The 56,123-nt window shown below is 62.2% G+C and carries 53 protein-coding genes, 2 tRNA genes and 1 riboswitch (1 of these 56 running past the window's edge); of the genes, 31 read left to right on the top strand and 24 right to left on the bottom strand.

Annotation, left to right across the window (positions count from 1 at the left end):
• Window positions 1-829 precede the first annotated feature (829 nt).
• Window positions 830-967: a hypothetical protein gene (locus Q1A53_RS20120; RefSeq protein WP_299970039.1), complete on the bottom strand. Its 138-nt coding sequence runs from the start codon at window positions 965-967 to the stop codon at window positions 830-832.
• A 213-nt stretch (window positions 968-1,180) separates the two neighbouring features.
• Between Q1A53_RS20120 and Q1A53_RS20125 the strand changes: the two genes are divergently transcribed.
• The 3 genes from Q1A53_RS20125 to Q1A53_RS20135 all read left to right on the top strand — a co-directional run bounded on the left by Q1A53_RS20125 (window position 1,181) and on the right by Q1A53_RS20135 (window position 3,877).
• Window positions 1,181-1,837, top strand: a complete 657-nt coding sequence (locus tag Q1A53_RS20125; protein WP_299970042.1) for a CatB-related O-acetyltransferase — start codon at window positions 1,181-1,183, stop codon at window positions 1,835-1,837.
• Between the two features lie 109 nt (window positions 1,838-1,946).
• A tRNA-Trp gene (locus Q1A53_RS20130) sits at window positions 1,947-2,022 on the top strand.
• 1,528 nt (window positions 2,023-3,550) lie between these two features.
• Window positions 3,551-3,877 (top strand): hypothetical protein, encoded by a 327-nt coding sequence (locus Q1A53_RS20135; protein WP_299970045.1) that lies wholly within the window; start codon window positions 3,551-3,553, stop codon window positions 3,875-3,877.
• Between the two features lie 80 nt (window positions 3,878-3,957).
• On the opposite strand, the gene Q1A53_RS20140 is transcribed toward Q1A53_RS20135, so the two are convergent.
• Window positions 3,958-4,185, bottom strand: a complete 228-nt coding sequence (locus Q1A53_RS20140; RefSeq protein WP_299970048.1) for a hypothetical protein — start codon at window positions 4,183-4,185, stop codon at window positions 3,958-3,960.
• Between the two features lie 280 nt (window positions 4,186-4,465).
• A tRNA-Leu gene (locus Q1A53_RS20145) sits at window positions 4,466-4,551 on the bottom strand.
• Between the two features lie 171 nt (window positions 4,552-4,722).
• Here Q1A53_RS20145 and Q1A53_RS20150 point away from each other — a divergent pair.
• Window positions 4,723-5,706, top strand: a complete 984-nt coding sequence (locus tag Q1A53_RS20150; protein ID WP_299970050.1) for a complex I NDUFA9 subunit family protein — start codon at window positions 4,723-4,725, stop codon at window positions 5,704-5,706.
• Here Q1A53_RS20150 and Q1A53_RS20155 read toward each other — a convergent pair.
• Window positions 5,703-6,506 carry an undecaprenyl-diphosphate phosphatase gene (locus tag Q1A53_RS20155; protein WP_299970053.1) on the bottom strand — a complete coding sequence of 268 codons (804 nt, stop codon included), beginning with the start codon at window positions 6,504-6,506 and terminating at the stop codon, window positions 5,703-5,705. The two genes, Q1A53_RS20150 and Q1A53_RS20155, sit on opposite strands and share 4 nt — an antisense overlap.
• 223 nt (window positions 6,507-6,729) lie before the next feature.
• On the opposite strand from Q1A53_RS20155, the gene Q1A53_RS20160 reads away from it, so the two are divergent.
• The 6 genes from Q1A53_RS20160 (at window position 6,730) to queG (ending at window position 15,849) form a co-directional block, all read left to right on the top strand.
• Complete coding sequence (locus tag Q1A53_RS20160; protein WP_299970056.1) at window positions 6,730-8,163, top strand: NAD(P)-dependent oxidoreductase; 1,434 nt, start codon at window positions 6,730-6,732, stop codon at window positions 8,161-8,163.
• A gap of 94 nt (window positions 8,164-8,257) precedes the next feature.
• On the top strand, window positions 8,258-8,704 hold the full coding sequence (locus Q1A53_RS20165; protein ID WP_299970059.1) for a GFA family protein: 447 nt from the start codon (window positions 8,258-8,260) through the stop codon (window positions 8,702-8,704).
• Entirely contained in the window at window positions 8,704-13,233 is a 4,530-nt protein-coding gene (gltB, locus tag Q1A53_RS20170) for a glutamate synthase large subunit (RefSeq protein WP_299970062.1), read from the top strand. Before Q1A53_RS20165 ends, gltB begins: the two co-directional genes overlap by 1 nt.
• A gap of 94 nt (window positions 13,234-13,327) precedes the next feature.
• A complete protein-coding gene (gene mtgA / locus Q1A53_RS20175; protein WP_299970064.1) occupies window positions 13,328-14,044 on the top strand; it encodes a monofunctional biosynthetic peptidoglycan transglycosylase in 717 nt (238 codons plus the stop codon).
• A 59-nt stretch (window positions 14,045-14,103) separates the two neighbouring features.
• On the top strand, window positions 14,104-14,769 hold the full coding sequence (locus Q1A53_RS20180; protein WP_299970068.1) for a glutathione S-transferase family protein: 666 nt from the start codon (window positions 14,104-14,106) through the stop codon (window positions 14,767-14,769).
• Between the two features lie 30 nt (window positions 14,770-14,799).
• A complete protein-coding gene (gene queG, locus Q1A53_RS20185) occupies window positions 14,800-15,849 on the top strand; it encodes a tRNA epoxyqueuosine(34) reductase QueG (RefSeq protein WP_299970216.1) in 1,050 nt (349 codons plus the stop codon).
• 600 nt (window positions 15,850-16,449) lie between these two features.
• Here queG and Q1A53_RS20190 read toward each other — a convergent pair.
• The 3 genes from Q1A53_RS20190 to msrB all read right to left on the bottom strand — a co-directional run bounded on the left by Q1A53_RS20190 (window position 16,450) and on the right by msrB (window position 19,616).
• Entirely contained in the window at window positions 16,450-18,537 is a 2,088-nt protein-coding gene (locus Q1A53_RS20190; RefSeq protein WP_299970070.1) for a PAS domain S-box protein, read from the bottom strand.
• 111 nt (window positions 18,538-18,648) lie between these two features.
• Entirely contained in the window at window positions 18,649-19,170 is a 522-nt protein-coding gene (msrA, locus tag Q1A53_RS20195) for a peptide-methionine (S)-S-oxide reductase MsrA (RefSeq protein ID WP_299970073.1), read from the bottom strand.
• The gene (gene msrB, locus Q1A53_RS20200; RefSeq protein ID WP_299970076.1) at window positions 19,167-19,616 is read right to left on the bottom strand and encodes a peptide-methionine (R)-S-oxide reductase MsrB; all 450 of its coding nucleotides are present in this window, start codon (window positions 19,614-19,616) and stop codon (window positions 19,167-19,169) included. The genes msrA and msrB overlap by 4 nt, the downstream gene beginning before the upstream one ends.
• A 137-nt stretch (window positions 19,617-19,753) precedes the next feature.
• Here msrB and Q1A53_RS20205 point away from each other — a divergent pair, with 137 nt between their 5' ends.
• Complete coding sequence (locus tag Q1A53_RS20205) at window positions 19,754-20,275, top strand: glutathione peroxidase (RefSeq protein ID WP_299970079.1); 522 nt, start codon at window positions 19,754-19,756, stop codon at window positions 20,273-20,275.
• Between the two features lie 129 nt (window positions 20,276-20,404).
• Here the strand turns inward: Q1A53_RS20205 and Q1A53_RS20210 are convergent, their stop codons facing one another.
• A complete protein-coding gene (locus tag Q1A53_RS20210; RefSeq protein ID WP_299970082.1) occupies window positions 20,405-21,274 on the bottom strand; it encodes a DMT family transporter in 870 nt (289 codons plus the stop codon).
• A gap of 142 nt (window positions 21,275-21,416) precedes the next feature.
• Between Q1A53_RS20210 and Q1A53_RS20215 the strand changes: the two genes are divergently transcribed.
• From Q1A53_RS20215 to Q1A53_RS20230, 4 genes are read left to right on the top strand one after another with little or no spacing between them, the layout of a single operon-like run.
• Window positions 21,417-22,010 (top strand): ATP-dependent Clp protease proteolytic subunit, encoded by a 594-nt coding sequence (locus Q1A53_RS20215; RefSeq protein WP_299970086.1) that lies wholly within the window; start codon window positions 21,417-21,419, stop codon window positions 22,008-22,010.
• Between the two features lie 7 nt (window positions 22,011-22,017).
• A complete protein-coding gene (locus tag Q1A53_RS20220; RefSeq protein WP_299970089.1) occupies window positions 22,018-22,650 on the top strand; it encodes a LysE family translocator in 633 nt (210 codons plus the stop codon).
• 60 nt (window positions 22,651-22,710) lie between these two features.
• Complete coding sequence (gene ppk2 / locus Q1A53_RS20225) at window positions 22,711-23,511, top strand: polyphosphate kinase 2 (protein WP_299970092.1); 801 nt, start codon at window positions 22,711-22,713, stop codon at window positions 23,509-23,511.
• A 60-nt stretch (window positions 23,512-23,571) separates the two neighbouring features.
• A complete protein-coding gene (locus Q1A53_RS20230; RefSeq protein ID WP_299970095.1) occupies window positions 23,572-24,444 on the top strand; it encodes a hypothetical protein in 873 nt (290 codons plus the stop codon).
• A 225-nt stretch (window positions 24,445-24,669) separates the two neighbouring features.
• On the opposite strand, the gene Q1A53_RS20235 is transcribed toward Q1A53_RS20230, so the two are convergent.
• From Q1A53_RS20235 to ade, 3 genes are all read right to left on the bottom strand, one after another.
• Window positions 24,670-24,957 (bottom strand): HU family DNA-binding protein, encoded by a 288-nt coding sequence (locus tag Q1A53_RS20235; RefSeq protein WP_299970098.1) that lies wholly within the window; start codon window positions 24,955-24,957, stop codon window positions 24,670-24,672.
• A gap of 140 nt (window positions 24,958-25,097) precedes the next feature.
• The gene (locus tag Q1A53_RS20240; RefSeq protein WP_299970101.1) at window positions 25,098-26,561 is read right to left on the bottom strand and encodes an AMP nucleosidase; all 1,464 of its coding nucleotides are present in this window, start codon (window positions 26,559-26,561) and stop codon (window positions 25,098-25,100) included.
• Window positions 26,558-28,360: an adenine deaminase gene (gene ade / locus Q1A53_RS20245; protein ID WP_299970102.1), complete on the bottom strand. Its 1,803-nt coding sequence runs from the start codon at window positions 28,358-28,360 to the stop codon at window positions 26,558-26,560. Before ade ends, Q1A53_RS20240 begins: the two co-directional genes overlap by 4 nt.
• A 50-nt stretch (window positions 28,361-28,410) precedes the next feature.
• On the opposite strand from ade, the gene Q1A53_RS20250 reads away from it, so the two are divergent.
• From Q1A53_RS20250 to Q1A53_RS20270, 5 genes are all read left to right on the top strand, one after another.
• Complete coding sequence (locus Q1A53_RS20250; protein ID WP_299970104.1) at window positions 28,411-28,830, top strand: VOC family protein; 420 nt, start codon at window positions 28,411-28,413, stop codon at window positions 28,828-28,830.
• 56 nt (window positions 28,831-28,886) lie between these two features.
• Entirely contained in the window at window positions 28,887-29,891 is a 1,005-nt protein-coding gene (locus Q1A53_RS20255; protein ID WP_299970106.1) for a DNA topoisomerase IB, read from the top strand.
• Between the two features lie 89 nt (window positions 29,892-29,980).
• Window positions 29,981-30,736, top strand: coding sequence for a class II aldolase and adducin N-terminal domain-containing protein (locus Q1A53_RS20260; RefSeq protein WP_299970107.1), 756 nt, complete (start codon window positions 29,981-29,983; stop codon window positions 30,734-30,736).
• Between the two features lie 45 nt (window positions 30,737-30,781).
• Window positions 30,782-31,660 carry an SDR family oxidoreductase gene (locus Q1A53_RS20265; protein WP_299970109.1) on the top strand — a complete coding sequence of 293 codons (879 nt, stop codon included), beginning with the start codon at window positions 30,782-30,784 and terminating at the stop codon, window positions 31,658-31,660.
• Window positions 31,623-32,240 (top strand): exopolysaccharide biosynthesis protein, encoded by a 618-nt coding sequence (locus Q1A53_RS20270; RefSeq protein ID WP_299970111.1) that lies wholly within the window; start codon window positions 31,623-31,625, stop codon window positions 32,238-32,240. The genes Q1A53_RS20265 and Q1A53_RS20270 overlap by 38 nt, the downstream gene beginning before the upstream one ends.
• A 295-nt stretch (window positions 32,241-32,535) precedes the next feature.
• Here the strand turns inward: Q1A53_RS20270 and dxs are convergent, their stop codons facing one another.
• The 5 genes from dxs to Q1A53_RS20295 form a co-directional block, all read right to left on the bottom strand.
• Window positions 32,536-34,467, bottom strand: coding sequence for a 1-deoxy-D-xylulose-5-phosphate synthase (dxs, locus tag Q1A53_RS20275; protein ID WP_299970113.1), 1,932 nt, complete (start codon window positions 34,465-34,467; stop codon window positions 32,536-32,538).
• A gap of 12 nt (window positions 34,468-34,479) precedes the next feature.
• Window positions 34,480-35,349: a polyprenyl synthetase family protein gene (locus Q1A53_RS20280; protein WP_299970114.1), complete on the bottom strand. Its 870-nt coding sequence runs from the start codon at window positions 35,347-35,349 to the stop codon at window positions 34,480-34,482.
• Window positions 35,350-35,352: 3 nt separating this feature from the next.
• Window positions 35,353-35,595 carry an exodeoxyribonuclease VII small subunit gene (locus Q1A53_RS20285; protein ID WP_299970116.1) on the bottom strand — a complete coding sequence of 81 codons (243 nt, stop codon included), beginning with the start codon at window positions 35,593-35,595 and terminating at the stop codon, window positions 35,353-35,355.
• 80 nt (window positions 35,596-35,675) lie between these two features.
• On the bottom strand, window positions 35,676-36,377 hold the full coding sequence (locus tag Q1A53_RS20290) for a response regulator (RefSeq protein ID WP_299970118.1): 702 nt from the start codon (window positions 36,375-36,377) through the stop codon (window positions 35,676-35,678).
• Window positions 36,374-36,886: a MarR family transcriptional regulator gene (locus Q1A53_RS20295; RefSeq protein ID WP_299970119.1), complete on the bottom strand. Its 513-nt coding sequence runs from the start codon at window positions 36,884-36,886 to the stop codon at window positions 36,374-36,376. Before Q1A53_RS20295 ends, Q1A53_RS20290 begins: the two co-directional genes overlap by 4 nt.
• Before the next feature lie 171 nt (window positions 36,887-37,057).
• Here Q1A53_RS20295 and Q1A53_RS20300 point away from each other — a divergent pair, with 171 nt between their 5' ends.
• Window positions 37,058-37,927, top strand: coding sequence for a branched-chain amino acid aminotransferase (locus tag Q1A53_RS20300; protein WP_299970120.1), 870 nt, complete (start codon window positions 37,058-37,060; stop codon window positions 37,925-37,927).
• A 203-nt stretch (window positions 37,928-38,130) separates the two neighbouring features.
• Window positions 38,131-39,702, top strand: a complete 1,572-nt coding sequence (locus Q1A53_RS20305) for an adenylate/guanylate cyclase domain-containing protein (RefSeq protein ID WP_299970122.1) — start codon at window positions 38,131-38,133, stop codon at window positions 39,700-39,702.
• Here Q1A53_RS20305 and cobO read toward each other — a convergent pair.
• The 3 genes from cobO to Q1A53_RS20320 are packed head-to-tail and all read right to left on the bottom strand — an operon-like array spanning window position 39,699 to window position 41,721.
• Window positions 39,699-40,298 carry a cob(I)yrinic acid a,c-diamide adenosyltransferase gene (gene cobO, locus Q1A53_RS20310; protein WP_299970125.1) on the bottom strand — a complete coding sequence of 200 codons (600 nt, stop codon included), beginning with the start codon at window positions 40,296-40,298 and terminating at the stop codon, window positions 39,699-39,701. The genes Q1A53_RS20305 and cobO overlap by 4 nt on opposite strands.
• Before the next feature lie 16 nt (window positions 40,299-40,314).
• Window positions 40,315-41,289, bottom strand: a complete 975-nt coding sequence (locus Q1A53_RS20315; protein WP_299970128.1) for a DMT family transporter — start codon at window positions 41,287-41,289, stop codon at window positions 40,315-40,317.
• A gap of 45 nt (window positions 41,290-41,334) precedes the next feature.
• Window positions 41,335-41,721 (bottom strand): DM13 domain-containing protein, encoded by a 387-nt coding sequence (locus Q1A53_RS20320; RefSeq protein ID WP_299970130.1) that lies wholly within the window; start codon window positions 41,719-41,721, stop codon window positions 41,335-41,337.
• Window positions 41,722-41,854: 133 nt separating this feature from the next.
• Between Q1A53_RS20320 and Q1A53_RS20325 the strand changes: the two genes are divergently transcribed.
• The gene (locus Q1A53_RS20325) at window positions 41,855-42,454 is read left to right on the top strand and encodes a TetR/AcrR family transcriptional regulator (protein WP_299970133.1); all 600 of its coding nucleotides are present in this window, start codon (window positions 41,855-41,857) and stop codon (window positions 42,452-42,454) included.
• Here the strand turns inward: Q1A53_RS20325 and aroC are convergent.
• A complete protein-coding gene (gene aroC, locus Q1A53_RS20330) occupies window positions 42,439-43,542 on the bottom strand; it encodes a chorismate synthase (protein WP_299970135.1) in 1,104 nt (367 codons plus the stop codon). The two genes, Q1A53_RS20325 and aroC, sit on opposite strands and share 16 nt — an antisense overlap.
• 92 nt (window positions 43,543-43,634) lie before the next feature.
• Window positions 43,635-43,735, top strand: a riboswitch (TPP riboswitch).
• Window positions 43,736-43,771: 36 nt separating this feature from the next.
• Between aroC and Q1A53_RS20335 the strand changes: the two genes are divergently transcribed.
• From Q1A53_RS20335 to Q1A53_RS20370, 8 genes are all read left to right on the top strand, one after another.
• Window positions 43,772-44,752, top strand: coding sequence for a thiamine ABC transporter substrate binding subunit (locus Q1A53_RS20335; RefSeq protein WP_299970138.1), 981 nt, complete (start codon window positions 43,772-43,774; stop codon window positions 44,750-44,752).
• Complete coding sequence (locus Q1A53_RS20340) at window positions 44,728-46,284, top strand: thiamine/thiamine pyrophosphate ABC transporter permease ThiP (protein ID WP_299970141.1); 1,557 nt, start codon at window positions 44,728-44,730, stop codon at window positions 46,282-46,284. The genes Q1A53_RS20335 and Q1A53_RS20340 overlap by 25 nt, the downstream gene beginning before the upstream one ends.
• Window positions 46,271-46,963, top strand: a complete 693-nt coding sequence (gene thiQ / locus Q1A53_RS20345; protein ID WP_299970144.1) for a thiamine ABC transporter ATP-binding protein — start codon at window positions 46,271-46,273, stop codon at window positions 46,961-46,963. Before Q1A53_RS20340 ends, thiQ begins: the two co-directional genes overlap by 14 nt.
• A gap of 76 nt (window positions 46,964-47,039) precedes the next feature.
• Window positions 47,040-47,672: an FMN-binding negative transcriptional regulator gene (locus tag Q1A53_RS20350; protein ID WP_299970219.1), complete on the top strand. Its 633-nt coding sequence runs from the start codon at window positions 47,040-47,042 to the stop codon at window positions 47,670-47,672.
• A 39-nt stretch (window positions 47,673-47,711) separates the two neighbouring features.
• Window positions 47,712-48,323, top strand: a complete 612-nt coding sequence (locus Q1A53_RS20355) for a glutathione S-transferase (protein ID WP_299970147.1) — start codon at window positions 47,712-47,714, stop codon at window positions 48,321-48,323.
• 201 nt (window positions 48,324-48,524) lie between these two features.
• Window positions 48,525-49,085 carry a ubiquinol-cytochrome c reductase iron-sulfur subunit gene (gene petA, locus Q1A53_RS20360; protein ID WP_299970150.1) on the top strand — a complete coding sequence of 187 codons (561 nt, stop codon included), beginning with the start codon at window positions 48,525-48,527 and terminating at the stop codon, window positions 49,083-49,085.
• A gap of 12 nt (window positions 49,086-49,097) precedes the next feature.
• Window positions 49,098-50,441, top strand: a complete 1,344-nt coding sequence (locus Q1A53_RS20365; RefSeq protein ID WP_299970153.1) for a cytochrome b N-terminal domain-containing protein — start codon at window positions 49,098-49,100, stop codon at window positions 50,439-50,441.
• Between the two features lie 11 nt (window positions 50,442-50,452).
• The gene (locus Q1A53_RS20370; protein ID WP_299970222.1) at window positions 50,453-51,244 is read left to right on the top strand and encodes a cytochrome c1; all 792 of its coding nucleotides are present in this window, start codon (window positions 50,453-50,455) and stop codon (window positions 51,242-51,244) included.
• A gap of 234 nt (window positions 51,245-51,478) precedes the next feature.
• Here Q1A53_RS20370 and Q1A53_RS20375 read toward each other — a convergent pair whose 3' ends face one another.
• The 4 genes from Q1A53_RS20375 to dapF all read right to left on the bottom strand — a co-directional run.
• Window positions 51,479-51,811, bottom strand: a complete 333-nt coding sequence (locus tag Q1A53_RS20375; RefSeq protein ID WP_299970156.1) for a hypothetical protein — start codon at window positions 51,809-51,811, stop codon at window positions 51,479-51,481.
• 1,726 nt (window positions 51,812-53,537) lie between these two features.
• The gene (locus Q1A53_RS20380; protein WP_299970160.1) at window positions 53,538-54,212 is read right to left on the bottom strand and encodes a Crp/Fnr family transcriptional regulator; all 675 of its coding nucleotides are present in this window, start codon (window positions 54,210-54,212) and stop codon (window positions 53,538-53,540) included.
• A 312-nt stretch (window positions 54,213-54,524) separates the two neighbouring features.
• A complete protein-coding gene (gene mtaB, locus Q1A53_RS20385; RefSeq protein WP_299970163.1) occupies window positions 54,525-55,784 on the bottom strand; it encodes a tRNA (N(6)-L-threonylcarbamoyladenosine(37)-C(2))-methylthiotransferase MtaB in 1,260 nt (419 codons plus the stop codon).
• Window positions 55,781-56,123: the final stretch of a diaminopimelate epimerase gene (dapF, locus tag Q1A53_RS20390; protein WP_299970166.1), read on the bottom strand. The gene runs 491 nt beyond the window's last position; 343 of the gene's 834 nt are visible here — the last part of the coding sequence; its start codon lies beyond the right edge, outside the window — the gene reads right to left on this strand; the stop codon is at window positions 55,781-55,783. The genes mtaB and dapF overlap by 4 nt, the downstream gene beginning before the upstream one ends.

Consider the following 56,123-nt stretch of genomic DNA (forward strand, 5'->3'; position numbering starts at 1 on the left):
CACCGAGAGCCCCCCGCCCCGCAGGGGACCGCGCGCAACCGACAGTGCAAAGGCCGCCACCGGGCGGCCTTTGTCACCTTGTCACGAGAGCGGACCCCGGTGCGCGAGCCCCTCGCCCCGCACACCGCATGTGCGGCACCAGCGGCAGGAGGTCCGCAGCACCCGGTTGCAGTCTGAGACCCCAATGCCATCAGCCCCGCTCGTGCGCGGCCTACCGTAATTTGCGCCGATCACGCGGCCCTGCGGCCCGTGACCCTCACGAACAGCGCCACAAAACTCAGCATCAGCGGGCTGCGCTCATCGTGGCATGTGCCGCCAGTTTCGTACCATATGTGCCACACTCACAATCGCCGATCCCCTACGATCACTGCAAGCAAAAGAACCGCCCCAAGACACAACACCGGGGCCGGTTTGGGTTCAGCATCGGCGCGCATGAGTGGACGGTGCCCAGCGAAGCGTGGCGTGTAAGGAAGATGCGCTACACGGGCCAAGCGGATGATAAAGAGAACGGCGAAAGTGCTACTTTGTGTGCTGTAGGGCAGTCTGCGGTGTCAGTTGCCTTCAGGATTATGGTGCAGCTGGGCAGGTATAGCCGGGCTGTTGTCCCGGTAGTGATCGCGCAAAAACCGCCAAAAGCAGCGGCGGCAGGCATGGGTTCAGCCTACGACAACCTCAACCACCAATGCTGAGTGACCTTGGGTGATCAGCTCGGTCAAAGAACCACGCTTTCTACATCGCGGACATCCTGTGGCGTAAAGCAAGACGGCCCCGGGCAACGCACCCGGGGCCGCTCTACTTAACCAGCAGCAAGAAAACGCTGCCGTACTCGTCACCGTCTCCTGTGATCCTCCGGCGCCCCGCTCTCGGAGCTGGCCAAGGTGCGCGATGTGCGCTCCTGACCATCGGTGGCCACCGCTGCGAGAATAATGCCCGCGCCCGCGATGAAGGAGATGAACTTCAAATGCATCTTTCTGCTATCCTGACGTGCGACCCGTCTGAGGGGCCGCCCAAAAGCCTGTCTTCAAAAAGCCCCGGCGTGAATTTCCGACGCTTGAGGCTGTCATTGCAGAAAACGGGTGACTGAACTGTGAACAGGATCACGTAAAGCGCTTTTTCTGATGTGGGATTGCAGATTTTTTTGCGCTAATGCTCCACCGAACGTTGCCAGAGGAAGAAACCCATGCCGTTTCCGGATCCGATGACACCGCACCCGGTGACTTTGCCGGATGGGAGTGCGCTGCGGAACAACGTCTTTCTGAAAGCGGTGATCGACCATCCGCGGATCGAGGTCGGCGAGTACACTTACGCGAATGATTTTGACCCGCCGTCAGAAACCGCTGGCTGGGCAGGCCGGATTGCCCCGTATCTCTTTCCCTCCGCCCGGGATCGGTTGATCATCGGGAAATTCGGGCAGTTTGCCCATGGCGTGCGCTTCATCACGTCCGGTGCAAATCATGATATGCGGGGTGTCTCGACGTTTCCTTTCGCCATCCATGATCCGGCCCGTTTCGGGGGGTATATGGCCACGCTGCCGCCGGGGCGCGATACCATTGTGGGGCACGACGTCTGGATTGGTACGGACGCCCGGATCCTGCCCGGTGCCCGGATCGGATCTGGTGTGATCATCGGCGCCGCGGCCGTGGTGGGCGGGACCGTCCCGGACTACAGTGTTGTCGTGGGCAACCCGGGCAGGGTCATCCGGCAGCGCTTTGACAGCGATACCACACGCAGGCTGATGGCGCTCGCGTGGTGGGACTGGCCGATAGACCGGATCCTGAAGCACGAAGGGTTGATTGCCGGCGGAGATATCGATGCTTTGGAGGCTGTCGCTGTCTAGGATCATCGACTGTGAGGCGTCGGATACGACGACTGCTGGCTTTTTGGCATGGTGCAGATGGATCCCCCTTGAACCTGAGCCTATTTCCGACTACGCCCACAGACGGCGAAGGGGTTTAGCTCAGTTGGTAGAGCATCGGTCTCCAAAACCGAGGGTCGTGGGTTCGAGTCCCTCAGCCCCTGCCAAACGGTCCAATTGGACCTGCTCGCCGTGAAGCCCAAACTGGTGCCTCCTTTGGCACACTTCTCCCAACTTGATCCGTACAGCCCGCGCGACGGGTTGATGCTCGGGCTGCGCAAGCCGCTTCCCACCGGAGCTGGACCCCGTGGACACTCACTGGTTTGGCCCCGTGATAGACTGCTATTGTGCGGGTGGTGTCCGGCTTATTCGGCTCATCAGAGAGTTGTGCCAAGAATCCCTGCAAAAAAACGCAGCGATAGCTCACGATGCGGCGGGACACCCAGATGACACATTCAGCCGTCTCTTTCATGCAAAAAGCGACTGTGGCGCGGATGATAAGAGAGAACTGGAACCAAGCGCTCTCATCGTTTCCTCGAAACGACTGCCGCATGACTCCATTGCGCCGAGCTTCGTCGCTTTTGTCCACAGCGACTGTGGTGCCCGGGAGAGGCATTGAAGCTCTGTCTCGTGTTGTGTCAGGCTGTTTAAACCGAGGTCTAAATTGATTGATTTCAGATGGTTGCTGTTTCAACTGGTGTCAGGCTGTTTCATCCTACGCCACATTTAGAGGTGGATATGCGGGTGGATAGAATTGGCCAGGCCCAAACGCAAACTCACGGCAAGCGCACTCAAAACTTTGGACGCTGCGAAGCACTCAGATGGTAGTGGCCTGTAGTTTCACAAGCGCAAGGACGGAGGGGCGCAGTAGTTCCTCCGCTATACCCTCTAGTCGGCAACGTCTTGCCGATTGTGTTCCCTTATTTTAGAATATCTTCGGTGCCCGTCGCACGCCCTCATTCATCAAGAGCCTCCTATTGGTGGATCGCGCGAGGTGGTCTGCGAGCGTCGAACTGTATTTCGGCGTTAGCTTAAGAGAAGTGACATATGGCACTATGTTCTTGGCCGAAGCCGGTAAGTGCTTGCGCTTACCAGCGTTACCGGTTTGGCAAGTGGGAAACTGTTGTTTCCCACTGCCGTTCATATCCTTCGCGCTAGAGGGATACAGACCCTGCGAAGGTAGAGTGTACCAATGCGATGGGCGCCGCCTAACTCGGAACCCTAATGTTAGACAATCCAATTCGCTCACCACAAAGATCAGCGCTTCATTCTGAGTCAAATCTGCAAAAATAGAAATGATGTCTTCGAAGTATGCGGATCTCAATGCCAAGAGAGTGTCTGATCCAGACCACCCGGCCAAATCTTGTGTGTCTGAGGGATAGCGATAGCATTCGCATCGCCAGCCATCTCCAGCGCCTCTCCCATGATGCCAGCCAAGGCATAGCCCTGTCTCGGGTGGTTAAGTAGCTTCTGCGGCGAGAGCGGCAAACGTAGGATCTCTAGACATCGTGGTTCCCCGAGCTGCCCGGTGATGGGGGTTTGTGGAACGCGGAGTGCGTAGTTGGGAAGTCAGGATTTTGGCCGATTTTAACTAAAAGTTAAATTAAATCGGCGGTTGGCTCGATGGTCAGCTATATTTCTGCAACCAGCTGGCCAAGCGAAGACGCAAGGCCAGGTTAAGCGTCGGAGAAAGCTATGGCTGTGCAACTGCATGAGATTCTACTGCGTGATATTGGCCAGCCGACGAGCTTGGGGCCCTTGTTCAACGACCAGCAACGGAACGAAATGATATTGGAGCGCATGCAGGCTGAAAGACTTCTGGCGGCTTGTACCCTCGACAACGTGGGATCACTGGTCGATGTTTTGGGCGCGGTCTTGAAAAGACGTTCGACAACGATGCCTGGTGCGAAAAACTTAGATGATGAGTTACATGTCATATATCGAGCGTTTCGATCAGAACTCGCGTACGATGAAGTTGATGTCGTAATGGCCAGCAAAGATCACGAGTGGGAAGAGTTCTGATCGTTTGCAGTTGCTCTGCGGCTTTGCATGACTGTAGAGCAACGTCGGATGCTAGCAGCCCTTCGAGCCAAAGCTCCCATTCAGTCAGCTAGGTAAGCAAGTATCTCCTTTGCAGTCACCGCTCCAATGCCGAACATGCGGTTCCCTATATGCGCTTCAACGCATTCATGCAGTAGGTGCCGCAGCTCGCATACTGAATAAATGTCGTTCTTGGCCAGCGCCCGCTTTTTACTTACCTTCATAACGATGCGGACCCATTTGGTATTGGCGGCCACACGTCTGGCAAGTGGCCAGAAATCCAATGTCATGATCTGCTGGCTTCAACAGGCTCCCCACTTCTGTGAGAAAGATATACAGCAGAGCAGTCCTTGCTGTGTCACACTGTGAGGAAGGCAGCGCAGAGGTGGACAGCGGGATGGATGGAGACCTCGCAAATCCCTTTAGAGAATTGTTTTTACTAGCTTGTTTTTCAAGAAATGGTGCGGATGAGAAGAGAGAACCAGAACCAAGCGCTCTCATCGTTTTTTCGAAACGACTGCCGCGTGACACCATTGTGAATAGCTTCGTCGCTTTTATCCAAAGCGACTGTGGTGCCCAGGAGAGGACTCGAACCTCCACGTCCATACAGACACTAGCACCTGAAGCTAGCGCGTCTACCATTCCGCCACCTGGGCAGGTGTCGTGAAACGTGGATTTAAGCCCATGTTTGGGGGGTGTCAAACGGAAAGTCGCCGTTTTTTCAGGCTTGGGCGATAGGGCGTGCAAGCGCTCTGCGCTGATTTGCGCCTTGTCTCAGGTAGGGGGCGGCGATACATCCAACAGAAGCACAAAATGAGGGTCGCACTATGTCCAAGTTGGTCACGATTTACGGTGGGTCTGGCTTTGTCGGGCGATATATTGCGAGACGCATGGCCAAGGCAGGTTGGCGGGTGCGTGTTGCCGTGCGCCGCCCCAATGAGGCGATTTTTGTCAAACCCTACGGTGTGGTTGGTCAGGTCGAACCGGTGCTGTGCAATATTCGCGATGATACATCCGTCCGGGCGGTGATGTCGGGTGCGGATGCGGTGGTCAACTGTGTCGGCATCCTCGCTGAAAGTGGCAAGAACCAGTTTGAAGCGGTGCAGGCCGAAGGTGCGGCCCGCGTGGCGCGCATCGCAGCGGAAGAGGGTGTGACCGCTTTGGTCCAGCTCTCTGCGATCGGCGCGGATGCGGGGTCTGCCAGCGAGTACGCGCGGACCAAGGCCGCGGGCGAGGCGGCGGTGCTGGAGCATATGCCCCAAGCGGTGATCCTGCGGCCGTCAATTGTTTTCGGAGCAGAGGATCAGTTCTTCAACCGCTTTGCTTCCATGGCGCGGTTCGGCCCCGTGCTGCCGGTTGTTGGCGCTGAAACACGCTTTCAACCTGTTTACGTGGACGACGTCGCCAAAGCGGCGGAGCTGGCGCTGACGGGAAAAGCAGCGCCGGGCATCTACGAACTGGGCGGGCCCGATGTGGCGAGTTTTCGCGCGTTGATGGAGCAGATGCTGAAGGTGATCCACCGGCGTCGCCTGGTGCTCAACGTGCCGTTCTTTGCGGCGCGGATCATGGCCTTTGGTTTTGATATGCTGCAGACCCTGTCGCTGGGGCTTTTTACCAACGGCATGATCACCCGGGATCAGGTGCGCAATCTGGCCAATGACAATGTGGTCAGCGACGGCGCGCGCGGGTTTGCGGAGTTGGGGATCACGCCCACATCCATGGCGTCGGTGTTGCCGGAGTATCTGTGGCGCTTCCGTCCGTCGGGTCAGTATGATGCCATCAAGGATTCCGCCAAGAACCTGCGCACTTAGCTGTAGGCGTAAGCCAGCAGGATGACGCCGAGCACCACGCGGTAGATGACGTAAGGCGTAAAGCTGACGCTGCGCAGCAGGCGCATCATCAGGATCAGGGCCAAGAGGGCGGCGGCAAAGGCGAAGACCGCCGCGATCAGCCCATCGCGCATCAGCGCCCAGTCCGCCTGACCGGCCACATCGACGCCCAGCACAAGGCCGGAGGCCGCGATGGTGGGGATAGACATGAGCATGGCGAGCTTGGCCGCCCCTTCACGCCCGTAGCCCAGCTTGCGCGCCGCCGTGATCGTGATGCCCGACCGGGAGGTGCCGGGGATCAGTGCCAGCATCTGCGCCAGCCCCATCAGGAAAGCGTCGCGCAGGTGCCAGTCGCCGGCCTGCGCCGTCTCGGCGCCGGTCTTGTCCGCCCAATAGAGCACGATGCCAAAGCCCAGCATGGTCCAGCCAATCACCGCGACGGACCGCATCATCTGGTCGACCCCGGTGAGCTTGATGGCGATGCCTGCGAGCACCACGGGAACCGTGGCCACCGCGAGGCAGAGGGCGAGGCGCGCGCCATCGGTGTCCACGCGCCCGCACAGCAGACGGACGCTGCCCGCGAGGGCGATTTTGACGTCGGACCAGAAATAGAGTACAACCGCAAAGAGAGTTCCCACATGCACCGCCACGTCGATGGCCAGGCCCTGGTCGTCCCAGTTCGTCACTGATGGCAGCAGAACGAGGTGGCCGGAGGAGCTGACGGGCAGAAACTCCGTCAGGCCCTGGATGGCCGCGACGACGAAAAGCTGAAAAAGCGTCATTGAGAATCCCCGACCGGTGCTCTGCTGCCGTGGTATAAACAGTCAGAATCAAAAGGAAAGTCCCGGCAATAGGGCCGGATCGGAACCTTTTTCGACGATTTTCTACTTTGACGCACGCGGTAGCCAAAAAAATAATCCTACAAAGGACAGCATTGCTGACTTTATTTCCCCGGCGACATGATTTATGCGTGCGGTTCCGGAGTTTTGGTGGAGGCAGCAGCCCATGGCGAAGCAACCCATGTTGAAATTCGTGCAGGTTGAGCGCGACATGCCCGAAAAGCGTGCAGCAGATGTACGCCGTGAGGATTTCAACGAGATTTACGCGGAGTACGCGGAAGCCAAGGCGCAGGAGCAATCCGCGCGGTGCAGCCAGTGTGGCGTGCCCTATTGTCAGAGCCACTGCCCGCTGCACAACAACATCCCCGACTGGCTGCGGCTGACCGCCGAAGGGCGTCTGCAGGAAGCCTATGAGGTGAGCCAGGCGACGAATACCTTTCCGGAGATCTGCGGGCGCATTTGCCCTCAGGACCGGCTCTGCGAAGGCAACTGCGTGATCGAGCAATCCGGCCACGGTACGGTCACCATCGGCGCTGTGGAGAAATACATCACCGACACCGCGTGGGAGGAAGGCTGGGTCCAGCCCATCGTGCCGCGCGCGGAGCGGAGTGAGAGCGTGGGCATCATCGGCGCGGGCCCCGGTGGTCTGGCGGCGGCGGATGTGCTGCGGCGTGCGGGCGTTCAGGTGACCGTCTATGACCGGTACGACCGCGCCGGTGGTTTGATGACCTACGGCATCCCCGGTTTCAAACTGGAGAAGGACGTGGTGATGCGCCGCAACGACCAGCTGGCGCAGGGCGGGGTCACATTCGAGCTGAATACCAACGTGGGCGAGGACGTCTCCTTTGCCGATCTGCGCGCGCGGCATGACGCGGTGATCATCGCCACAGGTGTCTATGAAACAAGGGAAATCGAGGCCCCGGGTGTCGGCTCCAAAGGGCTGGTGCGGGCCATTGATTTCCTGACCGCGAGCAACCGCAAGAGCTTTGGCGACGCGGTGCCGGAGTTTGACAACGGCGATCTGAACGCCGAGGGCAAGCGCGTCGTGGTGATCGGTGGCGGTGACACGGCCATGGACTGTGTGCGCACCTCCGTGCGGCAAGGGGCCACGTCGGTCAAATGTCTTTACCGCCGGGACCGGGCGAACATGCCGGGCAGCCAGCGCGAAGTGCAGAACGCCGAAGAGGAAGGCGTGATCTTTGAGTGGCTCTCTGCCCCAAAGGGGTTTGTGGGTGATCCCGTTACCGGCGTGATGGTGCAAAAGATGCGGCTGGGCGCACCGGATGCGACGGGCCGTCAGGCCCCCGAGGTGATCGAGGGCGCGGATTACGTTGAGGACGCGGATCTGGTGATCATGGCGCTGGGCTTTGAGCCCGAAGCGCTGCCGACGCTCTGGGATGAGCCAAGCCTGCCGGTGACCCGCTGGGGCACGATCAAGGCCGAGTACACCACGGGTGCGACGGATCTGCCGGGCGTTTACGCGGTGGGTGACATCGTGCGGGGTGCGAGCCTCGTGGTCTGGGCGATCCGCGACGGGCGCGATTGCGCCGACGCCATCCTGAAAAAGCTGGGTGCCGAAACGGCGATCGCCGCGGAATAAACACCCATCGGTGCAGTGTCGGTACCGCGTCGGTAATACGTCGGTATCACGTCGGTGCGCAGCGCACGGTGACAACTTGTTAAGGACAGCCATTGTGACCCAATCTGGGACCACCTCCAAAGAAGAACTGACCGGCGCCTGCCTGTGCGGTGCCGTGCGGATCACCGTGGCGGGCGCCTATGACCCGCGGCCCGGTGCCTGCCATTGCCGCATGTGTCAGCGCTGGTCGGGGGGGCTGTTTTTGTGTTTCGAGGCGCAGCCCGAGGCGGTGACCGTGACAGGCGAGGTGGCGCGGTTTCGATCCTCCGCCTTTGCGGAGCGCGCGTTCTGCCCGGCGTGCGGATCGCATCTGTGGATGCGCGATGGCGAGGGTGCCTATGACCTGATGCCGGGCCTGTTCGACGAGATGCGGAGCGCGCCGTTGCGGTCGGAAATCTACGTGGATCAAGCGATGGCGGCTGTGCAGCTGAAGGGGGATCACCCGACAGCGACGCGCGCCGTTTATGAAGCAAAGAATAACTTCGTCGAGGGAGATGCCTGATGACTTACGATGACGCCTGGGTGGCACGCGAAGAGGCCAAACGCGCCTATATGGCCGAGCATGGGCTTTATTCGGAAAGCGAAGAGCATTCTTCCTGCGGGGTGGGGCTGGTCGTGTCGGTGGACGGTGCCAAGAGCCGGTCCGTGGTGGAAAAGGGCATTCAGGCGCTCAAGGCGATCTGGCACCGCGGGGCGGTGGATGCCGATGGTAAGACCGGCGACGGCGCGGGCATCCATGTGCAGATCCCGGTGGAGTTCTTCTACGATCAGGTCAAGCGCACCGGGCATGACCCGCGCACCGACGAGATGATCGCGGTGGGTCAGGTGTTTCTGCCGCGCACGGATTTCGGCGCGCAGGAGACCTGCCGGACCATCGTGGAGACAGAAGTGCTGCGCATGGGCTACTATATCTACGGCTGGCGGCACGTGCCGGTGGATATCTCCTGCCTCGGTGAAAAGGCCAATGCGACGCGGCCGGAGATCGAGCAGATCCTGATTTCCAACGCCAAGGGCGTGGATGAGGACACGTTTGAGCGGGAGCTTTACGTGATCCGGCGGCGGATCGAAAAGGCGGCTTTGGCGGCGCAGGTGCCGACGCTGTATATCGCGTCGATGTCCTGCCGCTCGATCATCTACAAGGGGATGATGCTGGCCGAGCAGGTGGCGGAATTCTACCCCGACCTGATGGACGACCGGTTCGAGAGCGCCTTTGCGATCTATCACCAGCGCTATTCCACGAATACCTTTCCGCAGTGGTGGCTGGCCCAGCCGTTCCGGATGCTGGCCCACAACGGTGAGATCAACACGCTGAAGGGTAACCTCAACTGGATGAAAAGCCACGAGATCCGCATGGCGTCCAGCGCCTTTGGCGAGATGGCGGAGGATATCAAACCGATCGTCGCCGCCGGGTCCAGCGACAGTGCCGCACTCGATGCGGTCTTCGAGGTGCTGGTGCGCGCGGGCCGGAATGCGCCCATGGCCAAGACGATGCTGGTGCCTGAAAGCTGGTCCAAGCAGGCCATAGAGCTGCCGCAGGCGTGGCGCGATATGTATTCCTACTGCAACTCGGTGATGGAGCCCTGGGACGGCCCCGCAGCCCTTGCGATGACCGATGGTCGCTGGGTCTGTGCCGGGCTTGACCGCAACGGGCTGCGGCCCATGCGCTACGTGGTGACGCGGGACGGTCTGCTGATCGCCGGGTCAGAGGCGGGGATGGTTCCGCTGGATGAGGCCTCCGTGGTGGAGAAAGGCGCGCTTGGGCCCGGTCAATTGCTGGCCGTGGACATGAAGGAAGGCGCGCTTTTCCACGATGAGGAGATCAAGAACCAGCTTGCCGCCAGCCAGCCCTTTGGCGACTGGGTGGGCAAGATCAACGATCTGGAAGAAGTGCTGGACGATGTGACGGAGGTGCCGATCTTCACCGGATCGGAGCTGCGGCGGCGGCAGGTGGCCGCGGGCTATACCGTTGAGGAGCTGGAGCAGATCCTGGCGCCCATGGCCGAGGACGGTAAGGAAGTGCTGGCGTCCATGGGCGACGATACCCCGTCGGCGGTGTTGTCGGGCAAGTACCGGCCGCTGAGCCATTTTTTCCGGCAGAACTTCAGCCAGGTGACCAACCCGCCGATTGACAGCCTGCGGGAATTCCGGGTGATGAGCCTGAAGACGCGGTTTGGGAACCTCAAGAACGTGCTAGATGAGGACAGCAGCCAGACGGAGATTTTCACACTGGACAGCCCCTTTCTGGGGAATGCGCAGTTCGACGAGCTGATCAGCCACTTCAACGCGGATGTGGTGACCATCGACTGTACCTTCCCGCCCGGGCGCGGGAACCTGAGTGCGGGGCTGGAGCGGATCCGCGCCGAGGCAGAGGATGCGGTGCGGTCGGGTGCCGGGCATATCGTGCTGACCGACCAGTCCAGCGGGCCGGAGCGGGTGGCGATGCCGATGATCCTCGCGACCTCTGCGGTACACAGCCATCTGGTGCGCAAGGGGCTGCGGACGTTCACCTCGCTCAACGCGCGATCCGCGGAATGTGTGGACCCGCATTACTTTGCCGTGCTGATCGGTGCGGGGGCGACGACTGTAAACGCCTATCTGGCGGAGGATTCGCTGGCCGACCGGATCGAGCGTGGCCTGCTGGATATCACGCTGACGCAAGCCATCGACCGCTACCGCATCGCCATTGACCAGGGCCTGTTGAAGATCATGGCCAAGATGGGGATTTCGGTGATTTCCTCCTACCGGGGGGGGCTGAATTTCGAGGCCGTGGGGCTGAGCCGCGCCATGTGTGCGGAGTATTTTCCCGGCATGACCAGCCGGATTTCCGGCATCGGCATCTGGGGCATCCAGCGCAAGGCCGAAGAGGTGCACGACCGGGCCTGGGGCGGGCCGCAAAGCGTGCTGCCCATCGGCGGCTTTTACAAGGCACGCAAATCGGGCGAGACCCACGCCTGGGAGGCGACCTCCATGCACCTGATGCAGGCGGCGTGCAACCGGGCGTCCTATGCCATGTGGCAGCAGTATTCCAAGAAGATGCAGAGCAACCCGCCCATTCATCTGCGCGATCTTCTGGACATCAAGCCGCTGGGCAAGCCCGTGCCGTTGGAGGAGGTGGAGAGCATCACCTCCATCCGGAAACGCTTTGTGACGCCGGGGATGTCCTTGGGCGCGTTGTCGCCAGAGGCGCATAAGACGCTGAATGTGGCGATGAACCGGATCGGCGCGAAGTCTGATAGTGGCGAGGGGGGCGAGGATCCGGCGCATTTCGTGCCCGAGCCCAACGGGGACAACCCGTCTGCCAAGATCAAGCAGGTCGCCTCGGGCCGGTTCGGGGTGACGGCGGAGTACCTGAACCAGTGCGAGGAGCTTGAGATCAAGGTCGCGCAGGGCGCGAAACCGGGTGAGGGCGGGCAGCTGCCCGGCATGAAGGTCACCGACCTGATCGCGCGGCTGCGGCATTCCACAAGAGGGGTGACGCTGATTTCACCCCCGCCGCACCACGATATCTATTCCATCGAGGATCTGGCGCAGCTGATCTACGATCTGAAACAGATCAACCCGCGCTGCAAGGTGACGGTGAAGCTGGTGGCGTCGTCCGGCGTCGGCACGATTGCCGCCGGTGTGGCCAAGGCCAAGGCGGATGTGATCCTGATTTCGGGACATAACGGGGGCACCGGGGCGAGCCCCGCGACCTCGATCAAATACGCCGGGCTGCCGTGGGAGATGGGCCTGACCGAAGCGCATCAGGTTCTGGCCATGAACAACCTGCGCGACCGGATCACTCTGCGCACCGATGGGGGCCTGCGCACCGGGCGCGACATTGTGATGGCGGCGATGCTGGGGGCCGAGGAATACGGGATCGGGACAGCGGCGCTGATCGCCATGGGCTGCATCATGGTGCGGCAGTGTCAGTCCAACACCTGCCCCGTGGGGGTCTGCACCCAGGACGAAAGCCTGCGGGAGAAGTTCACCGGCAACGCGGATAAGGTGGTGAACCTGATCACCTTTTACGCCACAGAAGTGCGGGAAATTCTGGCCTCCATCGGGGCGCGCAGTCTGGATGATGTGATCGGGCGCGCGGATCTGCTGGCGCAGGTCAGCCGCGGGTCGGCGCATCTGGACGATCTGGATCTGAACCCGCTGTTGATCACCGTCGATGGCGCGGCAGAGATCGTCTATGATCGCTCCAAGGAACGGAACCCGGTGCCCGACACGCTGGATTCCGAGATTGTGCGCGATGCCGCGCGCTTTTTGCAGGATGGCGAAAAGATGCAGCTATCCTACGCGGTGCAGAACACGCACCGGACCGTGGGCACCCGCACATCGAGCCATATCGTCAAGCAATTCGGGATGCGCAATACGCTTCAACCGGATCATTTAACGGTTAAACTATCCGGGAGCGCCGGTCAGTCGCTGGGTGCTTTTGCGGCGCCCGGGCTGAAACTGGAAGTGTCGGGCGATGCCAACGACTATGTGGGCAAGGGCTTGTCGGGTGGTCGCATCGTGGTCCGCCCGCCCATGGCCTCGCCCATCGAGGCGGCGCGTAACACGATCATCGGGAACACCGTACTTTATGGTGCGACGGACGGGTATCTCTTTGCTGCCGGGCGTGCGGGCGAGCGGTTTGCCGTGCGCAACTCCGGTGCCAAGGTGGTGATCGAGGGCTGCGGATCCAACGGGTGCGAATACATGACCGGCGGTGTCGCGGTCATCCTCGGCGAGATCGGTGCCAATTTCGGGGCGGGCATGACCGGCGGTATGGCCTATCTGTATGATCCGGACGGTGCCGCACCGGCGATGATGAACATGGAAACGCTGGTGACCTGCCCGGTGACGGTGGATCACTGGCGGGCGGAGTTGAAAGCGCTGGTGGAGCAACATCTGCACGAGACGGGCAGCCGGCGCGCGGCGGATCTGTTGCAGCATTGGGAGGCCGAAGAGCAGCATTTCCTTCAGGTCTGCCCCAGGGAGATGCTGGACAAGCTGGTCGCACCGCTGGGCACTGAAGATACGGCGATCCCGGCTGAATAGGGCGGGAGCCTCCGGCGGGAGTTTATCTGGCAAAGTGAGCGAGCATCTGAGATAAGACCCGTTCCGGAAGTGTGCGGGATCGGGGACTGTGAACATGGCCAAACGGGCGGTGAGGTCGAAGCGGAGGCGCAAGGGCCCATCCGTCGTGCAGCGCATACGGCGCGCCTTGCTGCGCGCGGGGTTGGTTCTGGTGCTGGCAGTAGTAGGGATCATCGGGTTGGGAACCGTGGTGAACCCGATTGTGACGCCTTACGTGGTGTCGGAACGGTGGCGGTTGGGGTCGGTTACGCGGGAGTGGGTGCCTTTGGAACAGATGGCACCGGTGATGGCGCTGGCGGCGGTCGCTGCGGAAGACGCGAATTTCTGTCTTCACTGGGGGCTCGATCTGGCCGCGATCCGGCAGGCGATTGATGCGGGGGCCGCGCGCGGTGCATCCACCATCAGCCAGCAAACGGTCAAGAATGTGTATCTGTGGCACGGGCGCAGCTATCCGCGCAAAGCGCTGGAGGCGCTGCTGACCCCGGTGCTGGAGGCCATCTGGTCCAAGCGGCGGATCGTCGAGGTTTATCTGAACGTGGCGGAATTCGATGAAGGCGTCTTTGGTGTCGGGGCCGCGGCGCGGCATTACTTTGGGGTGTCTGCCTCGGGTTTGAGCGACACTCAGGCCGCACGGCTCGCCGCGATCCTGCCGGATCCCAAGGGGCGTTCGGCCAGCCAACCGTCGGATTTCGTGCAGCGCCGCGCGCGGGCGATCCTGTCAGGGGCCGCGACAATCCGCAAAGACGGGCGCGCGGCCTGTTTCGAGAGTTGAACTGACGCGCCGCTCAGGGCATTGAAGAGCGACCCGGCAATGATTTTGGACCGACCCCCATGGCGCGCCTCTTTCACGTTCCCCTCTCGCCCTTCTGCCGCAAGGTGCGGCTGAGCCTGGCGGAAAAGAAGATTGAGGTCGAACTGGTCGAGGAGCGCTATTGGGAGGCGGATCCGGATTTCCTGCGCCGTAATCCGGCGGCCAAGGTGCCCGTGTTGCGGCTCGACGGGATCATGATGGCCGAGAGCACGGCGATTTGCGAATACATCGAAGAGACGCGGCCCGATCCGGCGCTGATGCCCAAGGAGGCTGCGGCGCGGCAGGAGGTCCGGCGGCTGGTGAGCTGGTTTGACGACAAGTTTCATCACGAGGTGACATCGAAGCTGCTGTATGAGCGGGTCAATAAAAAGGTGATGGGGCAGGGGTATCCGGACAGCGGCAATGTGAAGGCGGGCGCCAAGGCGATCAAATATCATCTGGACTACATGACCTGGTTGCTGGATCACCGCCGCTGGCTGGCGGGAGATGTCATGACGCTGGCGGATTTCGCGGCGGCGGCGCATCTGAGCGCGCTGGATTACATCTCGGACGTGGATTGGAACCGCTCGGAGGGGGTCAAGGACTGGTACGCCAAGATCAAGTCGCGCCCTGCGTTCCGGGGGCTGCTGGCCGATCAGGTGCCCGGGTTTCCGCCGCCGAGGCACTACAATGATCTGGATTTCTGAGGCTTTTTGCCGACGTTTCGTGATGCGCCGGTGAGCGGTGCGCTCAAGACGCGGTTGGTGGCGGAGGCGCTGGCGGCAGGCTTTGTCAGCGCGCGGGTCTGCCGGCCTGACGCGGTGCCCCAGGTGGCCGACCGGCTGCGGGCGTTTGTTGACGCGGGCTATCACGGGCAGATGGCGTGGATGGCCGAACGGATGCATTGGCGGGGTGATCCCGCGGCGCTCTGGCCCGAGGCGCGGTCGATTGTCATGCTGGCCGAGAGCTACACGCCGGAGCACGACCCGCTGGCGGTCATGGAGAGGGCGGATCGTGGGGCGATTTCGGTCTATGCGCAGGGTCGCGACTATCACGACGTTGTCAAAAAGCGGCTCAAACGGGTGGCGCGCTGGTTGGTGGCGGAAACCTCGGCGGAGGTGAAGGTCTTTGTCGACACCGCGCCGGTGCCGGAGAAAGCGCTGGCGGCGGCGGCGGGGCTCGGCTGGCAGGGCAAACATACCAACCTGGTCAGCCGGGATTGGGGAAACTGGGCGTTTCTGGGCGCTATTTTCACGACTGCAGATCTGCCGCCCGATGCGGGTGAGGTGGATCATTGCGGATCGTGCCGGGCGTGCCTCGATATTTGCCCGACCGATGCGTTTCCGGCGCCTTATCAGCTCGATGCGCGGCGGTGCATTTCTTACCTGACAATTGAGCACAAAGGGCCTGTTCCGGATGAATTGCGTGCGCGGATGGGCAACCGGATTTATGGGTGCGACGATTGCCTGGCTGTGTGCCCGTGGAACAAGTTTGCGGTGGCGGCGCGCGATATGCGACTGGCCGCGCGGGCTGAGCTGACAGCCCCGCATCTGGCGGAGTTGGCGCAGTTGGATGATGCGGCATTTCGGGCGTTGTTCTCCGGCTCGGCGGTCAAGCGCATCGGGCGGGAGCGGTTCGTGCGCAATGTGCTCTACGCGATTGGGAATTCCGGTGTCCCTGCCCTGCGTGATGCCGCGTTGGCATTGACCGACGATCCCGATCCTGTGGTGGCGGATGCCGCGCGATGGGCAGCCGGACGGTTGCGCGATCTGGAGGGTCGGGGCTGAGCTTTCCGCTGATCGTGCGGTCGACCCCTGGGCAGTCACGGCGGTGGTGCTGGCAGGCTGGATTTTGGCGGTGACGGACGTGTGCCGATTGCAAGATCAGTTGCGGTGTCTCACGCAGCTTGTCGATGCTGTATCGTTACGTTTTTGGAAACTTGGATCTGACGTCCAAAGTGTCACCCTGCTTTGTGAGCTGCAGCAGGTAGCGGGGTGTGGAAGGTCCGATCCGTGTCACTCTTGACGGTTGTCATGGTCCCCATCTGGCTGCGGTCGAGATCGCCCCACATGAAGTCGTACTGCAGTCAATGCAGCGATTGGTGAGGGTCAGGGTCCATGCGTGCCCACCTTGTGTGGCAGCGTTTTGGGACGAAACCGGGGACCTGTTTTTTGCTGGCGGGTTTGTCCATTGTCAAACGCAGCCTGTGACGGTGGGTTATAGGTCCGGTTCAGGCGCCCTTTGGGGAGATTTTCGCGTGAGGCCCGATGGTTGGAGCAGTGATTTCCGCCTCCTATGGGGCGTCTGTAAGCTGTCTTCGGGAAGGCCACGGACCGACCGGACGCTGACCGCTGATATGTCGATGAGGCACGTTCAGGGCAGAGCGACTAAGACGCCAGTTTTTTCGCCTCTTCTCCCAGCTCGTCCGTCGTTCCATCATCGTCTATCTTGAAGAAAGAAGTGATCTTTCCGAGCGATATCACCTGATTGGCCAGAGATTGCGTCGCGGCGTTGGTTTCCTCGAACATCGCGGCGTTTTTCTGTGTGACTTCATCGAGAGAGCTGACAGAGGTGGTGATCTCTTCCAAACCACTGGCTTGTTCTGCTGCGGCCGCGGCGATGTCATTGACCATTTTTGTCACATCGGACACCAGATCATCGATTTCCGTCAGCGCTTCGCCGGTTTTCGAGACGATCGATACGCCCTGTTCCACCTGATCGGCGGAGGCGGAGATCAGCTGCGCGATCTGGGTTGCTGCCTCGGAGGAGCGTTGCGCAAGCGCGCGCACTTCGGACGCGACCACTGCAAAGCCCCGACCCGCCTCACCGGCGCGCGCTGCCTCAACACCTGCATTCAAGGCCAGCAGGTTCGTCTGGAACGCGATGTCCTCGATCACGGTCGTGATCTTGGAGATTTCATCAGAACTGTTCGCAATCGCATCCATGGTGGTGCGGGCGTCGTTCATGGTTTCAGCACCGGCGGTTGCACAGGCCTTGGTCTTTTCCACGACACTGCGCGTACTGTTGGAGATCTCGGATGTGGATTTGACCGAAGCCGACATTTCCGTGATCGCGGCGGCGGTTTCTTCCAGCGAGGCGGCCTGGCTTTCGGTCCGGCGGCTCAGATCATCGGAGGCATTGGAGATTTCCTCGGTTCCCGAGCCGATCTCGTGCCCGATGCCGACAACGCCGCCGATGCTTTCACGCAACTGGCAGATCGCGGCGTTGATGTCGTCAATCAGGGGATCGAATTCTTCACCGAAGGACTCGGTAATTTCGTGGCGCAGATCGCCTTTCGCCAAGTCCTCGATGGCATCTCTTACCGCCTTGATCGCGCGTACGCGGGGGGTGATGTCGCTGGCGTATTTCACCACCTTGACGGTTTCCCCCTTGGGACCGACGACCGGCGTGTAGCTGGCGGCGATCCAGACGTCTGAGCCGTCCTTGGCCTTGCGCCGATATTCGCCGCTGTGAAAGTTGCCTTCCTGGAGGACCCGCCAGTGATCGGAATAGGCTTCGGTCGCAGCTTCGCCATCGGGCATGAACATGCTGTGGTGCTTGCCGACGATCTCTTCGAGGGTGTAGCCCATCGCGTTGAGGAAAATGTCGTTCGCGTCGCGGATGATACCGTCGGGGAAAAACTCGATCACCGCCTGCACTTTGGCAATGGTGTTGGTCATGTCGTTGGCTTCCTGGATCCGGGTCACATCGCTCTTGATCGAGATCAGCCGAGTGACATTCCCGTTGACATCACGCTCGGGACAGAAGATCGCCTGCACCCAGATAGGCTCCCCGTCTTTGCGGAACCGTTTGAACACCCCGGCGGGGATCTTGCCGTCCTGCACATCCTTGAGGAAGCTTTCATACCGGTCGCTGCCGGCATATTCGCGGTGAACGAGTACGGAATGGTTCTTACCGACGAGTTCGTCGCGGGCATAGCCCAACATCTCCAGCACCTTGTCATTGGCTTCGAGAATCGTGCCGTCGGTGTCGTAGACCAGCCTGCCGTGGGTCGAGGAGATGGCGTCAACCTGACCCACCAGGTTTTCCGTGTTGGAGGCCTCCAATTGCATTTTCTGGGTTACATCATGACTGATGGTCATCACCTTGATCAGGTTGCCATCGTCATCCTTGATCGGCACATATGTCGCGGACAGCCAGCGCTTTTCGCCTGTCTTGATCACGCGGCATATGATGTCTGCCCGCGGCGAGACCACATCGAGCCCCTTGGTCTCCGCGCTGTCGCCTTCCTGATCCAGGGTCTCCGGATCGATCAGGATGGTCCGGGATTTCCCGATCACCTCATCCCGGGAATAGCGGAACGTTTTGCAAAAGTTGTCGTTCACGTCCAAGATCGTGCCATCCGGTGCGAAGGAGACGATCAAATGGCTCAGATTCATACCTGCGATGAACGCATCCGCCTCGGCCTTCGCCTCGGTGGCGGCCTTACGTTTTGATCCAGAAAACAAACCCATTGCATCAGCTCCGTAGCTCCGTATCGAGCTGTCCTAGAGCCTTTGCCTTAAAATAGCATTTACACCATGTGGCCCAGCCTTGGCCGCGTCGTCAGCGCGTGTCAGGCTTGGTCATTCGGCGGCATTGACCGTGCGGGATACCTTGGGCAGCACCCATTCGGCGCGGGGGAAATGGCAGGTGTAGCCGTTGGGGATCCGTTCAAGATAGTCCTGATGCTCGGGCTCGGCCTGCCAGAAGGGGCCAACCGGTTCGACCTCGGTCACGACCTTGCCGGGCCAGAGACCCGAGGCCTCCACATCGGCGATGGTCTGCTCTGCCATCTGCTTCTGCGCCGCGTCCACGTAGTAGATGGCCGAGCGATAGCTGAGCCCGCGGTCATTGCCCTGCCGGTTCAGTGTGGTGGGGTCGTGGATCTGGAAAAAAAGCTCCAACAGATCGCGGTAGCTCACGCGGTCGGGGTCAAAGATGATCTCGATCCCTTCGGCGTGGGTGCCGTGGTTGCGATAGGTGGCGTTGGGCACGTCCCCGCCGGTATAGCCCACACGGGTCGAGATAACGCCCGGGCGTTTGCGGATCAGATCCTGCATGCCCCAGAAGCATCCCCCCGCCAGAACGGCGCGCTGATGGCTCATGCCACATCCTCCACTTGTTCGATGTAGTCGCCGTAGCCTTCGGCTGCCATGTCGTCGCGGTGCACGAACCGCAGGGAGGCAGAGTTGATGCAGTAGCGCAGCCCGCCGCGATCCGCGGGACCATCGGGGAAGACGTGGCCCAGATGGCTGTCGCCGTGGGTGGAGCGGACTTCGGTGCGGACCATGCCGAGGCTGGCATCGCGCAACTCTGTCACATGCGCGGGCTCGATGGGTTTGGTGAAACTGGGCCAGCCGCAGCCGGATTCGTATTTGTCAGCGGAGGCAAAGAGCGGCTCCCCCGACACGATATCCACGTAGATGCCCGGTTCCTTGTTCCCGAGCAGCGCACCGGTGCCGGGGCGTTCGGTGCCGTCCTGCTGGGTGACTCGGAATTCCTCAGGCGAGAGGCGCGCGATGGCCGCTTCGGTCTTTTCGTATGTGGGCATGAATGTCTCCCTTGTCAGCTTTGTGATTAAGATGGGTCGCCTGGCGGAAAGTTAAAGAGGGGTGTGCGACGTCGCACCCGCTGACAATCGCTTGATGCGCACTATCTCAGGGGCAAGCAAACGAAGGAGAGCCAGAGATGTTGCGCACTGCCCTGACCGCCCTGTTCCTAAGTGCCGGTGCCGCGAGTGCTGCGGGCCTGTCGGATCACAGTTTTGCCTCCATCGACGGTGGCACGCTGGAGACGGGTGACTGGGCCGGTCAGCCGGTGCTGGTGGTCAACACCGCCTCGCAATGCGGCTTCACCGGGCAGTACGACGGGCTGCAGGCGCTGCACGAGCGCTACAGTGACGCGGGGCTGGTGGTACTGGCCGTCCCGTCGGATGACTTTCGCCAGGAGCTTGGCAGCGCCGAGGAAGTGAAGGAGTTCTGCGAGATGAACTTTGGATTGACGCTGCCGATGTCGGATATCACCCATGTCAGGGGGCCTGACGCGCATCCCTTCTATGCTGAACTGGCAGCGACCACGGGGTTCGTGCCGCGCTGGAATTTCAACAAGGTGCTGATTGGTCCCGATGGCAGGGTGGTGGAGACCTGGGGGTCCGGTACGCGGCCTCTGTCCCCCCAGATTACAGGGGCGGTCGAGGCGCTGTTGCAGTAGACATAGCGTCCCGCACAGCGCCGGGATCCAGCGATCCGGGAGCCGCTGCGCCGCCCGGTGGCACACCGGGCAGCGTCCGACCCCCCTCGATGGGGGAGAGGACGCTTCCTCCCTCCGCGGTCGCCTGCATCAGACCCGTTGACGTGAGAGCTGGACCGCCAGGATGCCCACGGCGATGATCCCGACGCCGAGGATATCGAGCGGGCCGAGCGCCTCTCCCAACAGCAGCGCCGCAATCACCACGCCCAAAAACGGGTTGAGAAAGTGGAACGTGGCAGCGCGGGTCGCCCCGATCCGGTTGACCAGCCAGAACCACACGAAGGTGGCGGCCAGTCCCGGGACCAGCGTCGTGTAGGCAAAGGCCGCCGCCAGTGGCCAGCTGGGGGTCATCCGCGGTGTCTCCAGTACCGCAGTTGCCAGCGCGAGCGCGGCGCAGCCCACGAGCATCTGCAGCCCCACCACCATCAGGAAGTTGCCGCCCGAGGTCGCGCCCCGCACCGACAGCGTCGCCACGGTCAGCGCCACCACCCCCACGCCGCAAAGGGCCAGTCCCTGCAGGCTGATCCCGCCGGTGATCCGGCTGCCCATGATCAGCGCGACACCCGCCAGCCCGGCGAGCAATCCGGCGATGGCCAGCGGCTTCAGCCGGTCACCGAGAAAGACCCAGCCCGCCAGCGCGACCAGCAGCGGCATGGTGGAGGCGATGATGGCCGCCACCGATGCAGGCACCGTCTGCATGGCGACAAAATTCGTGCCGAGATAAACGGCGTTCTGCAAGATGCCAAAGACGATCGTCGCGCGCCACTGCGCGGGCGTGAGCCGCCAGGACTGCCCCAGCCACCAGCGCGCCACCGCGATGCCGATCAGCCCTGACAGCAGATAGCGCAGGGTCAGCGCCGCCAGCGGCGAGGCATCGGCCACGATCACGCGTGCGGAGGTAAAGGCCGAGGACCACATCACCGCAAAGGCGAGCCCGGCGAGCACTGCGCGGATGTCCATGGGAGCCTTTCTGCGGTCATGGTCTGGTGCCGGGACCATTTCCTACTTCCCCGCAGAGGGCAAGGCAGCCCCGACCCCGTGGACAATCCCGCCCGGCTCGCTAGAGTTCGCGCATAGGTTACCCTCAGGACGGAGAGATCCCATGGCCGAGACCCTGCTTGACGACACCAGTGCCGCCCCCGAGAAGTCCGACGCGGGTCGGATCGAGGCGCTGTTTTTCAAAAGCCGCAACGTGATCATCGCGGGCGAGATCAACGACAAGCTGGCGCAGCGCACCGTGACGCATCTGCTGGCGCTGGCCGAGGAAAGCGACGACCCGATCAACGTCTATATCTCCTCGCCCGGCGGGCATGTGGAGAGCGGTGACATGGTGCATGACGTGATCAAGTTCATCCGCCCCACGGTGCGGGTCATCGGCTCCGGCTGGGTGGCGAGCGCGGGGGCGCTGATCTTTGTCGGTGCGGCCAAGGAGAACCGCTATTGCCTGCCCAACACGCGGTTTCTGCTGCACGAGCCGCGCGGCGGTATCGGCGGTCAGGCCACGGATATGATGATCCAGGCAGAGCAGATCCGCATCATGCGTGAACGGTTCCACACTCTGTTTGCCGAGGCCACCGGCCAGACACCCGACAAGATCGCAGAGGACATGCACCGGGACTTCTGGCTGACCACCGATGAGGCGCTGGACTACGGTCTTGTGGGCAAGGTGATCTCCTCCATCGGCGAGCTGGGCTAGGCGCCACATGATACCGGGGGATGTTCTGGCCATCTTCGTGATGGCTTCGGTCGCACTGGCGCTCGCCCCCGGTCCGGACAACATATTTGTGCTGACGCAAGCGGCACTCGCGGGTCGGCTCGCGGGCGTTCTGGTCACGCTGGGGCTCTGCGCAGGTGTCATGGTGCACACGGTGCTGGTGGCGCTTGGGGTGGCAGCGATCTTTGCCACCTCGCCACTGGCCTTCACGGTGCTGAAGCTTTTGGGGGCCGGGTATCTGCTTTATCTCGCATGGGGCGCATTCCGGGCCGGTGCCGGTCAGGTCGGGGCGGGTGCGGCCCCTTTGAGCGGGCCTGCGCTGGTGCTGCGCGGTGTGGTGATGAATGTGACGAACCCTAAGGTCGCGATCTTCTTTCTGGCCTTTCTGCCGCAGTTCGCGGATCCGGCGCGCGGCCCGGTGACCCGGCAGATCGTCCTTTTCGGTCTGGTCTTCGCGCTTTGTGCTTTCGCGATCTTTTGCGCTGTGGCGCTGGCCGCCGGGTCGCTGGGGGCGTGGCTGCGCCGGACACCGCGCGCCCAGGTGATCATCAACCGGTTGGCGGGGGCCGTGTTTGTGGGGTTGGCGCTGCGGCTTTTGGTCGTGGAGCGCGGCACCAGTTAGCGTACCCAAGCCGCCCGCAGCTGTGCTAGGCTCATGCCCGGGACCTGCAGGGAGAGGCCGATGACAAAGATATCCAACAAAGCCTACGAGGCCGAGCTTGCACGGCTGCAGATCGAGTTGGTCAAGCTGCAGGAATGGGTCAAGCACAGCGGTGAGCGGATCGCCATCGTCTTTGAAGGGCGGGATGCGGCGGGCAAGGGCGGCACGATCAAACGCATCACCGAGGCGATGAACCCGCGCATCTGCCAGGTGGTCGCCCTGCCGGCCCCCACCGAGCGGCAGAAGTCGCAGTGGTATTTCCAGCGCTACGTGGAGCATCTGCCCGCGGCGGGCGAGATCATCATCTTTGACCGCTCGTGGTACAACCGTGCGGGCGTCGAGCGGGTGATGGGCTTTTGCACCGAGCACGAATACCGTGAGTTCATGCGGTCCTGCCCGGAGTTCGAGCGGATGCTGGTGCGCTCTGGCATCCGGTTGATCAAGTACTGGTTTTCGGTCAGCGACGAAGAGCAGGAACGCCGCTTTCAAAAGCGCCGCACCCATCCCACCAAGCGCTGGAAGCTGAGCCCCATGGATCTGGAAAGCCGCAAACGCTGGGTCGATTACTCCAAGGCGAAAGACGACATGTTCGCCCATACGGACATCAAGCAATGCCCGTGGTATGTGGTGGAATCCGACATCAAGAAACACGCGCGGCTCAACTGTATCAGCCATCTGCTGTCGCTCATTCCCTACGAGGATATTCAGGCGGATGAGATCGTGCTGGAAGAGCGCCCGCCGCAGCGCGGCTATGTCCGTCCGCCCATGGCCGATCAGACCTTTGTGCCCGATGCGCATGCGACCTTGCTCAAGGGGGCGTGACGGGCGGGCGGTACACAATGATCGCTGAATGCAGGGTGCCGACACCATAAGGAGCCTGACGTGAAAGCCTATGACCTGATCATCATGCCGGGCCGGTCCCCTCGCGATGCCGGTATGCAGGGCTGGTGCTTTGGCCTGCCGCCGGGAATTGAGCCGGAGCAGTGGCCGCTGGACCCCTGCTCGGGTTATCCGCTCTGCCATGGCTTTACGCTGCGCTTGCCGGAGGAGTACCGCATCCACGGCCCGGAGATCGTGGGTTTGAGCTTTTTCGCGGTGGCGGCGGAGCATAACGACGGCGCACCGGTGACAACACCCCGTCTGGCGAATACGATCCTGAATCCGCCTCCACAGCCACCGGCCGAGCGCGCGCTGCTGCCCTTCTGGACCCATGCGATGAATGCACACCCACGGCTCGCGCGCATGACGGATATCCTTGGCTGTGCCTATGCGATGATCCTTCTGACCGAAGCCGAGCTCGATGGCCCCTTCTGTGACGTGCCAGAGGTCATCGACAGTCCGCTTTTGCGTCCGACGCCCACGCCGGGCTGGATCAGCATGGAGGCGACCTCGACCTGGACAAATATCTATCTGAGCGCTGCCGGTCGGCTCCCCTCCAGAGGAGACGTCACGGCGCGCGCAGAAGCAAGCGCCGTCGCTTTTGTCAAAAAACCACGACTGACCGACCCGAACGCGGGCAAAGCAGTGACGGATCCATCGTATGAAGATCGGCTGACAGAGACATTCGCGCTTAAGCCGTGGCTGCAGGATCTTGCTGTGAACCACATTGGCGGCACGATGGATGCCGTCCAAGCGGAGCCGTCTTTCGGGCGGCATTACATCGGGTTCGACGAATTCTTCGGCGGGTTCAATTTCGGAGGTGGCACGGCGCAGCTCGATTTCGAGCAAATGGCCATCAACTGGAGCTGCGGGTAGCGGCGGGGTGCCCCCGGCCATGGGCCGGGCAGCGCCCGACCCTCCTCGATGGAGGAGAGGGGGCTTCCCCCCCCCGGGGGGCCGCAGTCCAGCGCGACGGTTTGTGGAAACATGGGATGGCCGAGATCACGCCTGCACGATTGCAGCCCGGTCCATCGCACAGATCCCGCGCATGAAAAAAGGGCCGCCCGGAGGCGACCCTGAACAGTCCCAGTGATCGGGCGATTAGCCGTTCACACTGTCCTTGAGCGCTTTGGCGATGGTCATCTTGACCACCTTGTCCGCGTCTTTCTTGAATTGCTCGCCGGTGGCAGGGTTGCGCACCATGCGCTCGGGGCGCTCGCGGCAGTAGATCTTGCCCACACCGGGCAGCGTCACCGCGCCACCGCCGGAGACTTCCTTGGTGATCAGGTTGCAGACCGCATCCAGTGCCGCGCCCGCGGATTTCTTATCCGTGTCCATTTCGTCAGCCAATGCCGCCACGAGTTGGGTCTTTGTCATTGGTTTCGCCATCTTGTTTTTCTCCTTCACTGCCCGAAGAATTGGGCCTCATGCCCGAAATCTACCCGGATGTTGTGTATGAACACAACGATTAGTAGAGCATTGCAAGGAAAAACATGCAGAAAAACCCTATTTTATTGGGTTTTCGGCTTTCAGAGGAAGGCAGTCTCCTCAAAGGAGCGTAGTTTCCGGCTGTGGATGCGCTCCAACGGCATGTCGCGTAGCTGCTCCATGGCGCGGATCCCGATCATCAGATGGCGCGCAACTTGCGTCTTGTAGAAGTCCGATGCCATGCCCGGCAGCTTTAATTCGCCGTGCAGCGGTTTGTCCGAGACACACAGCAGCGTGCCGTAGGGCACCCGGAACCGGTAGCCATTGGCGGCGATCGTGGCGCTCTCCATGTCCAGCGCCACCGCGCGGGACTGGCTGAGCCGCTGCACGGGACCCGACTGGTCGCGCAGCTCCCAGTTGCGGTCGTCGTGGGTGGCGACCGTGCCGGTGCGCATGATGCGCTTGAGCTCGTAGCCTTCCAGATTGGTGACCTGTGCCACGGCCTTTTCCAGCGCGATCTGGATCTCGGCCAGCGCCGGGATGGGCACCCAGGGCGGCAGATCATCGTCGAGCACGTGATCCTCGCGCAGATAGCCGTGGGCGAGGACGAAATCGCCCAGAGCCTGTGAGTTGCGCAGCCCCGCACAGTGACCCACCATCAGCCACGCATGCGGGCGTAGCACGGCGATATGGTCCGTCGCCGTCTTGGCGTTCGACGGCCCGACCCCGATGTTGACCAGCGTGATCCCGGAGCTGTCCTCGCGTTTGAGGTGATAGGTGGGCATCTGCGGTGTCTTGATCGGGTCGGCGAGCGGTTGGTCCCCGGCGGTGATGGTGGCGTTATCGGTGGAGACGAATTCGGTATAGCCCGAGGTTGGATCATCCAGCTGGGCGCGGGCGTAGGCCTCGAACTCCGATACGTAGAACTGATAGTTGGTGAACAGCACGTGGTTCTGGAAGTGCTGTGCGTCGGTCGCCGTATAGTGGCTGAGCCGAGCCAGCGAATAGTCCACCCGTTGCGCCGTGAAAGGCGCCAGCGGGCCAACACCATCGGCGGAGACATGGGTGCCGTTGACGATGTCGTCATTGGTGGTGTTGAGATCCGGCACGTCAAAGACATCGCGCAGTGTGAAGTCGGCTGCGCCTTCCTGCGGCACGGTCATCGTCGCATCATGGGCGACGGCGAAATGCACGGGCATGGGCGTTTCCGACGGACCGATGCTGACAGGCTGGCCGTGGTTCTCGATCAGCAGACCGATCTGCTGGGTCAGGTAGTTGCGGAAGAGATCGGGCCGGGTGATCGTGGCGCGGAACGTCCCGGGTGCCGAGACGTGGCCGAAGCTCAGCCGCGTGTCCACCTGCGCATAGGAGGATGTCCGGAAGAGCACCTGCGGGTAGAAGGCGCGGATGCGGCCCGCGGGCGCACCCTCCGCCATGGCGGTGACGAAGTGCTCGCAGAGGAACTGCGTGGCCTGCGTATAAAGCTCCTCCAGCCGGGCGACGGCGGCGGCGGGATCCATGAAGTCCTGCGCTTCGGGGGTGTCTGGGGTCAAGGTATCGGTCATGAGAGAGGTTCCACCACGGGAATGAATTCAAAGCTGCGCACATCCACGAGGCCAAGATCGGAAATGCGCAGTTCGGGGATGACCACAAGGGCCAGCAGGGAGTGTTGCATATAGGCGTTGTTCAGCGTGCAGCCGCAGGCGCGCATTGCCGCCATCATCCGCTCGGCGGCGGCTGCGACCTCGGCTGCGGGGCGGTCGGACATGAGCCCTGCGATGGGCAGCTCTACCAGGGCCAGCTCTTCGCTGTCCTTAAAGATCACGATGCCGCCGCCGACTTCGCCCAGCCGGTTGGCGGCCAGCGCCATCTGCTGGTCATCAGTGCCCACGACGATCATGTGGTGGCTGTCGTGTGCCACCGTCGAGGCCATCGCCATGGGACCTTCGTAACCGAAGCCCGAAACAAAGGCGTTGGTGACGGCGCCCGTGGCGCGGTGGCGCTCGACCAGGGCGATCTGACAGACCTCACCGGTTGCTTGAACACGGCCGTCGGTCACCGGCAATTCGAATTGCCGGGCCTGCGTCGGGGCCTGGTTCTCCACCACCCCGATGACATTGGCGCGCACCGCATTGGCCCCCGCGGGGGAAGGGATTTCGAAATCCCTTCCGCTCAGCGTCTTGCCCAGCCGAACCGTCGCGCGGGCAGGGGCGGGCCAGTCGTAATGCGGGCAGTCCACCAGGCATTCACCCTCCTGCGCGACGATCTGACCCCGGGCGATCACCGTCTCGATGGGCAGCGTGTCCAGATCGGAGGTCAGGATCACATCCGCCCGCCGCCCCGGTGTGATGGAGCCGATCTCCCGCTCCAGCCCGAAATGCGTCGCGGTGTTCACGGTGGCCATCTGCAGTGCGACCAGCGGATCGCAGCCGCAGGCTATTGCGTGCCGAACGACCCGGTTCATGTGACCTTCGTTCACGAGTGTGCCGGAGTGGCAATCGTCGGTGCACAGGATCATATTGCGCGGATCGAGGCCCTTTTCGGTCACCGCCGTGATCTGGCTTTCCACGTCGTACCAGGCCGAGCCCAGCCGGATCATCGACCGCATCCCCTGTCGCATGCGCGCAATGGCATCGGCCTCGCAGGTGCCCTCGTGATCATCCGCCGGACCGCCCGCCACGTAGCCTGCAAAGGCCGGGCCCAGATCGGGCGAAGCATAGTGCCCGCCCACAGTCTTGCCAGCTGCTTGCGTGGCGGCAATCTCGGCCAGCATTTTCGGGTCCGCCGCGGAGACACCGGGGAAATTCATCATCTCGCCCAGCCCGATGATGCCGGGCCAGCTCATCGCTTCGGCCACATCCTCGGGGGTGATCTCATAGCCCGTGGTCTCCATCCCCGGGGCGGAGGGCGCGCAGGAGGGCATCTGGGTGAAGATATTGACCGGCTGCAGGAGCGCTTCGTCATGCATCATGCGCACGCCCTCCAGCCCCAGCACATTGGCGATCTCGTGCGGGTCGGTGAACATGCTCGTGGTGCCGTGGGGGATCACCGCGCGGGCGAATTCCGCCGGTGTCAGCATGCCGCTTTCGATGTGCATATGCCCGTCGCAGAGGCCGGGGATCATGTAGCGCCCGTCTGCCTCGATCACCCGCGTGTCGGGGGCGGTGCAGTAGCCTGCATCCGGCACCACGCAAGCGATACGGCCCGCGGCGATGGCGATGTCATGTCCCTCCAGCACCTCGCGGGTGTGGACATTGACCCATTTGCCTGCGCGAATGACCGTATCGGCGGGCTGGCGGCCGGTGGCAACGGCGATGAGCGTCGTGGCCACCTCGGACCACGCGGGGAAGGGAGAGTGCGTCATGTCCTTCCGTGCCACGGGTTCGGAGGATGTTCAAGCGGGGAAGGCAGGCCATGGACTTCGAGACAGTATCGCCGGAGGATTTCGGCAAGAGCCTGCGCGGTATCGGGTTGAACCTGCTGGTGCGGGATGTCAGGGCGACCGCGGCGCTGCTGAGCTGCGTCTTTGACATGGGGGTGCACCGGGTGACGGCGGATTTCGCGATTGTCACCTACGGGGAGCAGGTGTTTCAGCTGCACAGCGACGGGACCTATCACGCCAATCCGCTTCTGGGGCTCCTGCCGGAGAACCCGCCGCGCGGGGCAGGTGCGGAAATCCGGCTCTATGACACCGATCCGGAGGAGGCCACGCGGCGGGCCGAGGCCAACGGCATGGTCGTGCTGCAAGCGCCCACCGACAAACCGCACGGGCTGAGGGAAGCCTATCTGCTGGATCCCGACGGCTACGCCTGGGTGCCGAGCCGACCGCTCTGAGACAGGTCGCGGTGGATTTGCGGGAACAGCCGGGGCGCGGGTCGCGTTAGGCTGGCATGCCTGCCGCTCCCAACCGCCCATCCCGCAGACCCGATCTGGTCTACTATCCCGACACTGCCCCGGGCATCCGTCGGCAACGGCGGGGCCGTGGCTTCAGCTACATCGCCCCCGATGGTACGACCATCGCCCGCGGGGCGGAGCGCCAGCGGATCGAGGCGCTGGCCGTGCCGCCTGCCTACTGCGACGTGTGGATCTGCCCCAAACCCGACGGCTACCTGCAGGCCACGGGCCGCGACGCCCGGGCGCGTAAGCAATACCGCTATCATCCGGATTGGACGGCCTACCGGTCGCTGCATAAATACGACCATCTGGCTGATTTTGGCGCGGCCCTGCCCCGGATCCGCCGGCGGATTCTGCAGGATCTCAAAGGCGATCCCGGCGACCGGGATTTCGCCATCGCGGCTGTGCTGGCGCTGTTGGACCGCGCCTCCATGCGGATCGGAAACCCGGAGTACGCCCGCGAGAACGGCACATTCGGGGCGACGACACTGAGGCCGCGCCATGTCTCGCTGTCGGGCAGCGAGATCAAGCTGCACTACCCGGCCAAGGGCGGGCACAAGGTGCGCAAGACCCTGCGCGATGCGACGTTGAACCGGACGCTCGCCCGGCTCGACGATCTGCCGGGCACGTCGCTGGTGGCCTGGGTCGACGAGGCGGGTGCACCCCATCAGGTGACCTCGGATGCGGTCAACACCCGTCTGGTGGATCTGACCGGTCAGGAGGCCGTGACCGCCAAAACGTTTCGCACCTGGAACGGCAGCGTCGCGGCGCTTGAGGCCGCACTGGGGCCCGGCAAACGCACCATAACGGCCATGGCCGAGGCTGCGGCGGCGCGGCTGCACAATACGCCCGCCATCGCGCGCAACAGCTATATCCATCCTGCGGTTACCGAACTGACCGACGAGGATGCGGGCGACCGGGTCGAGCGGCTGAAGGAGGTCGAGAGCCGGTCCGGCCTGCGCCGGGCCGAAGCACAGCTGCTGGCACTTCTACAGGGATAATCGCCCGCTGCCCTAACACGGCTGCTTTATCGGTGGCGGTGACACAGCGGGCATGGTTCAATTGGCGAAACTGAACCGAGGAGCACGCCATGAACATCCAGGAGAACCGCCCCAACATCGACCATGGGCGGGAGCGCTTGGATCTGGCTGCCGCCTTTCGCTGGACCGTGCGGCTCAACATGCACGAGGCGGTGGCGAACCATTTCAGCCTGGCCATCAATGAGGACGGGACGAAGTTCCTGATGAACCCCAACCAGATGCATTTTGCACGGATCCGTGCGTCTGACCTGATCGTTGTGGATGCGAATGACCCCGGAACACTGGAAGGACCGGATGCGCCCGATCCGACCGCCTGGGGGCTGCACGGCGGCTTGCACCGCCACTGCCCGCACGCGCGCTGTGCCATGCACGTTCACTCGCCGTATGCGACGGCACTCGCCACCCTGGCTGACAGCCGCCTGCCGCCCGTGGACCAGAATGCCTGCACGTTTTTCAACCGCGTGGTGGTGGATGAAAACTACGGTGGGCTGGCCTTTGAAGAAGAAGGTGAGCGCTGCGCGCAGCTTTTCGATGATCCCAAGAAGAAGGTCATGGTGATGGGCAACCACGGGGTCATGGTGATCGGCGACACGGTGGCCGATACCTTCAACCGGCTCTTTTACTTCGAGCGGGCCTGCATGACCTATATCCTTGCGCTGCAGACGGGCAAGCCGTTGCGGGTGCTGCCTGATGCGGTGGCCGAGAAGACCGCACGGGAGCTGGAGAGCTACCCAGAACAGGACCAGCGGCATCTGGCGGAGTTGCGTGCCATTCTCGATGACGAAGGCAGCAACTACGCCAGCTGACCGGCGCCTCTTGAACCCCCGGGCGGCACGGCGCATTTTGAGCGGATGACGCGGACGCTTCTTTCCTTTGGACACGGTTTCAGCGCCCGGGCGCTGGCACCCCGGCTGCTTGACGCAGGTTGGCGCGTGATCGGCACCACACGCAGCGCCGAGAAAGCTGAAACCATCGCCCGAACAGGTGTCGAGCCGCTGATCTGGCCGGGGTCGGACCCAAGTGCTGCCATCGGGCAGGCGCAGGCCCTGCTGATCTCAGCCGGGCCAGGGCCGGACGGCGACCCGGTTCTGGCGGAACTTGAGGCGGACATTCGCGCTGCTGCGCAGAGGCTGGCATGGGTCGGGTACCTCTCCACCACGGGCGTTTACGGCGATCACGATGGCGGCTGGGTCGATGAGGCGACACCGCTGGCTCCTTCGACAAAGCGTGGTCAGGCGCGGGTCGCGGCAGAGACCGCTTGGCAGACGATCCCGGGGCTGCCGCTCCATATCTTTCGGCTGGCGGGGATCTACGGGCCCGGGCGCGGACCCTTTGCCAAGGTCCGCAACGGTACGGCTCGGAGGATCATCAAGAAAGGGCAGGTCTTCTCCCGCATCCATGTGGAGGATATTGCAACGGTGCTCGAAGCGTCCCTGGCGCAGCCCAACCCGGGGGCTGTCTACAACCTCTGCGACGATGACCCGGCGCCACCGCAAGACGTCATCGCTTACGCTGCCGAGTTGCTGGGCCAGCCGTTGCCGCCCGCGGTGGATTTCGAGACGGCGGAGATGACCCCGATGGCGCGGAGTTTTTACGCCGAGAGCAAGAAAGTGCGGAACGATCGCATCAAGGAGGAGTTGGGTATTGAACTGAGATACCCCACTTACCGAACGGGTCTGGAGGCCCTGCTGCGTGACGAAGACCCGAGCCCGGACATTCCAGCCCTTTGACGATTGGCCCATGACCCATCTGCTGGACGCTGTCGAGCGCGCGGCGGAGAGCCGTGAGGTCGAGATGGGCGATATTCTGTCCGAGATCGGTGATCGCACGATCACCCCCATCATCCTTGTGGTCGCGCTTTTGCTGGTCTCGCCGCTGTCGGGTATTCCCGGGCTGCCGACCCTCGGGGCGGTGATCATCATCATGCTGGCGGTGCAGGGGTTAATGGGGCAGAGGCTGTGGTTGCCGCGCAGGCTGATGCGGATCAGTGTCGCAGGGCCCAACCTGAAACGGGCCATCGGGTGGCTGCGGCGGCCCGCTGACTGGATTGACCGCAATTCCCATCCGCGGCTGCAGTATCTGACCCGGGGACCAATGCGCGCGCTGATCCTGCTGCAATGCGCGATCATCCCGTTGGGCTGGCCCGCGCTGGAGTTGCTGCCCGGTGTGACCTCTTTCGCGGCGGCAACCGTGGGCCTCTTTGCCTTCGGTCTGTTCGCGCGGGACGGGTACTACGTGATTGCGGGGTATGTCGGGATGGTGGCACTGCCGCTGTGCCTGTTCCTGCTGGCGCGCATGGCGGTGGCGTAAGGAATGATTCTAGCCGCCGCGTGAAGTTGTACCGGACCCGCGGGCGGCTTACGGACGCAAATCGCATCGGGCGGAGAAAACGGCGACGTTGTGGACCGGATCGCGGATGCGCGCAATGAGATGATATGTCTCCGTCCGGCGAGTTTATTGGATACGCTCAACCTCTGCAGACTTGCCAGACATACAACCACCTTGATGGGCGCACCGGAAAAATCTGAGGCTGATACCGTCACGCATCCAGCATCGCTGGAGGCCCGAACGCCAAGTGCTTCCGGGCCACCCTATCAGGCGTTGATCAAGCGCGTTTGTCGCTGATCGAGGCGACGCCCAGCACGTCCAGTACCTTGCGTTCTATGTGCTCGGCGTTCATGCCCGCGACCGCGTACATCTCGGCCGGGCTGGCCTGGTCGATGAAGATGTCGGGCAGGACCATGGAGCGGAATTTGAGGCCGGTATCAAACACCCCTTCATCCGCCAGAAGCTGGGCGACATGGCTGCCAAACCCGCCGACGGATCCTTCCTCGACGGTGATCAGCGCGTCATGATCTGCGGCCAGTTGCAGGATCAGATCGCGGTCCAGCGGCTTGGCGAAACGCGCATCGGCCACGGTCGGGGCAACCCCGCGGGCGGCCAAGGCTTCGGCGGACTTTTCCACTTCGGCCAGACGGGTGCCGAAAGACAGGATGGCCACGCCGGATCCCTCGCGGATCATACGGCCCTTGCCAATCTCCAGCACCTCGCCGCGCTCGGGCATCTCGACGCCGTTGCCTTCGCCCCGCGGAAAGCGGAAGGCGATGGGCCCGTCGTCATGGGCTGCGGCGGTGGCGACCATATGCTTCAGCTCGGCCTCATCTGCGGCGGCCATCACCACGAACCCCGGCAAGTTGGCCAGATAGGCGATGTCAAAGGCACCGGCGTGCGTCGCCCCGTCGGCGCCCACCAGACCCGCGCGGTCGATGGCAAACCGCACCGGTAACCGCTGGATCGCAACATCATGCACAACCTGATCGTAGCCCCGCTGCAGAAAAGTGGAGTACATCGCACAGAAAGGTTTGAGCCCGCCCGCTGCCAGTCCGGCGCTGAAGGTGACGCCGTGTTGCTCTGCGATGCCCACATCGAAACAGCGGCTGGGGTAGCGTTCGGCAAAAAGGTTGAGGCCCGTGCCATCGGGCATCGCGGCTGTCACCGCGCAGATCCGGTCGTCGTCGGCGGCTTCCTGCAGCAGGCTGTCCGCGAAAACACGGGTGTAGCTGGGGGCGTTGGAGGGCGATTTCTTCTGCTTGCCTGTCACCACATCGAATTTCGCCGTGGCGTGGCCCTTGTCGCGCGCGGTCTCTGCGGGGCCGTAGCCCTTGCCCTTGCGGGTGATCGCGTGGATCAGAATGGGACCAGTGGCCCGCGCCTTGACCGTGCGCAGGACAGGCAGCAGCTGGTCCATATCATGGCCGTCAATCGGGCCGAGGTAGGAAAACCCCAGCTCTTCGAAGAGCGTGCCGCCAACCGCCATACCCTTGAGCATGTCCTTGGCGCGCTTGGCGCCCTCGCGGAAGGGTTCGGGCAGCAGGCTGACAGCCCCTTTGGCGGCGGCCTTGAGGTCCTGAAACGGCTCTTCGGCGTAAAGACGGCTGAGGTAGGAGGACATCGCCCCCGTGGGCGGCGCGATCGACATCTCATTGTCGTTCAGGATCACGATCATGCGCTTTTTCAGATGGCCCGCGTTGTTCATCGCCTCATAGGCCATGCCCGCGCTCATCGCGCCGTCACCGATCACCGCGATGGCATCGCCCAGACCTTCGGGCACCACACCGCCCAGATCCCGCGCCACCGCAAAGCCCAGAGCGGCCGAGATCGACGTGGAGCTGTGCGCGGCCCCGAAGGGATCGTAGGGAGATTCCTTGCGCTTGGTGAACCCGCTCAGCCCGTCTTTCATGCGCAGGGTGCGGATGCGGTCGCGCCGTTCTGTCAGGATCTTGTGGGGATAGCACTGGTGGCCCACGTCCCAGATGATCTTGTCCCGCGGTGTGTCAAAGACCGCGTGTAGCGCCACGGTCAGCTCCACCACGCCGAGACCCGCGCCCAGATGCCCGCCGGTGACGGAGACGGCCGAGACCGTCTCGGCCCGCAGCTCATCTGCCAATCGCCGTAACTCCGGGTCGCTCAGCGCTTTGAGGTCCGCAGGGCGCCGGATGGTGTCGAGCAGGGGGGTGTCAGGTCGGTCGAGGCTCATGGGTTCCCCTTCTCAATTCACGCGGGCGAGCACGAAGCGTGCTGCATCTTGTAACGTTTCGGCCTGCGGGCCGTAACCCGCGACGCTGTCGCAGGCGGTCTCGATCAGGTCCGCGGCGCGGCGTTCCGCCCCCTCCAGCCCCAGCAGGGACACGAAAGTCGCTTTGCCTGCGCGGGCGTCCTTGCCCACGGCCTTGCCAACGGTAGCGGTATCACCCGTCACGTCCAGCACGTCATCGGCAATCTGGAACGCAAGGCCAAGCGCCCGGGCGTAGGCCTGCAACGGGCCGGGATCGGCCTCCGCCAGCACCGGGCCCGCGGTCGCCGCCCATTCGATGAGCGCGCCTGTCTTGCCCCGTTGCAAGGCGCTGATGTCTTCCAGCGTCAGCGGATCCTTCGCCGTCTCCGCCGCAATGTCGAGCGCCTGGCCCAGCACCATGCCCGCAGCACCGCTGGCCCGTGAGAGGCGCAGGGCAAGCTCAGCCCGGACCTGTGGCTTGGGGCTGGCCTCGGGCCGGGTGACCAGCTCGAACGCGAGGGTCTGGAGCGCGTCGCCCGCCAGCACCGCGGTTGCTTCATCCCATTTGCGGTGCACCGTGGGTTGGCCGCGGCGAAGATCATCGTCGTCCATGCAGGGCAGATCGTCATGCACGAGGCTGTAGGCGTGCAGCGCCTCGATGGCGGTTGCCGGCAAGATCGCGCCTGTGGCGTCGATGCCATGCAGCCGCGCGCTTTCCAGCACAAGAAAGCCCCGCAGGCGCTTGCCACCGCGGGTTGCATGCGCCATCGCATGGATCACCGGAAGGTCGTCGAATTGGTCCAGTACCGCATCGAACTGCGCCTGGATGGCCCGGGCGGCATCGCCCAGACGTGCGTCGAACATGATCTACAGCCCCTCGACCGGGGTCGTACCAGTGGGCGCACCGTCGCCGTCTAATGTGATGGCGGCGACCTTCTCTTCGGCTTCTTTCAGCTTGGTTTCGCAGCGCGCCTTGAGTGCCGCCCCGCGTTCGTAAAGCGCGATGCTCTCATCCAGCGCAACATCGCCACGCTCAAGCTGGCCCAGCACGGTTTCGAGCTCGGACATGGCCTGTTCAAAGCTCATCTGATCTACGGGCGTGTCGGTCATGGCGGGCAGCATCCTGTCGTTTATCAGCGCCTTCTCTAGCCCGTTTGGCCGGTCTGCACCAGCCCGACCGACCACAAGATCTACTCGGGTGCCAGCATATATCCCGCCCCGCGCACGGTCTGCAGATAGCGCGGTTGCTTGGGGTCTTCCTCGATCTTGCGACGCAGCCGGGTGATCTGCACATCCACCGCGCGCTCCTGCGCCTGACCGCGGTCGCGGCCCAGCTCTTCGACCAGTTTCGCGCGGCTGACGGGTTCATTGCAGCTGGCCGAGAAGATCTTCATCAACTGCATCTCGGTGGCCGTAAGCCGGACCAGTTCCTCGCCCTGCCACATCTCGCCGCGTTCCATGTCATAGCGGATGGTCCCGAGCGCCAGCACCTTGGGTGTCGTCTGATCGCCGATCACCTCGGGCACCCGCCGCAGGATCGCGTTGATCCGCAGCAGCAGCTCTTTTGGCTCGAAGGGTTTGGACAGGTAGTCGTCAGCCCCCGCTTCCAGCCCCTCGATCCGGTTGTTCGTCTCCCCTTTGGCGGTCAGCAGCAGGATGGGGACGCTGCGCTCCTCCCGGAGCGATTTCGTCAGCGCCAGACCATCCTCGCCGGGCATCATCACGTCAAGGACGATCAGATCGAAGTCGAGCCCTGACAGGATGCGCCGCGCGTGGGCGGCATCGCGGGCGGCGGTGACCAGAAAGCCGTGGCGCATCAGGAACTTCTGCAGCAGCATCCGGATACGCTCGTCATCGTCGACGATCAGCAGATGGGCATCCATATCGCTCATGTGCCGCTGTCCCGCAGGCGGCCGTAGGCGCCGCGCATTTCCTTGTCCATCATCGCCTCCAACACCGTGCGGAACCCCGAGACAGCCTCCGGGCCTGCGTCGCGGTACGCGGCCCGCATCCTTGCTCTTTGCGCGTCCGACAGTTTTTGTTCCAACGCTTTGCCGTCGGGTGTCAGAAACAGATGGCGTTCGCGCCGGTCGGCTTGGCCGACCTTGCTCTCAACCAGACCATCCGCAATGAGCGTACGCAACACACGGTTAAGCGATTGTTTCGTGACCCCCAGAATATTCAGTAGATTGTTGACGGTCGTGCCCGGTGCGCGGTTGACAAAATGCATCGCCCGGTGGTGCGCGCGACCGTAGGCCAGATCGCTCAGGATCCTGTCGGGGTCCGCCGTGAACCCGCGATAGGCAAAGAACATTGCCTCGATCCCCTGTCTGAGCTGCTCGTCTGTCAGAAAGAGCAGGCTTTCGCCTCCATGGGCCGAAGACATACGCCCATTCGCCATTTCTTGCCTCGGTGTTCTTAGTGCGTTTGACGGAAACTATACGTCAGTGTTGTTGACATTCCAAGAGGTGACCGCTAGGGATTCTCATCTTTTGCGTAACTTTATGTCCGTTTCGGACGTATATGGCGCAACTTTTGGAAATCCGGTAGGGATGTTGGGAAGGAAAAGACGATGGTTGGCGGTTATGATGATCGGGACGGGTTGATCTGGATGGACGGTCGGATGACCGACTGGCGCGATGCCAATGTCCACATCCTCACCCACGCGATGCACTATGCGTCCTCGGTGTTCGAGGGCGAACGCGCTTACAACGGCAAGATCTTCAAGAGCCGCGCGCATTCGGAACGGCTGCATTTCTCCGCCGGAGAGCTGGATTTCGATATCCCCTACACCGTCGATGAAATCGAGGCCGCCAAACAGCAGGTGCTGACGGCCAATGGCTTGACCGATGCCTACGTGCGCGCCGTGGCCTGGCGCGGGGCAGGGCCCGACATGGGGGTCGCTTCGGCGCGCAATCCGGTACATCTGGCCATCGCCGCCTGGGAGTGGGGCAGCTATTATGGCGACGCCAAGTTCAAGGGCGCCAAGCTGGACATCGCCAAATGGAAGCGCCCCAGCCCGGAGACGATCCCCGTGCATGCCAAGGCTGCCGGGCTCTACATGATCTGCACGACCTCGAAACACGCAGCAGAGGCAAAGGGATGCTCGGACGCGCTCTTTATGGACTATCGCGGCTATGTGGCGGAGGCGACGGGGGCCAACATCTTCTTCGTCAAGGATGGCGAGGTGCATACGCCTGATCCCGATTGCTTTCTCAACGGGCTGACGCGGCAGACTGTCATCGGCATGCTCAAGGATCGCCAGATCAAGGTGCACGAGCGGGTGATCATGCCTGAGGAACTGGAAAGCTTTGAGCAGTGCTGGCTGACGGGGACCGCCGCAGAGGTTACCCCCGTGGGGCAGATTGGCGACTACAACTTTGAGGTTGGCAGCCTGACCCGCAGCATCGCGGAGGATTACGAGAAGCTGGTGCGCAGCTGACCCTGTGCCAATCCGGAGGGCGGCGCTTGGCATCGACATGCGTAGCCTCCGGACGGGCGGAAGGTTGAAACTCTTCCAAGATTGAAGCTCAAAGGTCTTTTTCAGGAGGCGAATTTCGACGAAAGTGACCTTGGTCACAGTGGCGACCCATGCTCTGGAGTATGGCCTTGCCGACGTGATTGCGCTTGGGGGAGCAAAAGTCGATGGAACGTTTCGGGCTGTTTTTCGTCAAAAGGCCGTCGATACTGATCGTTCTGGTGCTGGTCGCCTTGGTGGGTTTGCCGTTTGCGATCTGGCTGGATCTCAAGAACCTGTCGGATGAGACCCTGAAACGGCAGGCCAAGAGCCTCAACGGTGTGATTACCAACGTGCGGTCCTACTATGCCACCAATGTGGTCGGGCGGGTGATCAGCACGGATGAAGAGACCCAGGCGCTGCACAACTATCTGGATGTGACAGGAGCCATTCCCATCCCCGCGACCCTGTCGCTGGAACTGGGGGCTGCCATTGGCGCGGCAGAGGGGGATGTGGCCTACCGTTTCGTGTCGGATTACACTTTTCGGGACAGACCGCCCCACACGTTGAGTGATTTCGAGCGGGATGCCTTGGTGCGTTTTCGCGATGAGGCCGATGCACCTGCCTGGGTGATCGAATCGACCGGCAGCATTTGGGACAGGCAGATCTCCTACGCCACACCGGTGGTGATGTCGGGGTCCTGCGTCAATTGCCACAACTCGCACCCTGAGAGCCCCAAGAAGGATTGGACAGTGGGAGACGTGCGGGCGCTGCAGACGGTGACCGTGCAGCAGCCGGTCGCGCTCAATATATGGTCGTTCAAATCCTTGCTGGTCTATTTTGCGGTTTCCGGCACCATCGGGATGCTTTTTGCCGGGGCGCAGTTTCGTCTGGCCGGGCGGTTTCGGCGGCTGAACGAAGAGCTGGCCGCGAACAATGAGTTTCTGGCCGGCGTCTCCCTGAAAATTTCCAAATACCTGTCGCCGCAGGTCTACCGGTCGATCTTTTCGGGAGAGAAAGACAGCACCATCTCAACCGAGCGCAAGAAGCTGACGGTATTTTTCTCTGACATCAAGGATTTTACCGCCACGACCGAGCGGATGCAGCCCGAAGAGCTGACCAATCTGTTGAATGAATATTTCACCGAGATGTCGGAGATTGCCGAGGCGCACGGCGCGACCATCGACAAGTTCATCGGCGATGCGATCGTGGCCTTCTTTGGCGATCCCGAGACCAAGGGCACGGCGGAGGATGCGCGCGCCTGCGTGCGCATGGCGCTGGCGATGCAGAAACGGCTGGCCGATCTGGGCACGGTCTGGCAGCTCAAAGGGCTGGAGCATCCGTTCAAGGCCAGGATGGGCATCAACACGGGCTATTGCAACGTGGGCAATTTCGGCTCTGAGGCGCGGATGGACTATACCATCATCGGGGCGGAGGCGAACCTCGCGGCACGGCTGGAGAGCATCGCGGAGCCCGGTGGCATCGTGCTGAGCTATGAGACCTACGCCCATGTGCGCGACATCGTGGAGGCCACGGCATCAGAGCCTGTGCATTTCAAGGGGATCGCGCGCGAGATCGTGCCCTACCACGTGAAAAACCTTGTCCCGGTAACGCCGATTTCGGCGATACAGGGGGTCGATGAGACGGGTCTTCTGACGCTCGATCTGGGGGCGCTGGACCCGGAGACGCGCGACAAGGTCCGCGACGCGATCCATGACGCCTTGAAGACCGGTTCGCCCGAGGGCGCGCGCCGAGGTTAGAAATCCACCCCGCGCTGCGCCTTGATCCCGGCGTTGTAGGGGTGTTTGACCTCCGTCATCTCGGTGACAAGATCGGCGTAGTCCATGAGCGCGGGTTTGGCGTCGCGCCCTGTCAGGATCACCCCGGTGCGCGCGTGCCGCTGGTCGAGGCTGTCGATCACCTCATACACATCGAGATAGTCATAGCGCAGCGCGATGTTGATCTCGTCCAATACGATTAAATCGTATTCCCCGCTCCGCATCATCGTCTCACCCTTGGCAAAGGCGGCCCGTGCCGCGGCGATGTCGCGGTCGCGGTCCTGGGTGTCCCAGGTGAAGCCCTCGCCCATGGTGTGCCAGGTGACCTCGCCCAGCTTGTCGAAGAAGCGCTTCTCACCGGTGATCCATTTGCCCTTGATGAACTGCACCGCGCCGACCCGCTGCCCCCAGCCGAGCGCGCGGATGATCACACCGAAGGCGCTGGAGGACTTGCCCTTACCTTTGCCGGTATGCACCAGCACCAGCCCGCGGTCCGGATCTTGGGCCTCGGCCACCTTGGCGCGGTGTTTGGCCTGCACCTTCTTCATCTCGTCTTTGTGGGTGTCTGCGTCGCTCATCCTCTGCCTCTCTGGTTCAAGGGGTGCCCGGGGGCGATTGATTTGGTTTCGACTTGCTGCGGTCAACCCCCAACTGGTGCTCGCGCCAGATGATGAGCACTCCGCCCGCGATCACGAGGCTGGCGCCGAGGATGATGGGGCCGGTGGGGACCTCACCGAAGGCCACATAGCCGATGACGCCCGCAAAGATCATCGAGGCGTAGTCGAAGGGGGCCAGCATCGAGGCCGCCCCGAACCGGTAGGAGGAGGTCACCATGATCTGCGCGACCCCGCCAATAAGCCCCGCCGTGATCAGCCAGTAGACCACGGACTGCGCGGGCCAGACCCAGACAAAGGCGGGATGATCGATGATCCAGCCCAAGGGCGCCGAGATCAGCGCCAGCACCGTCGCGGTGACCGAGAAATAAAAGACGATAGCCGCGGTATGGTCCGTCTGCACCAGACGGCGCACGTGAATCTGCACCAGCGCGCGCAGGATCGCGGCGATCAGCACGAGGATCGCCCCGAGTGTCGCGGCACGGGACAGATCGTCGCCCCCCACGCTCAACCGCGGTGCGATGACGATCAGCACGCCGAACAGACCGAGTGCCACCGCCGACAGCCGGATCAGCCGAATGCGCTCGCCCAGAAAAGCGGCTGCAAAGAGCACGGCGAAAAGAGGCGTCGCGTAGCCGATGGCGGTGACTTCGGGCAAGGGCAGCAGCCCCAGCCCCGCAAAGGTCAGCGCCATGGCTGACGTGCCGAAGACCCCGCGCCAGACGTGACCCATCAGGTTGGAGGGGATCAGCCCCTGGCGCAGTTGCCCGCGTTGTGCCAGCCAGAGCGCGATAACCGGGATCGCGAAGAGGGAGCGGAAAAACACCGCCTGTCCAGGGGGCACCGCGTCCGAGACGCCTTTGATGATCGCCGCCATCACCATGAACAGAAAGACCGCGCAAAGCTTGAGAGCGATTGCGCGGCCGGGGCGGTTCTGGGTCAGGTCTGCGGCCATGGCTTTCTCTTGCGCCTGTGGGGCGGAAAGATCAAGCCGTGCCAGCTACCCCAGAGCGGCGACGCCCAGAGGCACCGAGAATTTCAGGCACCAGATGTAGATTTCGTTATAGCTATCCGCATCGACGGAGGCCGGGACATGGTAGACCTGCGCGCCGTTGAGCTTTTTCAGCACGCCCAGATCGGCCTCTGCCGCGTAGGCGCCGTCCTTGCCGAAAGCGACACGCGGGTCCGGTGCGCCATCGAGCGAGAAATCGGCGGAGAGCGTGACGGTCGCGCTGCCGTCGCTGTGTTTTTCCACGGTGACGCTGCCGGTGGTGACATGGTCACTTTTGCCGGTGAAGGTGCCGCGGGTATCGGGTTCTGCCAGTGCGCCCGCGGCTGCGAGTGCGGTGAGCGCGATGACAAAGACAGCGGAGAGGAGGTTTTTCATGGGGGTGCCTTTCGGGTTCGTGTTGGTGTGACTCGGAGATATAGTTAGGAACCGAACGGTACAATACACGGTTGCGTGAGTTGTGTAACGGTCAGTTCCGAATTATAGGAACCCGGTGAAACAGGAGTGACCCATGGCCAGACCCCGTGCCTTTGACACCGAGGACGCATTGCGCCGCGCAACGGATGTGTTCTGGGAAAAGGGCTATCTTGACGCGTCTTTGCCGGATCTTCTGGACGGGATGGGGTTGACGCGGGGGAGCCTTTATAAGGCGTTCAAGGACAAAAAGAGTCTCTATCTGATGGTGCTTGCCCGCTATGAGGCAGAGGCCGTCGGGGCAGCGCAGGCCCGGCTGACGGACAGCACTGTCCCGGATGGGCGGGAGCGGATCATCGGCCTTTTCGATGCGCTCCGCAAAGCGGTCGCACACGGCGATACCCGGGGCTGTCTGCTCTGCTCTGCCGCGGCGGGTACGGAGATGTCCGATCCGGAGATCGCCGCCGCTGTGGAGGCTGGGCTCACCGGTATCCGCGATGGGCTGACTGCCGCCCTTGCCGCCTCGCCGGTCCATGCCGCTTGGTCAGAGCCTGCGCGCGAGGCACTCGCCAACGCGCTGCTGACCCACTATATCGGGCTGCGTGTCCTGGCTCGCTCGCGCTTGCCCTTGGGGATCGTGGAGCAGGCGGCGACAAGTGCGACCAGGCTCTTGACGATGGATCAGCCCCCGATGTGACCGCGGTTGCTGCCTACCTGACCGCGATGCAGCAACAGGTGATCCAGCAGGATACAGGCCATCATCGCCTCACCCACGGGCACCGCGCGGATACCGACGCAGGGATCGTGGCGACCCTTGGTGATGATCTCGGTCTCCTCGCCGTCCTTTGTGATGGTCCGCCGGGTTGTCAGAATGCTCGACGTGGGTTTCACCGCAAAGCGGACCACGATGTCCTGCCCGGTGCTGATGCCACCGAGAATACCGCCCGCGTGGTTGGAGGAATAGACCGGACCGTCCGGCCCCATGGTGATCTCGTCGGCGTTGAGCTCACCCGTCAGCATTGCCGCCGACATGCCTTCGCCAATCTCCACACCCTTGACGGCATTGATGCTCATCATCCCGGCGGCCAGATCCGTGTCGAGCTTGCCATAGATGGGCGCACCCAGACCCGCGGGAACACCGCGCGCGACCACCTCGATGACCGCGCCCACCGAACTGCCGGATTTGCGCAGACCGTCCAGATAGCCTGCCCATTCGGTAGCCGCCTGCGCATCGGGGACCCAAAAGGGATTGCGGTCGATCTCGTTCCAGTCAAAGCGGTCCCGGTCGATCTGATGCGGACCCATCTGGGTCATGTACCCCTTGATCTCGACACCCGCCACAAGCGCCGCGATGCCCGCGCGCGCTAGACCACCCGCCGCCACACGCGCCGCGGTTTCGCGCGCGCTTGATCTGCCGCCGCCGCGGTAGTCCCGCACGCCATATTTCTGGAAATAAGTAATGTCCGCGTGCCCTGGGCGGAACTTGTCCTTGATGTCACCGTAATCCTTGGAGCGCTGGTCGGTGTTCTCGATCATCAGCTGCACGGGGGTGCCCGTCGTCACCCCTTCGAAAACCCCTGACAGGATTTTCACCGCGTCGGCTTCGCGCCGCTGGGTGGTGTATTTGTTCTGCCCCGGTTTGCGCTTGTCGAGCCAGTGCTGGATCATCGCCGCGTCCACCGCCACGCCCGGCGGGCAGCCATCCACCGTTGCGCCCAACGCAGGACCATGGCTCTCGCCCCAGGTGGTCACGCGGAAGAGATGGCCAAATGTATTCATCGACATGACGTGGGCTCCTTTGGCCCGCTGATTACCGGGGTGGGAACCCCGCCTCAAGAGCTTATCGCTTGCCAAGACCGCACTGCGCATTTACGTCTTTGGCTACCTCGGGGGGCCAGCAGGCTGAGATGCGAACGTTCGCGGACCCGTAGAACCTGAACCGGTTAACACCGGCGGAGGGAAGGTGAGCGTGATCATCCTCTCACTCCGTCCGTTGCAGACGAAAGGAACGATCATGCGAAGGACACTTCTGGCGACGACATTGCTGATGGCAGGTCCGGCACTGGCCGAGACGCCCGTGCTGACGGTCTATGCGGGTGACTACTTTACTTCCGAGTGGGGTCCCGGCCCGCGGATCGAAGAAGGGTTCGAGGCAATCTGCGACTGTGATCTGCAGTTCTCCACCGGCGATCTGTTGCCGCGGCTCATGCTGGAGGGCGCGCGGACCAAGGCGGATGTGGTGATCGGGCTGACATCGGACGTGACCGCGCGCGCACGCGCGACGGGGCTTTTCGCGCCGCACGGTCAGGACAACGGCGCTCTGACCCTGCCCATCGACTGGACCGACGACACGTTTCTGCCGTTCAACTACGGGCACACGGCCTTCATCTATAACGAAACCTTGATGGACACGCCGCCTGCCAGTTTCGATGCGCTGTTGGCGATGCCGGATGACATCAAGATCGTCATTCAGGATCCGCGCACCTCGATTTCCGGTCTGGCGCTGTTGCTCTGGGTCGATGCGGTCTACGGCGAGGATGCAGGCGCCGTGTGGGAGCAGCTTGCCCCCAAGATCCTCACCGTGACCAAGGACTGGTCGTCGAGCTACGGCATGTTCACCGATGGCGAGGTCGATATGGTGCTGAGCTACACCACCTCGCCCGCCTATCACATGTTTGCCGAGGACGATTTCACCAAAAAGGCCGCGATCTTCCCCGAGGGCCATTACTTCATGACGGAGACGGTCGCCAAGCTCTCGCGCACGGAGGTGCCGGAGCTCGCGGATGCTTTCCTGGCGTATGTGCTGAGCGAGGATTTCCAGCGGATGATCCCCACGGCCAACTGGTCTTTGCCGTCCGCCTTGCCGGAGCAGGACTGGCCCGAGGGGTGGTCCGATCTGCCCTTGCCCGAGGCAGTCCTGTTTTACGACGAAGATGAAGCGGAGGCCCGCAAGGCCGAGGCGATCGAGACATGGCGCCGCGCGCTCAGCCAGTAGTCGGCCGCAGCGGTGCTCTCGCGGGCGCGGCGGTGGTCGGGCTCGTGGTTCTGTCATTCGTCGGGCTCGGGATGCGGGCAGAGGTCGGGCGCGGGCTGGGGCCGGCGGAATGGGCCGCGATCCGGTTCACGGTCGTGCAGGCGGCACTCTCGGCAGTGTTGTCCGTGGTCTTCGCCATCCCGCTGGCCCGGGCGCTGGCGCGGCGGCGCTTTGCGGGTCGGGGTATCCTGATCACCTTGCTGGGTGCGCCGTTCATCCTGCCAGTGATCGTTGCGGTGCTGGGCCTGCTGACCGTCTTTGGCCGGAATGGTTGGCTCAACACAGTGCTGGAGGCAGCGGGCCTGCCGGGGGTCAGTATCTACGGTATCCACGGTGTCGTTCTGGCGCATGTGTTCTTTAACCTGCCACTGGCCACCCGGCTCTTGCTGCAGGGCTGGCAGAGCATCCCGGCGGAGCGATTTCGCCTTGCAGCACAGCTTGATCTGCCGCCTGCGACCCTGCGCCGGACGTTGGAGTACCCGCTGCTCGTGCAGATCGTACCGGGCGCGGCGGCGCTGATCTTTGTGATTTGCCTGACCAGCTTTGCGGTCGCGCTGACCTTGGGCGGAGGGCCGCGGGCGACCACCATTGAACTTGCGATCTACCAGGCATTCCGCTTCGATTTCGATCTGGCGCGTGCCTCCCTGTTGTCACTGGTGCAACTGGCACTGGCGGGCAGTGCGGCACTCATCGCGCTCTGGATCATCCCGAATTTCCCGCTGACTGCCGGGTTGGACCGTGTCCAGCAGCGGTGGGACGTGCGTGGCGGTGTGCAACGTGCGGGTGATGTTGCCATGATCGCATTGGGCAGCGGGTTTCTCTTGCTGCCGCTTCTGGCCATTACGCTCGCGGGTCTGCGCGGTTTGCCGCAGATGCCGCCCGGGGTCTGGCTCACCGCGGGAAACTCGCTCTGGGTTGCGGTGCTGAGCATTGCGGTCCTGTTGCTGATCGCGCTGCCGATGGCCGCGTGGATCGCGACGCGTCGGGCAGGCGGGGCCGAGGCCATCGGGCTCATTGGCCTGTCCGCCTCGCCGCTGATGATCGGCACGGGCTGGTTTATCCTGATCAACCCCATCGCCGATCCGGTCGCCCTGGCGCTGCCGGTGACGGCACTGATCAATGCGCTGATGGGGCTGCCGTTCGCACTGCGCATCCTCGTGCCGCAGATGCGCGAGACCTTGCAAAGCTATCACCGGCTGGCCACAACACTTGGACTGCGCGGCTGGTCTGCCTGGCGCTGGTTGGTCCTGCCGCGGCTGCGGCCACAGATCGGCTTTGCGGCAGGGCTGACCGGCGCCCTGTCGGTCGGGGATCTCGGCGTGATCGCCCTCTTCGCGGATCCGGAGCGGGCGACGCTGCCCTTGCAGATGTACCGGTTGATGGGCGCCTACCGGCTGGAGGCTGCGGCAGGTGCGGCGCTGCTGCTGGTGGCCATGGCGCTGGCGCTTTTCTGGACCTGTGACAGACTGGGGCGGCGCGATGCTGAAGCTTGAGCGGCTGGAACTGGCGCAGGGCGATTTCACGCTGCGGGCGGATCTGCATATCGAGGCCGGGCACCGGGTTGCGGTGATCGGGCCGTCGGGGTCGGGCAAGTCGACATTGCTGGCGGCCATCGGCGGGTTTCTGGCGCCCGTTGGTGGCAGGATCTGCTGGCATGCGACCGACATCACCGATGCGTCGCCGGGCAAGCGCCCCGTTGCGATGCTCTTTCAGGACAATAATCTCTTTCCGCATCTGAGCATCGACCGCAATGTGGGTTTGGGCATTCGTCCCGATCTGAAGCTGGACGCCAAGGACCGCGCGCGCGTTGCCGAGGCGCTGGCCCGGGTGGGACTCGCCGGGATGACAGAGCGCAAGCCCGCCGCCTTGTCCGGTGGTCAGCAAAGCCGCGCAGCACTGGCGCGGGTCCTGGTGCAGAACAGACCTATCCTGCTGCTGGATGAGCCGTTTGCGGCCCTGGGTCCGGCACTGCGACAGGAGATGCTGGATCTGGTCGCCGACCTGACGCGTGAGACAGGCGCGACCCTTCTGATGGTGACCCACGATCCGCAGGACGCACAGCGGATCGCCGATGACGTGATCTTTGTCGAAGGCGGTTGGGCGGCCCCGCCCCAGCCTGCGCAGGCGTTGCTGGAGAACCCGCCACCTGCCTTGCGCGCGTATCTGGGATAGGGGCGCGCAGGTGGCGCTTGCCATCGCGCTTTGCGGGCGGCAAGACTGGGTGTCCGACCGCCAAAAGGCCCATGCCATGCATCCCAATCCCGTTTTTCACACCCAGACCCCCGCCCGGAATATCGCGTTCGCCCGCGCGCGCAGTTTCGGGATTTTGGCGGTCAGTGCGGAGGCCGCACCGATGCTGTCGCACGTCCCCTTTCTGATTGATGAGCCGGGCGAGACGCTGGCGCTGCATCTGCTGCGTTCCAACCCAATCGCCCGCGCTTTGCAGACCGGGCCAGTGCCTGCGCGCATTGCCGTGTCGGGACCTGACAGCTACGTCTCGCCCGATTGGTATGAGATCCCCGATCAGGTGCCCACGTGGAACTATGTGGCGGTGCATCTGACCGGAACGCTGGAACGACGCCCGGACGCGGAGCTGCATGCGCTGCTGGACCGGCAATCGGCGCATTTTGAAACACAACTGCTGCCCAAGACACCCTGGACGACGGACAAGATGTCGGAAGATGTGATGGCGCGGATGATGCGTGCGATCGTGCCGTGCCGGATGCGGATCGACGATGTTGAAGGCACGTGGAAGCTCAACCAGAACAAACCAACCGACGTCCGTCTGCGCGCCGCGGATCAGGTCGCATCGTCCTGTCAAGGCAGCGAGTGCGCGCAACTGGCCGCCTTGATGCGCGCCGCTGATGGACACGGCGGCTAGCTCTGCTACCGTCAACGGGCCCAGAAAAGGAAACCGCCTGTGAAACTGTTCTACTCCGCCGCGTCCCCTTTTGTCCGCAAGGTGGTGGTGCTGTTGCACGAATTGGGTAAGACCGACGATGTGGCGCTGGAGGAAGTGCAATCGACCGCCTTTGCCTCTGACGCCGGGCTGGCGGCCAGCAACCCGTTGGCCAAACTGCCTGCGCTGGTGCGCGACAATGGTACGACGCTCTATGACAGCAGGGTCATCACCGCCTATCTGGATGACCTTTATGAGGGCGGTCTCTACCCCGCCGGTGGTGCCCGCTGGGAAAGTCTGACGCTGGAGGCAACGGGCGACGGGATCATGGATTGCGCGGTTTCCATGACCTACGAAATCCGGCTGAGGCCCGAGGCGCAGCAATCGCCCGACTGGATCGAGGCACAATGGGCCAAGATCGATCGCGCCCTGTCGGTCTTGAGCGCGCGCTGGATCAGCCACCTGTCCGGGCCGCTTGATATAGGTCAGATCTCGGTCGGCTGCGCGTTGTCCTACATCGACTTCCGACACGGCGCGCGAAACTGGCGTCAGGGCAATGAGGCATTGGCCGCCTGGCACGAGCGTTTTGCGGCGCGTTCCTCGATGGGTGCGACGAAACCGCCCGCGGGATAGATTCCCCATACCCGTTAACGAAATGCAGGCAAAATCTGCGTACAAACCGTGAAAATCGTGCAGAAGTGCGACCGTTTGTGCCTGTTTGATCACTGGACGAGGTGGGAGCAGAACGCTAGGTACAATGCGAGATTGCTGCTGGTCTGCGGCTAATGATGTATTGGTCGGTTATTGTCTCGACCTTGGAAATGGAGCAAACCTGTGTCCCACGCAGAAGATCACGAAGGCACCCGCAGGGATTTCCTGTATTATGCCACGGCAGGCGCCGGTGCTGTCACCGTCGGCGCGGCCGTCTGGCCCTTGGTTAATCAAATGAACCCCTCCGCAGATGTTCGGGCGCTGGCCTCGATCCGCGTTGACGTCAGCGGCGTCGGGACAGGCTCGCAACTCACCGTGAAATGGTTGGGCAAACCGGTTTTCATCCGCCGGCGGACCGAAGAAGAGATCGCCGCGGCCCGCGAGGTCGAATTGTCGGACTTGCCGGATCAAAGCGCGGAGAACGCCAATATCGCGGCAGGATCCGAGGCGGTGGATGCCAACCGCACGCTGGACGAAGCGGGCGAATGGCTCGTGATGATGGGTGTGTGTACCCATTTGGGCTGTGTGCCCTTGGGCAATGCCGGTGATTTTGGCGGATGGTTCTGCCCATGCCACGGATCGCACTATGACACCGCAGGCCGCATCCGCAGGGGGCCTGCCCCCAGCAACCTGCCAGTCCCAACAGCAGAATTCGTGGACGAGACCACGATCAAACTCGGTTAAGGGAGAAACTTCATGTCTGGAATTCCTCACGACCATTACGAACCGACCACGCAAGGCGAAAAGTGGCTCCACCGCCGACTGCCGATCGTTGGTCTGATGTACGACACCTTGATGATCCCCACGCCCAAGAACCTGAACTGGATGTGGATCTGGGGCATCGTTCTGACATTCGTTCTCGTCCTGCAGATCATTACCGGGATCGTGCTTGCGATGCATTACACCCCGCATGTGGATCACGCCTTCGCCTCCGTCGAGCACATCATGCGGAACGTAAATAGTGGTGCGATGTTGCGCTATCTGCACATGAACGGCGCGTCGCTGTTCTTTGTGGCCGTTTACGCGCATATTTTTCGTGGTCTGTATTACGGCTCCTACAAAGCACCACGTGAGGTCACGTGGATCATCGGCATGCTGATTTACCTGCTGATGATGGGCACGGCCTTCATGGGTTACGTGCTGCCATGGGGTCAGATGTCCTTCTGGGGTGCAACCGTGATCACTGGTCTGTTTGGTGCGATCCCCTTCATCGGCGATACCATTCTTGCATGGCTGCAGGGCGGCCCGGCGGTTGATAACGCGCTGCTGAACCGGTTCTTCTCGCTGCACTATCTGATGCCCTTTATGATCCTTGGTCTGGTGATCGTCCACATCTGGGCGTTTCACACCACGGGCAACAACAACCCAACGGGTGTTGAGGTCCGCCGGACATCCAAGGAAGAGGCGGAGAAAGATACACTGCCGTTCTGGCCCTACTTCGTGATCAAGGATCTTTTCGCGCTTGCGATTATCCTGGCCGTGTTTTTCGCCGTCGTCGGGTTCATGCCGAACTACCTCGGTCACCCCGACAACTACGTTGAGGCCAATGCGCTGGTGACACCGGCCCACATCGTGCCGGAGTGGTACTTCCTGCCATTCTACGCCATTCTGCGGGCCTTTACCGACGAAGTGTGGATTGTGCAGATCGCGTCCTTTGTGACAGGCGGGATTATCGACGCGAAATTCTTCGGCGTGCTGGCGATGTTCGGCGCGATTGCTGTCATGGCGCTCGCACCCTGGCTTGACACATCGTCGGTCCGGTCCGGCCGTTACCGCCCGATGTTCAAGTGGTGGTTTGCGCTGCTGGTCGTCGATTTCTTCGTGTTGATGTGGGTCGGTGCGCGTCCGGCGGAGGAGCCTTACAACACCATCTCGTTGATTGCCTCTACCTACTGGTTTGCTTTCTTCCTCGTCATCCTGCCGCTGCTTGGCGTGATTGAGAAACCGCTGCCACAACCGGCAACGATCGAAGAGGATTTCGCGTCCAAGAAAGGTGCGAGTTCCGGTGGTGCGGCCCCAGCGGCAGCCCCGGCGGAGTGAAGGAAATGAATATGTTCAGAAAACTAGCCATCGCGGCGACTGCCACCCTGGCCTTGTCTTCCGGCAGCGCATTTGCTGCCGGAGCCTATGACACCCATATCGAGGACTTCGACTTTTCCTTCGAAGGACCATTTGGCACCTACGATCAGAACCAATTGCAGCGCGGCCTGCAGGTCTACACGGAGATCTGCTCAGCCTGCCACGGTATGAAGTTTGTGCCGATCCGGTCCCTCGCCGAAGATGGTGGACCCGCTCTGCCGGAAGATCAGGTGCGGGCCTACGCTGAAAACTACGAAGTGTTCGACCCGGAGCTTGATGATTTTCGTGCGGCGACGCCCAACGATCATTTCCCCGAATCGAGCCTTGAGAATGCGCCCGACCTCAGCCTCATGGCCAAGGCCCGCGCTGGTTTCCATGGCCCTGCGGGACTGGGCATCAATCAGTTCTTCAAAGGTATTGGCGGACCGGAGTATATCGCGTCACTGCTGACCGGCTATACTGGCGAGGAAAAGGAAGAGGCGGGCGTGATCCTGTATGAGAACACCGCATTCCCCGGCGGCTGGATCGCGATGGCACCACCCCTCTACGGGGATGATGTCGAATACGCGGACGGTCACGAAGCGAGCCTGGAACACGTCTCTGAAGATGTCTCCGCTTTCCTGATGTGGACCGCCGAGCCAAAGATGATGGCTCGCAAGCAAGCGGGCTTCGTTGGCGTTGTCTTCCTCACGTTGTTGTCGGTTCTGCTTTACCTGACCAACAAGCGCCTGTGGGCGCCGGTCAAAGGAAAAAAGTCCAGCTAGCACCAGCTTTCTTGATCGGCTGATCTAAAAAGCCCCCTGTGCGGTCCCGCACGGGGGGCTTCCCGTCTGCGCCTCTGGAAGAGGCTAATGACAGACTCTGGGGAGAGTCAAAATCAGGGGTCCGAGGTGTCGTCGCTACTGGGATGAAGTTCACCCGTTCACTACGATCTCTTATCCGTCCTGTACCTAAAATCTGCTTACCAGCTACGTCGCCCGGGTATAGGGCGCCACTCACTACCACTCACCGTTAATGCCGTATTGATACCGGCGAAGCCTCATCGCTTCTGTGAACTGGATCACATTGGAACGTTTTTCTGCATGATGCGGGAGCTTTCTTTTCAGTCGCAGATCACCTAGCTGGATATGCGCAATGACTGCCTTCACCTGAATGCTTAACATCATCAGTCCCGCCTCCGTTTTACAGTGATGGCTCACCTGCTTGATGCTTTCGAGTATGCTTTGCGCCTCAAGAACGATGAGGCCGGCAAGACACCTGAATGTCAGCCAAGCTGAACCAACCTCGTCAGATTGGGTGCAGATACGGCCCGTGTCTGTGACTTTGGTCACATCACGTCTTGAAGGCACGCGTCGATCCAAGACGTCAAAGTGGTGTAGCCGTTTGTGTTGCTTGGGTTGGGGCAACGCGCGGCAAACCGTCAGGCGCTGTTAATAACGTAAAAAGTCACCCGGCTCCTTAAAGCCCGCGAAGTGCCTTATGTTTTGTTTTCTTGGTCTGGCGATTGTGTTGGCCTCTGGCAGCTCGCGAGAGATACCATTCTGGCCAGACGATCCTAACTGGCTGAATGAATTGTCGCTGTAGCGAGGCGCAGGGTGTCCGCAATCGTGTATGTGGTTCAAGCTCTGGCAACGATACTCAATGCTACAATTCCTCTCAGCCCGGGAGGCGGTACTTTCACTTCAGTTCAGCGGCGCGCGGCACCTTTCGGTAGAGTAATCATCACCGCTGGGGCATTAGCAGTTGATGTTTTGCGAGAATGTGATCGGTCCTATGAGAGCAATAAAATGCTGTAACGCGGAGCGCATCACGCACCACCGTTGCCCCTTGTCAGACCTGCGTCGTGCTGCCGCCATTCCCTTATCGTACTCAAATTGACGAGGACGGGATGAGACTGCTTGTCGGACGGCATGTATCGTTGGGCAAGACCGCAAGCTGCTCGATCAGCGAGCGCGGCAAGGTCGTGAGAGAGGCCGGGAAGACCAGCTACTCTGGGGATTTGACGCGCTGGCTGAGCGGATTGGCCCAGGCAGGTTCCAGCGGTTCGCGTGGAGGCTGGGCCATTCTCACACTGACTGCACCGTGCTCTTTCAGCGGAACTACGTCGAAGCAGCATGATGTTGGCAACCGAAGCATGTACCCAACGGGCCTTGATCGAACGCCGTGACAGAAACCAGGGCGGGTCCAAGCAAAGCTGACCCGCCCAACGGTGTTTATTCGAACGACTTTCGAAACCATCGTGAACGGTGCTCTACATGACCCTACGAGGTGCAGCATGATGGTAGATGCCGCGCTGTTGTTGGACAAAACCGGCTCCTGCTGACGGCACTTATGGATCAGCTTGTGTAAACCGCAGGTGATCCGCGGGCTTGGTGCCCAAAGAGCTAAAAACGGTTGCAAGCTTCTCACGGACGCCCTTCGGAAAGCGCACCAAGCCCCAAAAAAGGCCATCGGCGGATGCGTGGGAGATCAGGACCGTGGCCACCATCAATCTGATCAGAAGACCCGAGCGTCCGGCAAACAGCGCCGATTGATCGCCTACAGTACGGGGATGGGGCGGCGTTGGTGGCCGGACATCTGTGTGACCATCGAAGCTGTGCAGGCCAGACAGCTCTTGGGCTAGTTCTGGTACAACGCGCGGCGGTTCACATCTGACCTCCACCCGGCACTCGGTTGCTGACTGCCGCAGCCACCGAGGCTGAGCTGCCACCTTAATCACATCTGCGCTGACAGGTATGATGTGTCAGCCTCTGGCTGGAAACGAAAATTTGATCAGGCTACCCCGTTTTCAGTACTACGCATCCCCTACGTCGATGTGTCGGACGCTGCGCGGTGCATGTAAAACGACGTTCTCCAGGCAGTGTAGCACACAGAGTTCTTCGCTTTCCCCGTCTGCCTCACATGCCGCAATGCAGGTCGATGATCTGACTGTTCAAAGCATTCAGGTTTTCACCGTCAACTTTTACGATGGGTTGCCATCACCCACTTGTCTGCCGTCATCGACTGGTCAGAAGCAGGCCAGACCGGTCGCCGTCAGGACACCCCTACGGCCGGAGATCAGATCTGATGCAGATCCGCCATGGCCTGCAACGCCTCGCGGTCCAATACCCGCACACCGCCACGAGACGCTTCAATCACGCCTGCGCGGCGCCAGAGCGACAGTGTCTTCGACACGGCTTCACGTGTGGCGCCAACAAACTCCGCCAGTTCGGATTGCGACAGCGGCAGGATTGACAGGTGTCTAGATCCGTCGAGCGTAAGATAGAGGATCTTGCGTGCCAAACGGGCGGACATGGGCAGAAAGACCTGTTCATTAAGTTGGCTGTTCATCCAGCGCATCCGCTGTCCGGCCAATTGGATCATATCAAGACCCAGATCGGGAGCTTTGCGGATCGCCCGGCGGACATCGGCGTTTCGGACCCCGCGCAACCGTGCCTGTTCCAGCGCGGTCACGGTTGCCGTCCGTGCCCCGGGATCAAAGAGCGCGATTTCCCCGAAGAGCGCGCCCGGGCGCATCACATCGAGCGAGAGCTTGCGCCCTTCCTGCGACAGAACGCTGAATTCCAACGCGCCAGATACAATCGCGTAGAGCGTATCGCCATCGTCTCCCTGTTCAAACAGCGTCTGACCCTCGGCAAGCGACACATCTGTCGCCACTGATTCGAGCAGGTCAAAGAGCTCTTGCGATGCGTGTGCGAGAAACCCGGCCTTGGGAAGTGTCACCCGTTCCATCCGGCACCTCTCGGTTCATATGGTCCGGCCAGGCCCAAGATCGTGTGACCACAACGGTTGCGTCCGCTGCGGATCAACAAGGGATGAATGCTGAGGTGGTGCCGAGGCGACCCGGTCGCCGGAAGCGCACGTTGGTGGGGGCATCTCAAAAGTCCGGACCACCCACATACACAGTTCGCAACATAATATGGCCGGACCGGTAAGGGTCCAACCCACTGTCTTGTTTCACTCGACCTCTCCCACAGAGTATCGGCAGGTTAGGCACCCCACTAAGGCATTGTCACGCGAAATCTCGCGTTAAGGTAGGCGTCTTTAAGCCGAAACGGTCAGTGTGTTTTCGTCGCGCCCGTCGATCATGGCCGTGATGATATCGCCTTCGGGCTGCGGTGTCGTGAAGGTGACGGGGCAAAACTGCTCCGTCCGTCCCATTGTCGGGCTTTCCATCAGAACACGGTGGGCCCGCCCCACCTGGCCCCTCAGGTGGCGGTCGATTTGCTGATGACCAAGGGCGCGCAACCGCACTGCACGTGCCTTGATCGTGCCGCCATCCACCGCTGGCATCCGCGCGGCGGGTGTGCCGGAGCGTGGTGAGTAGGGGAAAACATGCAGCCAGGTGAGGCCACAGGCGGTCACAAGCGTCTCGGAGCTGTGAAACATCTGGTCGGTTTCCGTTGGAAAACCTGCGATGATATCCGCCCCAAAGGTCATGTCCGGGCGCAGGCGACGTGCTTGTTGGGTAAAGCGGATTGCATCGTCCCGAAGGTGCCGCCGTTTCATGCGTTTGAGGATCATGTCGTCGCCGTGCTGAAGCGAGAGATGCAGATGCGGCATAAGCCGCGCCTCCGTCGCGATGGCCTGCATGAGATTTTCGTCCACCTCGATGCTGTCGATGGAGCTGATCCGAAGCCGGGGCAGGTCGGGCACCAGCCGCAGGATGCGCATGACCAGATCGCCGAGTTTTGGTGCGGCGGGCAGATCGGCACCCCAGCTGGTCAGGTCCACACCGGTCAGGACCACCTCATTATACCCCGCATCCACCAGCCGCTTGATCTGGTCCACGACCACGCCGGCAGGGACGGATCGCGAATTGCCACGGCCATAGGGAATGATGCAAAAGGTGCAGCGGTGGTCACAGCCATTTTGTACCTGAACATAGGCACGGCTGCGGGTGCCGAACCCGTCGATCAGGTGGCCCGCCGTTTCTGTCACCGACATGATGTCATCCACCTGCACGGCTTCTGTCGGGCCGATAAAATCGGTCGCCAGCGTCTGCCAGGCGGCTTTCTGCATCTTTTCGGTATTGCCGATGACAGCGTCGACCTCATCCATACCAGCAAAGGTCCCCGGCTCGGTCTGGGCTGCGCAACCAGTCACGATCAAGCGTGCGCTCGGGTGAGCGCGGCGTAGTTTGCGGATTTCCTGCCGCGCCTTTCGGACGGCTTCGCCGGTCACAGCACAGGTGTTGACGATGACCGCGTCTTTGAGACCGGCCTGTGCGACGAGCTCTTTCATCGCCTCGGTTTCATAGGCGTTCAAGCGACAGCCCATGGTGGAGAAAACCGGCGCCTTCACGACAAGGATGCCAGGAATTCCGGCGTCAACGTGCCATCGAAAACATGTGCTGTCGGGCCGGTCATCCAGACGCCGTCATCGCGCCAGTCCAGATCCAGCCGGCCGCCGTCAAGCGCGATCTCCACCTGTCGTCCGGTCAACCCTCGCCGGGCCGCCGCAACAGCTGTTGCACAGCTGGAAGACCCGGAGGCCAAGGTAATGCCCACGCCACGCTCCCACACGCGCATACGGATCCGGTCTGGCCCAGTGATCTCTGCGATCTGCACATTCGTGCGGTGTGGGAAGAGCGGATGGTGCTCGTACTGCGGGCCGAAGGTGTCGAGGTCGACGGCCATCACG

The sequence above is a fragment of the uncultured Roseobacter sp. genome (assembly GCF_947496515.1).
Taxonomy (GTDB): domain Bacteria; phylum Pseudomonadota; class Alphaproteobacteria; order Rhodobacterales; family Rhodobacteraceae; genus Roseobacter.

What these genes read in the sequence shown, in the direction of transcription:
- aroC (WP_299970135.1), bottom strand. Translation starts at nt 43,542, where the DNA reads ATGTCGATGAATACATTTGGCCATCTCTTCCGCGTGACCACCTGGGGC.
- Q1A53_RS20240 (WP_299970101.1), bottom strand. Translation starts at nt 26,561, where the DNA reads ATGACCGATACCTTGACCCCAGACACCCCCGAAGCGCAGGACTTCATG.
- Q1A53_RS20160 (WP_299970056.1), top strand. Translation starts at nt 6,730, where the DNA reads ATGGCGAAGCAACCCATGTTGAAATTCGTGCAGGTTGAGCGCGACATG.
- Q1A53_RS20155 (WP_299970053.1), bottom strand. Translation starts at nt 6,506, where the DNA reads ATGACGCTTTTTCAGCTTTTCGTCGTCGCGGCCATCCAGGGCCTGACG.
- Q1A53_RS20320 (WP_299970130.1), bottom strand. Translation starts at nt 41,721, where the DNA reads ATGAAAAACCTCCTCTCCGCTGTCTTTGTCATCGCGCTCACCGCACTC.
- Q1A53_RS20285 (WP_299970116.1), bottom strand. Translation starts at nt 35,595, where the DNA reads ATGACCGACACGCCCGTAGATCAGATGAGCTTTGAACAGGCCATGTCC.
- Q1A53_RS20280 (WP_299970114.1), bottom strand. Translation starts at nt 35,349, where the DNA reads ATGTTCGACGCACGTCTGGGCGATGCCGCCCGGGCCATCCAGGCGCAG.
- Q1A53_RS20135 (WP_299970045.1), top strand. Translation starts at nt 3,551, where the DNA reads ATGGCTGTGCAACTGCATGAGATTCTACTGCGTGATATTGGCCAGCCG.
- Q1A53_RS20120 (WP_299970039.1), bottom strand. Translation starts at nt 967, where the DNA reads ATGCATTTGAAGTTCATCTCCTTCATCGCGGGCGCGGGCATTATTCTC.
- Q1A53_RS20290 (WP_299970118.1), bottom strand. Translation starts at nt 36,377, where the DNA reads ATGAGCGATATGGATGCCCATCTGCTGATCGTCGACGATGACGAGCGT.
- Q1A53_RS20315 (WP_299970128.1), bottom strand. Translation starts at nt 41,289, where the DNA reads ATGGCCGCAGACCTGACCCAGAACCGCCCCGGCCGCGCAATCGCTCTC.
- Q1A53_RS20335 (WP_299970138.1), top strand. Translation starts at nt 43,772, where the DNA reads ATGCGAAGGACACTTCTGGCGACGACATTGCTGATGGCAGGTCCGGCA.
- Q1A53_RS20265 (WP_299970109.1), top strand. Translation starts at nt 30,782, where the DNA reads ATGACGCGGACGCTTCTTTCCTTTGGACACGGTTTCAGCGCCCGGGCG.
- msrA (WP_299970073.1), bottom strand. Translation starts at nt 19,170, where the DNA reads ATGAGCCATCAGCGCGCCGTTCTGGCGGGGGGATGCTTCTGGGGCATG.
- Q1A53_RS20250 (WP_299970104.1), top strand. Translation starts at nt 28,411, where the DNA reads ATGGACTTCGAGACAGTATCGCCGGAGGATTTCGGCAAGAGCCTGCGC.
- Q1A53_RS20340 (WP_299970141.1), top strand. Translation starts at nt 44,728, where the DNA reads ATGGCGCCGCGCGCTCAGCCAGTAGTCGGCCGCAGCGGTGCTCTCGCG.
- Q1A53_RS20180 (WP_299970068.1), top strand. Translation starts at nt 14,104, where the DNA reads ATGGCGCGCCTCTTTCACGTTCCCCTCTCGCCCTTCTGCCGCAAGGTG.
- Q1A53_RS20255 (WP_299970106.1), top strand. Translation starts at nt 28,887, where the DNA reads ATGCCTGCCGCTCCCAACCGCCCATCCCGCAGACCCGATCTGGTCTAC.
- ade (WP_299970102.1), bottom strand. Translation starts at nt 28,360, where the DNA reads ATGACGCACTCTCCCTTCCCCGCGTGGTCCGAGGTGGCCACGACGCTC.
- gltB (WP_299970062.1), top strand. Translation starts at nt 8,704, where the DNA reads ATGACTTACGATGACGCCTGGGTGGCACGCGAAGAGGCCAAACGCGCC.
- Q1A53_RS20300 (WP_299970120.1), top strand. Translation starts at nt 37,058, where the DNA reads ATGGTTGGCGGTTATGATGATCGGGACGGGTTGATCTGGATGGACGGT.
- Q1A53_RS20370 (WP_299970222.1), top strand. Translation starts at nt 50,453, where the DNA reads ATGTTCAGAAAACTAGCCATCGCGGCGACTGCCACCCTGGCCTTGTCT.
- thiQ (WP_299970144.1), top strand. Translation starts at nt 46,271, where the DNA reads ATGCTGAAGCTTGAGCGGCTGGAACTGGCGCAGGGCGATTTCACGCTG.
- Q1A53_RS20210 (WP_299970082.1), bottom strand. Translation starts at nt 21,274, where the DNA reads ATGGACATCCGCGCAGTGCTCGCCGGGCTCGCCTTTGCGGTGATGTGG.
- Q1A53_RS20295 (WP_299970119.1), bottom strand. Translation starts at nt 36,886, where the DNA reads ATGGCGAATGGGCGTATGTCTTCGGCCCATGGAGGCGAAAGCCTGCTC.
- Q1A53_RS20260 (WP_299970107.1), top strand. Translation starts at nt 29,981, where the DNA reads ATGAACATCCAGGAGAACCGCCCCAACATCGACCATGGGCGGGAGCGC.
- cobO (WP_299970125.1), bottom strand. Translation starts at nt 40,298, where the DNA reads ATGAGCGACGCAGACACCCACAAAGACGAGATGAAGAAGGTGCAGGCC.
- Q1A53_RS20305 (WP_299970122.1), top strand. Translation starts at nt 38,131, where the DNA reads ATGGAACGTTTCGGGCTGTTTTTCGTCAAAAGGCCGTCGATACTGATC.
- Q1A53_RS20215 (WP_299970086.1), top strand. Translation starts at nt 21,417, where the DNA reads ATGGCCGAGACCCTGCTTGACGACACCAGTGCCGCCCCCGAGAAGTCC.
- Q1A53_RS20235 (WP_299970098.1), bottom strand. Translation starts at nt 24,957, where the DNA reads ATGGCGAAACCAATGACAAAGACCCAACTCGTGGCGGCATTGGCTGAC.
- Q1A53_RS20350 (WP_299970219.1), top strand. Translation starts at nt 47,040, where the DNA reads ATGCATCCCAATCCCGTTTTTCACACCCAGACCCCCGCCCGGAATATC.
- Q1A53_RS20190 (WP_299970070.1), bottom strand. Translation starts at nt 18,537, where the DNA reads ATGGGTTTGTTTTCTGGATCAAAACGTAAGGCCGCCACCGAGGCGAAG.
- msrB (WP_299970076.1), bottom strand. Translation starts at nt 19,616, where the DNA reads ATGCCCACATACGAAAAGACCGAAGCGGCCATCGCGCGCCTCTCGCCT.
- Q1A53_RS20150 (WP_299970050.1), top strand. Translation starts at nt 4,723, where the DNA reads ATGTCCAAGTTGGTCACGATTTACGGTGGGTCTGGCTTTGTCGGGCGA.
- Q1A53_RS20140 (WP_299970048.1), bottom strand. Translation starts at nt 4,185, where the DNA reads ATGACATTGGATTTCTGGCCACTTGCCAGACGTGTGGCCGCCAATACC.
- mtgA (WP_299970064.1), top strand. Translation starts at nt 13,328, where the DNA reads ATGGCCAAACGGGCGGTGAGGTCGAAGCGGAGGCGCAAGGGCCCATCC.
- Q1A53_RS20325 (WP_299970133.1), top strand. Translation starts at nt 41,855, where the DNA reads ATGGCCAGACCCCGTGCCTTTGACACCGAGGACGCATTGCGCCGCGCA.
- ppk2 (WP_299970092.1), top strand. Translation starts at nt 22,711, where the DNA reads ATGACAAAGATATCCAACAAAGCCTACGAGGCCGAGCTTGCACGGCTG.
- Q1A53_RS20380 (WP_299970160.1), bottom strand. Translation starts at nt 54,212, where the DNA reads ATGGAACGGGTGACACTTCCCAAGGCCGGGTTTCTCGCACACGCATCG.
- Q1A53_RS20365 (WP_299970153.1), top strand. Translation starts at nt 49,098, where the DNA reads ATGTCTGGAATTCCTCACGACCATTACGAACCGACCACGCAAGGCGAA.
- Q1A53_RS20125 (WP_299970042.1), top strand. Translation starts at nt 1,181, where the DNA reads ATGCCGTTTCCGGATCCGATGACACCGCACCCGGTGACTTTGCCGGAT.
- dxs (WP_299970113.1), bottom strand. Translation starts at nt 34,467, where the DNA reads ATGAGCCTCGACCGACCTGACACCCCCCTGCTCGACACCATCCGGCGC.
- Q1A53_RS20220 (WP_299970089.1), top strand. Translation starts at nt 22,018, where the DNA reads ATGATACCGGGGGATGTTCTGGCCATCTTCGTGATGGCTTCGGTCGCA.
- Q1A53_RS20205 (WP_299970079.1), top strand. Translation starts at nt 19,754, where the DNA reads ATGTTGCGCACTGCCCTGACCGCCCTGTTCCTAAGTGCCGGTGCCGCG.